Annotated in this window: 72 protein-coding genes, 1 tRNA gene, 1 other RNA gene and 1 riboswitch (2 of these 75 only partly in view); of the genes, 21 read left to right on the top strand and 53 right to left on the bottom strand. The window is 31.0% G+C overall.

Features of this window, described 5'->3' with window-relative positions; genetic code table 11:
• On the bottom strand, window positions 1-24 hold the 5' portion of the coding sequence (locus tag CD034_RS02740) for a YuzD family protein (RefSeq protein ID WP_002448149.1). 300 nt of this gene lie to the left of the window's left edge; 24 of the gene's 324 nt are visible here — the first part of the coding sequence; it begins with the start codon at window positions 22-24; its stop codon lies off the left edge, out of view.
• A 103-nt stretch (window positions 25-127) separates the two neighbouring features.
• Between CD034_RS02740 and CD034_RS02735 the strand changes: the two genes are divergently transcribed.
• Window positions 128-370, top strand: coding sequence for a NifU family protein (locus CD034_RS02735; RefSeq protein WP_002433501.1), 243 nt, complete (start codon window positions 128-130; stop codon window positions 368-370).
• Between the two features lie 64 nt (window positions 371-434).
• Here CD034_RS02735 and dltD read toward each other — a convergent pair whose 3' ends face one another.
• From dltD to CD034_RS02700, 7 genes are all read right to left on the bottom strand, one after another.
• Window positions 435-1,595: a D-alanyl-lipoteichoic acid biosynthesis protein DltD gene (dltD, locus tag CD034_RS02730; protein WP_002448173.1), complete on the bottom strand. Its 1,161-nt coding sequence runs from the start codon at window positions 1,593-1,595 to the stop codon at window positions 435-437.
• The gene (gene dltC / locus CD034_RS02725; RefSeq protein ID WP_002448193.1) at window positions 1,592-1,828 is read right to left on the bottom strand and encodes a D-alanine--poly(phosphoribitol) ligase subunit 2; all 237 of its coding nucleotides are present in this window, start codon (window positions 1,826-1,828) and stop codon (window positions 1,592-1,594) included. Before dltC ends, dltD begins: the two co-directional genes overlap by 4 nt.
• 15 nt (window positions 1,829-1,843) lie before the next feature.
• Entirely contained in the window at window positions 1,844-3,058 is a 1,215-nt protein-coding gene (gene dltB, locus CD034_RS02720) for a D-alanyl-lipoteichoic acid biosynthesis protein DltB (protein ID WP_002455557.1), read from the bottom strand.
• Window positions 3,055-4,509, bottom strand: a complete 1,455-nt coding sequence (gene dltA / locus CD034_RS02715) for a D-alanine--poly(phosphoribitol) ligase subunit DltA (protein ID WP_002455558.1) — start codon at window positions 4,507-4,509, stop codon at window positions 3,055-3,057. Before dltA ends, dltB begins: the two co-directional genes overlap by 4 nt.
• Window positions 4,510-4,523: 14 nt before the next feature.
• Window positions 4,524-4,694, bottom strand: coding sequence for a teichoic acid D-Ala incorporation-associated protein DltX (locus CD034_RS02710; protein ID WP_002455559.1), 171 nt, complete (start codon window positions 4,692-4,694; stop codon window positions 4,524-4,526).
• Window positions 4,695-5,029: 335 nt separating this feature from the next.
• Window positions 5,030-5,818 (bottom strand): 5' nucleotidase NucF, encoded by a 789-nt coding sequence (nucF, locus tag CD034_RS02705; protein WP_002448132.1) that lies wholly within the window; start codon window positions 5,816-5,818, stop codon window positions 5,030-5,032.
• Window positions 5,818-6,252, bottom strand: a complete 435-nt coding sequence (locus CD034_RS02700; protein ID WP_002448033.1) for a DUF86 domain-containing protein — start codon at window positions 6,250-6,252, stop codon at window positions 5,818-5,820. The genes nucF and CD034_RS02700 overlap by 1 nt, the downstream gene beginning before the upstream one ends.
• A gap of 102 nt (window positions 6,253-6,354) precedes the next feature.
• On the opposite strand from CD034_RS02700, the gene CD034_RS02695 reads away from it, so the two are divergent.
• Window positions 6,355-6,621 carry a DUF3055 domain-containing protein gene (locus CD034_RS02695; RefSeq protein WP_002448201.1) on the top strand — a complete coding sequence of 89 codons (267 nt, stop codon included), beginning with the start codon at window positions 6,355-6,357 and terminating at the stop codon, window positions 6,619-6,621.
• Between the two features lie 53 nt (window positions 6,622-6,674).
• Here CD034_RS02695 and CD034_RS02690 read toward each other — a convergent pair whose 3' ends face one another.
• From CD034_RS02690 to sufC, 11 genes are all read right to left on the bottom strand, one after another.
• Complete coding sequence (locus tag CD034_RS02690; protein WP_002455560.1) at window positions 6,675-7,061, bottom strand: YutD family protein; 387 nt, start codon at window positions 7,059-7,061, stop codon at window positions 6,675-6,677.
• A gap of 203 nt (window positions 7,062-7,264) precedes the next feature.
• A complete protein-coding gene (gene lipA, locus CD034_RS02685) occupies window positions 7,265-8,185 on the bottom strand; it encodes a lipoyl synthase (RefSeq protein WP_002448197.1) in 921 nt (306 codons plus the stop codon).
• A gap of 111 nt (window positions 8,186-8,296) precedes the next feature.
• Complete coding sequence (locus CD034_RS02680) at window positions 8,297-9,628, bottom strand: bifunctional metallophosphatase/5'-nucleotidase (RefSeq protein ID WP_002455561.1); 1,332 nt, start codon at window positions 9,626-9,628, stop codon at window positions 8,297-8,299.
• A 19-nt stretch (window positions 9,629-9,647) separates the two neighbouring features.
• Window positions 9,648-10,475 carry a sulfite exporter TauE/SafE family protein gene (locus CD034_RS02675; protein WP_103288099.1) on the bottom strand — a complete coding sequence of 276 codons (828 nt, stop codon included), beginning with the start codon at window positions 10,473-10,475 and terminating at the stop codon, window positions 9,648-9,650.
• 13 nt (window positions 10,476-10,488) lie between these two features.
• Window positions 10,489-11,337 carry a DUF72 domain-containing protein gene (locus CD034_RS02670; RefSeq protein ID WP_002448225.1) on the bottom strand — a complete coding sequence of 283 codons (849 nt, stop codon included), beginning with the start codon at window positions 11,335-11,337 and terminating at the stop codon, window positions 10,489-10,491.
• A 168-nt stretch (window positions 11,338-11,505) separates the two neighbouring features.
• Window positions 11,506-11,640 (bottom strand): hypothetical protein, encoded by a 135-nt coding sequence (locus CD034_RS11360; RefSeq protein WP_002488333.1) that lies wholly within the window; start codon window positions 11,638-11,640, stop codon window positions 11,506-11,508.
• Between the two features lie 263 nt (window positions 11,641-11,903).
• Complete coding sequence (gene sufB / locus CD034_RS02665) at window positions 11,904-13,301, bottom strand: Fe-S cluster assembly protein SufB (RefSeq protein ID WP_002448087.1); 1,398 nt, start codon at window positions 13,299-13,301, stop codon at window positions 11,904-11,906.
• A gap of 161 nt (window positions 13,302-13,462) precedes the next feature.
• Entirely contained in the window at window positions 13,463-13,924 is a 462-nt protein-coding gene (gene sufU / locus CD034_RS02660) for a Fe-S cluster assembly sulfur transfer protein SufU (RefSeq protein WP_002448166.1), read from the bottom strand.
• Window positions 13,914-15,164 carry a cysteine desulfurase gene (locus tag CD034_RS02655; protein WP_172457916.1) on the bottom strand — a complete coding sequence of 417 codons (1,251 nt, stop codon included), beginning with the start codon at window positions 15,162-15,164 and terminating at the stop codon, window positions 13,914-13,916. Before CD034_RS02655 ends, sufU begins: the two co-directional genes overlap by 11 nt.
• A gap of 30 nt (window positions 15,165-15,194) precedes the next feature.
• A complete protein-coding gene (gene sufD, locus CD034_RS02650; protein WP_002448151.1) occupies window positions 15,195-16,502 on the bottom strand; it encodes a Fe-S cluster assembly protein SufD in 1,308 nt (435 codons plus the stop codon).
• A 122-nt stretch (window positions 16,503-16,624) separates the two neighbouring features.
• Window positions 16,625-17,386 carry a Fe-S cluster assembly ATPase SufC gene (gene sufC, locus CD034_RS02645; RefSeq protein ID WP_002448050.1) on the bottom strand — a complete coding sequence of 254 codons (762 nt, stop codon included), beginning with the start codon at window positions 17,384-17,386 and terminating at the stop codon, window positions 16,625-16,627.
• Window positions 17,387-17,709: 323 nt separating this feature from the next.
• Between sufC and popT the strand changes: the two genes are divergently transcribed.
• Window positions 17,710-18,567, top strand: coding sequence for a polyprenyl-phosphate transporter PopT (gene popT / locus CD034_RS02640; protein WP_002448183.1), 858 nt, complete (start codon window positions 17,710-17,712; stop codon window positions 18,565-18,567).
• A gap of 63 nt (window positions 18,568-18,630) precedes the next feature.
• Here the strand turns inward: popT and CD034_RS02635 are convergent, their stop codons facing one another.
• A complete protein-coding gene (locus CD034_RS02635) occupies window positions 18,631-18,816 on the bottom strand; it encodes a CsbD family protein (RefSeq protein ID WP_002448111.1) in 186 nt (61 codons plus the stop codon).
• Window positions 18,817-18,990: 174 nt separating this feature from the next.
• On the opposite strand from CD034_RS02635, the gene CD034_RS11155 reads away from it, so the two are divergent.
• Window positions 18,991-19,155: a hypothetical protein gene (locus tag CD034_RS11155; RefSeq protein ID WP_002448129.1), complete on the top strand. Its 165-nt coding sequence runs from the start codon at window positions 18,991-18,993 to the stop codon at window positions 19,153-19,155.
• 89 nt (window positions 19,156-19,244) lie between these two features.
• Here CD034_RS11155 and CD034_RS02630 read toward each other — a convergent pair whose 3' ends face one another.
• From CD034_RS02630 to CD034_RS02600, 7 genes are all read right to left on the bottom strand, one after another.
• Entirely contained in the window at window positions 19,245-20,060 is an 816-nt protein-coding gene (locus CD034_RS02630; RefSeq protein WP_002455564.1) for a MetQ/NlpA family ABC transporter substrate-binding protein, read from the bottom strand.
• A gap of 20 nt (window positions 20,061-20,080) precedes the next feature.
• Window positions 20,081-20,776, bottom strand: coding sequence for a methionine ABC transporter permease (locus CD034_RS02625; protein ID WP_002448101.1), 696 nt, complete (start codon window positions 20,774-20,776; stop codon window positions 20,081-20,083).
• Window positions 20,769-21,794, bottom strand: a complete 1,026-nt coding sequence (locus CD034_RS02620; RefSeq protein WP_002448213.1) for a methionine ABC transporter ATP-binding protein — start codon at window positions 21,792-21,794, stop codon at window positions 20,769-20,771. Before CD034_RS02620 ends, CD034_RS02625 begins: the two co-directional genes overlap by 8 nt.
• 84 nt (window positions 21,795-21,878) lie before the next feature.
• A riboswitch (SAM riboswitch) is annotated at window positions 21,879-21,983 on the bottom strand.
• Window positions 21,984-22,037: 54 nt separating this feature from the next.
• A complete protein-coding gene (locus CD034_RS02615) occupies window positions 22,038-22,337 on the bottom strand; it encodes a thioredoxin family protein (RefSeq protein WP_002448091.1) in 300 nt (99 codons plus the stop codon).
• Window positions 22,330-22,716, bottom strand: a complete 387-nt coding sequence (locus tag CD034_RS02610; protein ID WP_002448075.1) for a toprim domain-containing protein — start codon at window positions 22,714-22,716, stop codon at window positions 22,330-22,332. Before CD034_RS02610 ends, CD034_RS02615 begins: the two co-directional genes overlap by 8 nt.
• A 135-nt stretch (window positions 22,717-22,851) precedes the next feature.
• The gene (gene gcvH / locus CD034_RS02605) at window positions 22,852-23,232 is read right to left on the bottom strand and encodes a glycine cleavage system protein GcvH (RefSeq protein WP_002448172.1); all 381 of its coding nucleotides are present in this window, start codon (window positions 23,230-23,232) and stop codon (window positions 22,852-22,854) included.
• Between the two features lie 92 nt (window positions 23,233-23,324).
• The gene (locus tag CD034_RS02600) at window positions 23,325-23,678 is read right to left on the bottom strand and encodes an arsenate reductase family protein (protein ID WP_002455565.1); all 354 of its coding nucleotides are present in this window, start codon (window positions 23,676-23,678) and stop codon (window positions 23,325-23,327) included.
• A 139-nt stretch (window positions 23,679-23,817) separates the two neighbouring features.
• Between CD034_RS02600 and CD034_RS02595 the strand changes: the two genes are divergently transcribed.
• Window positions 23,818-24,141 (top strand): thioredoxin family protein, encoded by a 324-nt coding sequence (locus tag CD034_RS02595; protein WP_002448188.1) that lies wholly within the window; start codon window positions 23,818-23,820, stop codon window positions 24,139-24,141.
• A 37-nt stretch (window positions 24,142-24,178) separates the two neighbouring features.
• Here the strand turns inward: CD034_RS02595 and CD034_RS02590 are convergent, their stop codons facing one another.
• Together CD034_RS02590 and aroD are read right to left on the bottom strand one after the other, a co-directional pair.
• The gene (locus tag CD034_RS02590; RefSeq protein ID WP_002448165.1) at window positions 24,179-24,718 is read right to left on the bottom strand and encodes a nitroreductase family protein; all 540 of its coding nucleotides are present in this window, start codon (window positions 24,716-24,718) and stop codon (window positions 24,179-24,181) included.
• Window positions 24,719-24,787: 69 nt separating this feature from the next.
• On the bottom strand, window positions 24,788-25,513 hold the full coding sequence (gene aroD, locus CD034_RS02585; protein ID WP_002455566.1) for a type I 3-dehydroquinate dehydratase: 726 nt from the start codon (window positions 25,511-25,513) through the stop codon (window positions 24,788-24,790).
• Window positions 25,514-25,674: 161 nt separating this feature from the next.
• On the opposite strand from aroD, the gene CD034_RS02580 reads away from it, so the two are divergent.
• Entirely contained in the window at window positions 25,675-26,097 is a 423-nt protein-coding gene (locus CD034_RS02580; protein WP_002448074.1) for an organic hydroperoxide resistance protein, read from the top strand.
• Between the two features lie 451 nt (window positions 26,098-26,548).
• A complete protein-coding gene (locus tag CD034_RS02575; protein ID WP_002448223.1) occupies window positions 26,549-27,040 on the top strand; it encodes a GNAT family N-acetyltransferase in 492 nt (163 codons plus the stop codon).
• Between the two features lie 14 nt (window positions 27,041-27,054).
• On the opposite strand, the gene CD034_RS02570 is transcribed toward CD034_RS02575, so the two are convergent.
• Window positions 27,055-27,654 carry a histidine phosphatase family protein gene (locus CD034_RS02570; protein WP_002448069.1) on the bottom strand — a complete coding sequence of 200 codons (600 nt, stop codon included), beginning with the start codon at window positions 27,652-27,654 and terminating at the stop codon, window positions 27,055-27,057.
• Window positions 27,655-27,848: 194 nt separating this feature from the next.
• Here CD034_RS02570 and CD034_RS02565 point away from each other — a divergent pair, with 194 nt between their 5' ends.
• On the top strand, window positions 27,849-28,091 hold the full coding sequence (locus CD034_RS02565; RefSeq protein WP_002448133.1) for a hypothetical protein: 243 nt from the start codon (window positions 27,849-27,851) through the stop codon (window positions 28,089-28,091).
• Here the strand turns inward: CD034_RS02565 and CD034_RS02560 are convergent.
• Window positions 28,083-28,286: a sterile alpha motif-like domain-containing protein gene (locus CD034_RS02560; RefSeq protein WP_002448195.1), complete on the bottom strand. Its 204-nt coding sequence runs from the start codon at window positions 28,284-28,286 to the stop codon at window positions 28,083-28,085. The two genes, CD034_RS02565 and CD034_RS02560, sit on opposite strands and share 9 nt — an antisense overlap.
• Before the next feature lie 454 nt (window positions 28,287-28,740).
• On the opposite strand from CD034_RS02560, the gene tsaA reads away from it, so the two are divergent.
• The 8 genes from tsaA (at window position 28,741) to CD034_RS11150 (ending at window position 32,597) form a co-directional block, all read left to right on the top strand.
• Complete coding sequence (gene tsaA / locus CD034_RS11355; RefSeq protein WP_002455569.1) at window positions 28,741-28,998, top strand: type II toxin-antitoxin system antitoxin TsaA; 258 nt, start codon at window positions 28,741-28,743, stop codon at window positions 28,996-28,998.
• A 22-nt stretch (window positions 28,999-29,020) separates the two neighbouring features.
• Window positions 29,021-29,209 carry a type II toxin-antitoxin system toxin TsaT gene (gene tsaT / locus CD034_RS02550; protein WP_002448257.1) on the top strand — a complete coding sequence of 63 codons (189 nt, stop codon included), beginning with the start codon at window positions 29,021-29,023 and terminating at the stop codon, window positions 29,207-29,209.
• 96 nt (window positions 29,210-29,305) lie between these two features.
• Entirely contained in the window at window positions 29,306-29,872 is a 567-nt protein-coding gene (gene lnsA / locus CD034_RS02545) for a lipoprotein N-acylation protein LnsA (RefSeq protein ID WP_369962964.1), read from the top strand.
• A gap of 73 nt (window positions 29,873-29,945) precedes the next feature.
• Window positions 29,946-30,692 carry a poly-gamma-glutamate hydrolase family protein gene (locus CD034_RS02540; protein ID WP_002448118.1) on the top strand — a complete coding sequence of 249 codons (747 nt, stop codon included), beginning with the start codon at window positions 29,946-29,948 and terminating at the stop codon, window positions 30,690-30,692.
• A 76-nt stretch (window positions 30,693-30,768) separates the two neighbouring features.
• A complete protein-coding gene (locus CD034_RS02535; RefSeq protein WP_002448116.1) occupies window positions 30,769-31,053 on the top strand; it encodes a hypothetical protein in 285 nt (94 codons plus the stop codon).
• Between the two features lie 155 nt (window positions 31,054-31,208).
• The gene (locus tag CD034_RS02530; RefSeq protein ID WP_002455571.1) at window positions 31,209-31,436 is read left to right on the top strand and encodes a hypothetical protein; all 228 of its coding nucleotides are present in this window, start codon (window positions 31,209-31,211) and stop codon (window positions 31,434-31,436) included.
• A 132-nt stretch (window positions 31,437-31,568) separates the two neighbouring features.
• Complete coding sequence (locus CD034_RS02525) at window positions 31,569-32,285, top strand: hypothetical protein (RefSeq protein WP_002448164.1); 717 nt, start codon at window positions 31,569-31,571, stop codon at window positions 32,283-32,285.
• 135 nt (window positions 32,286-32,420) lie between these two features.
• On the top strand, window positions 32,421-32,597 hold the full coding sequence (locus tag CD034_RS11150) for a hypothetical protein (RefSeq protein WP_002455572.1): 177 nt from the start codon (window positions 32,421-32,423) through the stop codon (window positions 32,595-32,597).
• 54 nt (window positions 32,598-32,651) lie between these two features.
• Here the strand turns inward: CD034_RS11150 and CD034_RS02520 are convergent, their stop codons facing one another.
• The 13 genes from CD034_RS02520 to CD034_RS02460 all read right to left on the bottom strand — a co-directional run bounded on the left by CD034_RS02520 (window position 32,652) and on the right by CD034_RS02460 (window position 46,176).
• On the bottom strand, window positions 32,652-33,593 hold the full coding sequence (locus CD034_RS02520) for a cation diffusion facilitator family transporter (RefSeq protein WP_002455573.1): 942 nt from the start codon (window positions 33,591-33,593) through the stop codon (window positions 32,652-32,654).
• Window positions 33,594-33,689: 96 nt separating this feature from the next.
• Window positions 33,690-34,051, bottom strand: a transfer-messenger RNA (tmRNA) gene (gene ssrA / locus CD034_RS02515).
• 86 nt (window positions 34,052-34,137) lie between these two features.
• Window positions 34,138-34,608 carry an SsrA-binding protein SmpB gene (gene smpB, locus CD034_RS02510; RefSeq protein ID WP_002448235.1) on the bottom strand — a complete coding sequence of 157 codons (471 nt, stop codon included), beginning with the start codon at window positions 34,606-34,608 and terminating at the stop codon, window positions 34,138-34,140.
• A 24-nt stretch (window positions 34,609-34,632) separates the two neighbouring features.
• Window positions 34,633-37,011 (bottom strand): ribonuclease R, encoded by a 2,379-nt coding sequence (gene rnr, locus CD034_RS02505; protein WP_002455600.1) that lies wholly within the window; start codon window positions 37,009-37,011, stop codon window positions 34,633-34,635.
• Window positions 37,012-37,048: 37 nt separating this feature from the next.
• Window positions 37,049-37,789 carry an alpha/beta hydrolase gene (locus CD034_RS02500; RefSeq protein WP_002448246.1) on the bottom strand — a complete coding sequence of 247 codons (741 nt, stop codon included), beginning with the start codon at window positions 37,787-37,789 and terminating at the stop codon, window positions 37,049-37,051.
• A gap of 204 nt (window positions 37,790-37,993) precedes the next feature.
• Complete coding sequence (gene secG, locus CD034_RS02495; RefSeq protein WP_002448159.1) at window positions 37,994-38,227, bottom strand: preprotein translocase subunit SecG; 234 nt, start codon at window positions 38,225-38,227, stop codon at window positions 37,994-37,996.
• 67 nt (window positions 38,228-38,294) lie between these two features.
• Entirely contained in the window at window positions 38,295-38,765 is a 471-nt protein-coding gene (locus CD034_RS02490) for a hypothetical protein (protein WP_002455601.1), read from the bottom strand.
• 173 nt (window positions 38,766-38,938) lie between these two features.
• Window positions 38,939-40,243 carry a surface-displayed alpha-enolase gene (eno, locus tag CD034_RS02485; RefSeq protein ID WP_002448208.1) on the bottom strand — a complete coding sequence of 435 codons (1,305 nt, stop codon included), beginning with the start codon at window positions 40,241-40,243 and terminating at the stop codon, window positions 38,939-38,941.
• 131 nt (window positions 40,244-40,374) lie between these two features.
• Window positions 40,375-41,892 carry a 2,3-bisphosphoglycerate-independent phosphoglycerate mutase gene (gene gpmI / locus CD034_RS02480; RefSeq protein ID WP_002448105.1) on the bottom strand — a complete coding sequence of 506 codons (1,518 nt, stop codon included), beginning with the start codon at window positions 41,890-41,892 and terminating at the stop codon, window positions 40,375-40,377.
• A 2-nt stretch (window positions 41,893-41,894) separates the two neighbouring features.
• Window positions 41,895-42,656 carry a triose-phosphate isomerase gene (tpiA, locus tag CD034_RS02475; protein ID WP_049432213.1) on the bottom strand — a complete coding sequence of 254 codons (762 nt, stop codon included), beginning with the start codon at window positions 42,654-42,656 and terminating at the stop codon, window positions 41,895-41,897.
• Window positions 42,657-42,767: 111 nt separating this feature from the next.
• Complete coding sequence (locus CD034_RS02470; protein ID WP_002455603.1) at window positions 42,768-43,958, bottom strand: phosphoglycerate kinase; 1,191 nt, start codon at window positions 43,956-43,958, stop codon at window positions 42,768-42,770.
• 144 nt (window positions 43,959-44,102) lie between these two features.
• The gene (gap, locus tag CD034_RS02465; protein WP_002455604.1) at window positions 44,103-45,110 is read right to left on the bottom strand and encodes a type I glyceraldehyde-3-phosphate dehydrogenase; all 1,008 of its coding nucleotides are present in this window, start codon (window positions 45,108-45,110) and stop codon (window positions 44,103-44,105) included.
• A 46-nt stretch (window positions 45,111-45,156) separates the two neighbouring features.
• Window positions 45,157-46,176, bottom strand: coding sequence for a sugar-binding transcriptional regulator (locus CD034_RS02460; protein ID WP_002455605.1), 1,020 nt, complete (start codon window positions 46,174-46,176; stop codon window positions 45,157-45,159).
• A gap of 270 nt (window positions 46,177-46,446) precedes the next feature.
• Here CD034_RS02460 and CD034_RS02455 point away from each other — a divergent pair, with 270 nt between their 5' ends.
• Complete coding sequence (locus CD034_RS02455; RefSeq protein WP_002448224.1) at window positions 46,447-46,674, top strand: hypothetical protein; 228 nt, start codon at window positions 46,447-46,449, stop codon at window positions 46,672-46,674.
• 52 nt (window positions 46,675-46,726) lie between these two features.
• Here CD034_RS02455 and CD034_RS02450 read toward each other — a convergent pair whose 3' ends face one another.
• Window positions 46,727-47,539, bottom strand: coding sequence for a hypothetical protein (locus tag CD034_RS02450; protein ID WP_037554472.1), 813 nt, complete (start codon window positions 47,537-47,539; stop codon window positions 46,727-46,729).
• 188 nt (window positions 47,540-47,727) lie between these two features.
• On the opposite strand from CD034_RS02450, the gene CD034_RS11145 reads away from it, so the two are divergent.
• From CD034_RS11145 to CD034_RS02440, 3 genes are all read left to right on the top strand, one after another.
• Complete coding sequence (locus CD034_RS11145) at window positions 47,728-47,898, top strand: hypothetical protein (RefSeq protein WP_002448117.1); 171 nt, start codon at window positions 47,728-47,730, stop codon at window positions 47,896-47,898.
• Window positions 47,899-48,166: 268 nt separating this feature from the next.
• Window positions 48,167-49,066: a TIGR01777 family oxidoreductase gene (locus CD034_RS02445; protein ID WP_002455607.1), complete on the top strand. Its 900-nt coding sequence runs from the start codon at window positions 48,167-48,169 to the stop codon at window positions 49,064-49,066.
• 17 nt (window positions 49,067-49,083) lie between these two features.
• Entirely contained in the window at window positions 49,084-49,266 is a 183-nt protein-coding gene (locus CD034_RS02440) for a hypothetical protein (RefSeq protein ID WP_002448125.1), read from the top strand.
• A gap of 52 nt (window positions 49,267-49,318) precedes the next feature.
• On the opposite strand, the gene clpP is transcribed toward CD034_RS02440, so the two are convergent.
• On the bottom strand, window positions 49,319-49,906 hold the full coding sequence (gene clpP / locus CD034_RS02435) for an ATP-dependent Clp endopeptidase proteolytic subunit ClpP (RefSeq protein WP_002448228.1): 588 nt from the start codon (window positions 49,904-49,906) through the stop codon (window positions 49,319-49,321).
• 177 nt (window positions 49,907-50,083) lie between these two features.
• On the opposite strand from clpP, the gene CD034_RS02430 reads away from it, so the two are divergent.
• A tRNA-Arg gene (locus tag CD034_RS02430) sits at window positions 50,084-50,155 on the top strand.
• Between the two features lie 67 nt (window positions 50,156-50,222).
• On the opposite strand, the gene whiA is transcribed toward CD034_RS02430, so the two are convergent.
• The 7 genes from whiA to lgt form a co-directional block, all read right to left on the bottom strand.
• Window positions 50,223-51,167: a DNA-binding protein WhiA gene (whiA, locus tag CD034_RS02425; protein ID WP_002448139.1), complete on the bottom strand. Its 945-nt coding sequence runs from the start codon at window positions 51,165-51,167 to the stop codon at window positions 50,223-50,225.
• Between the two features lie 97 nt (window positions 51,168-51,264).
• Window positions 51,265-52,251 (bottom strand): gluconeogenesis morphogenetic factor MgfK, encoded by a 987-nt coding sequence (mgfK, locus tag CD034_RS02420; RefSeq protein ID WP_002455608.1) that lies wholly within the window; start codon window positions 52,249-52,251, stop codon window positions 51,265-51,267.
• A complete protein-coding gene (rapZ, locus tag CD034_RS02415; RefSeq protein ID WP_064206819.1) occupies window positions 52,248-53,162 on the bottom strand; it encodes an RNase adapter RapZ in 915 nt (304 codons plus the stop codon). The genes mgfK and rapZ overlap by 4 nt, the downstream gene beginning before the upstream one ends.
• A 153-nt stretch (window positions 53,163-53,315) precedes the next feature.
• Entirely contained in the window at window positions 53,316-54,257 is a 942-nt protein-coding gene (gene trxB / locus CD034_RS02410) for a thioredoxin-disulfide reductase (RefSeq protein ID WP_002448085.1), read from the bottom strand.
• 63 nt (window positions 54,258-54,320) lie between these two features.
• Window positions 54,321-55,760, bottom strand: a complete 1,440-nt coding sequence (locus CD034_RS02405; RefSeq protein WP_002448040.1) for a tetratricopeptide repeat protein — start codon at window positions 55,758-55,760, stop codon at window positions 54,321-54,323.
• Window positions 55,761-55,777: 17 nt separating this feature from the next.
• Entirely contained in the window at window positions 55,778-56,257 is a 480-nt protein-coding gene (locus tag CD034_RS02400; protein ID WP_002455611.1) for an acyltransferase, read from the bottom strand.
• Window positions 56,257-56,670: the 3' end of a prolipoprotein diacylglyceryl transferase gene (gene lgt / locus CD034_RS02395; RefSeq protein WP_002455612.1), read on the bottom strand. 429 nt of this gene lie beyond the right edge of the window; the window shows 414 of its 843 coding nt (coding positions 430-843); its start codon lies off the right edge, out of view; its stop codon occupies window positions 56,257-56,259. The genes CD034_RS02400 and lgt overlap by 1 nt, the downstream gene beginning before the upstream one ends.

The raw sequence follows: 56,670 nt of genomic DNA, 5'->3' as shown, positions 1-56,670 counted from the left end.
AACAACAACACTTACTTTTGTCATATATTAATCCCCCGTTTAGTTTTATAGATTTTTCTTTCTTTATCTATTATAATAAATTAATAATAAGTTTATGAAGTATTTTACTTGAAAGGAGACATATCTCATGCCTACTGAGAATGCAACAATGTTTGATCAAGTAGCCGAAGTTATTGAACGTTTACGTCCGTTTTTATTACGTGACGGAGGAGATTGTACATTAGTCGATGTAGAAGATGGCATCGTAAAATTACAATTACATGGTGCGTGTGGAACATGCCCAAGCTCAACTATTACATTAAAAGCAGGTATAGAACGTGCTTTACACGAAGAAGTACCAGGCGTTATAGAAGTAGAACAAGTTTTCTAACGATATAAATTAAAGACACCCTACATTCAGTATTTAATCAGAATAGGGTGTCTTTTTTCATTTATCATTTAGAATGAGCTTGATAATCGTTCATATGTTTTTCAATTTGACGATCCATGTATACCCAACCTTTCCAACCTACATGTACTACATCACTTAATACATATTTTTCATAGTCTTTATTTGACATATCATACACTTTGCCACCATGTCCGACAACAGTTTTATGTATTTTTTTATAGACAGGTTCACGTGTTGAACGGTGAATACCTAAATGATCGTACCATTTACCATTTACTGGAAGAATAACATATTGTACATCAGCACCTGCTTGATGCATTGTATCTACTAGTAAAGATAAATCCTTAAACTCTGGTGAATTCATTTTAAATTCATATTGGCGACGATTCATTGGTTTTTTATGCATTAGTTTTTTCCAATATTCGTTACGGATACCATAACCATTAGAAGTAGAACGTTTTTCACCAAGTTGCACTGCTTTATTACTCATGTTTTTCCAAGAATCATTGGGTGATGTAAGTGAGTGCACATGAGTTAATGGTGATTTATCTAATGAAAAGTATGTTTTTATTGCCTCAATTTTAAGAAGTTGACTTTCTTTAAACTTAGAAATATAACGACCTTTTGGGTTGCTTGGATCTTTTACTAATTCTTTTAAATATTCCTTATTAGGAACACTTCTAAATTTTAATAATCGTTTAGCATAGCGTTGTTTTAACTCTGAAGGCATATCCTTTTGTTGAAATATCTGATTGATTTGATTTGGTGTCGTACGTGCAGCCATATCCATATCATTAACGCCATGTGTACTAAACCATTGTGGTGAAATGATAAATGTCATCTTTTTACCTTTAAGTTGATCATATTGACCCGCTAATTCAATAGCATTAATTAAATCTGTATTACCACCCGTACCAACTAAGAATACAGGCTTTGTATTTTTTCGATGATGCATTGCTATCGCAGGATTAAACGGGTCACGTTTATTTAACTCACTTGAACCATAAAGTGGATAATATTTATCATTACTAAATAATTGATTTTGAATGAGCGTACCTTTAAGTACTTGATCAGTTAGTGACGTTCTATTATCAGCAAGTGTCTTATTGTTAACGAGACCAGTAAACCAACTCGCAGGCATTAATACAAAAGCTAAAAATATGATTCCACTAATAAGAATTGGTAAAAATGGTTTGAATTTCATCGTAATTCTTCTAAAGCTTCAACAATTTTATTAGGAGTTGCCCATTCATCACGATCAAAATCCATAATTGATACTTCAATTCCTAATCTATTTTGAATTTCTAATAATAATCCAACTGTTTGAAATGAATCAATAATTCCTTCTTCAAAAATCTCAACATCTGGGTTTTCTTTAACTACGTCATTTTCTGCTACATCAGCTAATACATCTAAAACTTGTTCTCTAAATTCCATCATTTATTTCTCCCTTTAAATTAATTTTCCTGAGAATATTAAGAAGCCAAATGCTACAAAATGGAATGTGATAATAACACTTAATGCTGTAGCAAAACCATTTTGAAAGCGAGGTGGATGTTTCTTTCTCCAGCGTTCATAATATCCATATCCGATAAACATTAAACCGTGATAAATACCATATACAATATAAAATACTTCTAATCCGTGCCATACACCCATAATAAAGAAATTTAAGAAGAAGGCAAAATTTGACATTGCAAATTGATTCTTCATTATTTTTTTACGAGACATATAGAACAATGTTCTCATATAAACACAGTCTCTAAACCAGAATGATAATGACATATGCCATCTATTCCAGAAATCTTTAATGTTACGTGCTTTAAACGGCTGTTTAAAGTTTGGTGGTGTATTAATGCCATATAGATAACTCACTGCTATTGCAAATAAACTATAACCTGCAAAGTCAAAAAATAAGTAAAAGCTATAGGCATACATATATAACCATTTATGAGTAAAACCATGTAAATGCATTAATAATGGCATAATTGCATATACATTAATTAAATGAGCAATAATATATTTATATAAGAAGCCCATCATAATCATATGAATCGCTTTAACTACCATACCTCTGTATTGCTCACCAGTTGGTATTTTTTTATCGTCTTTGACAAAACGTTTATAACGGTCGATGGGTCCTGAAGATACTGTTGGAAAGAATGAAATAAATTGAATCAATTTCCCCACTTTAATTTCTTTAATAGAACCATCTCTAATTTCCATTATAAGTTGTACACTTTTAAAAGTAACATATGAGATTCCTAAGAATCCGACAAATTCAATTAACTTATGTTCATGGAAATGTATTTGATGTCCACCTAACCATGAACTTTGTAATATTTTAACAAGTGCTAAAGGTAAAATAGATAAAATCATAATAATTAAAAATTTAATAAAAGTATTATTTTTTTGTCGTGATTTGTAATACCACATGATTAATAGCACTTGCCATATTAAATAAATTACAAAACTGATTAATTGAACACTTAAATATTTCTGTCCAAATAAATTGTATGTATCTGAAGAGAAAATAATCACAATCATAATCACTGTACTTATCCCATTATATACATAGCTTCGCTTACCTAAAAATCCGAGTATGATGACTGGTAAAAGAACGATAAATGCGACTAAGAAGAAGGTAAACGTACCATAAGGAATCATGCGTCGATATCCTCTGCAACTTGTTTACGATCAAGTTTTCCATTTGATGTTAATGGAAGTTGTTCCATCCAAACGAATTTTCTCGGAATCATATATTCAGGTAAGCGAGATTTCAATTCATTTTTAATGTTTCTGGTCATCTCTAAGTCATTATCAACTTTTTTAGTAGGTACAATAGCACCTACAAGATAAACAACTTTTCCATTTTTATAAATTGGCACAACAACAGTTTCTCTAACGTATTTTGAGTGTCTTAGTTGTGTTTCAATTTCTTCTAGTTCCATGCGATAACCGTTTAACTTTATTTGAAAATCGATACGTCCTTGGATAAACCAATAACCATCTTTTTCAATAGCTTTATCACCCGTGTGATAAATGCGAACGCCATTATCAAACTTAAATACTGCTTCAGTTTTTTCTTTGTTTTTTAGATATCCTAAACTCACACTTGTTCCTTTAATAACAAGTTCACCTTCATCAGTTGTTGATAGTGTAGTATTCGGTCTTGCTACACCTACTGGAAGTGGATTATAACGTTCTAAAATCTCGGGTGTGATTTTTACACCAGTAACTGCAACTGTCGCTTCCGTTGGTCCATATGTGTTATAAACAATTGCATTTGGATATCTATCAACAAGTGCTTTAGCTGTTCTATGCGGTAAAATTTCTCCACAAAAGAAGAAATGATTTAAACTTGGATAATCTTTTTCATTAAGGTTAGGAAGTAATAAACACATTTCTATAAATGATGGTGTTGATACCCAAGCATTAATTGGCGTTTGAACAAGCATTTCATTTAATAACTTCGGTTTTTTTATCATATCTTTATCTACTAAGTTAAGTGTTCCACCAGATGTTAAACATGGATAAATTGCCATTACAGATAAATCAAATGAAAATGGTGCTTGGTTCAACCACTCCTGATGATTATCTGTTTCATTTAATGAGACCATCCATTCTGCAAATTCTATTAAACTCGCATACTCAATTTGCACACCTTTAGGCTCACCTGTAGAACCAGAAGTGAATATAGTATAAACAACATCTGTTTTATCCATTTGACTATCAAAAACAATAGGATAATCAGAATGTTTAATATCTTCGATTGTAAGTTCTTTCCTTGGTTGATTCACACTTGAATCAGTTGTATTTAAAATAAATGTTGGATCTACTTTATTCATAATCATTTCTACACGTTCTATTGGAACTGACGTATCAATTGGGACATAGCCACATCCTGCTTTGATTGCTCCTATCATTCCAACTACCATATATGGTGACATATGACCATAGATGATTAATGGTTTATTTGTATCTTGCAAATAATGTGCTAGCTTACTAGATTCTTCTATAAGTTGACGATACGTTAACTCATCTGATTTATGTCTAATAGCTACTCGATCTGGATTTCTTTGTCCAATATCATTAATTAAATTTATAATATCTGTCATCCTTTGACTCCTTACTAGAATTCGTTATATATAAAGTTATTATGTGTATCGCCTGAACCATATATAAGATACAAAGCTATAAAAATTGCTAAGTATAGAATAGTCAGTAGATATGGTTTTGCTTTTTCATAAAAAACACTTATTTTTTTAGTTTCTCTCAATTGAATATTGCACCTCACAAACATTGCTATTTATTTTGAAGAACAATTCTACTTATTTTATATTTAGTAAAGTTATCTTACTATCAAGAAATATTATATCGCACTTTTATTTTTACACTTTATTATATAAAAATATTAATTATATATCAAATTTATTTTATATAATAATTAGCGAGTGTTAAATATGTATCTATCTTATCCGATATGTCCTTATTCTTATCTTTGATATTCTATATATTAGTACTAATGGTTACATATCACAATTACACAGAGCATAACAAAACTGTTAGATATAAAAACTTCTTATTACTCATATCATCAATTTAAGTAATAAGAAGTTATCATAGAAATTATTTTTATTAATTAGTATTACTTTCTAATTCAGCTATAGCCACATTCAAATCTTTAAATGAATAGGTTGGCTTTGGTTGTTTAGTTTGAATTTCTTCATAAGATGTTACACCTGTTTGTACATGTACCGTATCCATCCCCACATTAATACCAGACATTATATCTGTATCATACAAATCTCCCACCATAGCCACTTCAGACTTATCTAGTTTCAATATATCTAAAGCAATTTGCATGATTATGGTTTCTGGTTTACCAATAAATTGTGGCTGTTGTCCAGTAGATACACTAACTACACTTGTAATAGCTCCATTTCCAGGTAAGAAGCCTCTTTCTTTAGGAATTGAGACATCTGGATTCGTAGAGATAAATTTTGCACCTTTACGTACTGCTAAAGTAGCTATTGCAAGTTTTTCATATGTGACTGCTTCATCTAAACCGATAACTACGTAATCTACATTCTCATCTTCTTTTACGGTTAAACCTGCATCGGTTAATGCTGTTCTTAAACCATTACCTCCTAGCATATACACACTAGCTTGACTATTTTCTTCTGCAATGTAATTTGCCGTAGCTAGAGCAGAAGTAACTACTTCGTCTGGTTTAGCGTCAATCTTCATTTCTTTTAACTTTTCTGTTACTTCTTCAGGCGTCTTAGTAGAGTTATTAGTAACATATAAATGAGGAATATCGTTTTTGTTCAAATAATCGATAAATTGAGCAGCACCATCAATTTCTGCTGTACCCATATACATTGTTCCATCTAAATCGATTAAATAACCTTTATAATTTTTCATTATGAATAATCTCCTTTTCCAAAAGCGGTAATTGGCACATTTTCTTTTTTTAGAAATTGAGTAACTTCTTTCACAAATTGTCGATAATACGGTATTGAGGTGTCAAATAATGGTACAAGTGTTTCAACTTCTAATTCTGTATAATGATGTGCAAACTGTTTTCTGATTTCAACTGTATCATTAATATGGTTTTGTGTATCTTTGGAAATCACCCCTTCAAGTTCTAAAATATCAATAACATCTTTATAGTTACCAGGATCTCTCAAAATAAAAGCGTCAATAATCATATTTCCAATATCTACTGATGATTCAATTAACATTTGCGCAATACGTTCAAATGCATAATGATTTGATTTATTTGTTTCATAATCCTTAATAAGCTGATTTAAATATTTTATTTTAAGTGCTAATTTATCTTTATCTACAAAATACATATCGGTCACCTCTTATTATTATTATCATATCATAGTTTTGCATCATGCATCATTTGTCGTTATACTAATTTCACATATTAAAAATAAAGGAGCATGACTGATATGATAGATATGTTTCTGTACGATGATGAGGAACAATCGCAAGCACAATTTGTAGGATTTGTAGGTGAACATAGTCGCTATGATTTAATGCTTATTCAGACCGATCGTCATTACGGCAAAACACTGGTATTAAATCTTCAAACTAATAAATTTGGCATCATAGGCACAGACGATATTGAAGAAGAAGGATATATTGCTCATATATTAGGTGTCTCTCAAGAAGAAAGCGAAGAAATCATTGAATATCTAAATCAAGTTATTCAATAAATGAAAGGTCAAAACAATGTATATTTTGTGAATATCATTGTTTTGACCTTTCATTATTTATTATTCTTTTTTTCAGTAGATTGTGTAGTTTGTATTGTTGGTTTTATTTTCACATCATGCAATTTATCTTCTACTTCATCTACACTAGTTAATTCTAATCGTTCATTCTCATTAATATGTCTCACTATAAAATATGGACAACCAAAATTACAATATTCCAAAATATAATCTTGGATGGTTGAAAAACGTTTTGAAATTTCAGCTTTTTTATTTGAATCTTTATAAAATCCTTTTAAACGTAATTGATCATAACCAAAATCTCCAACTACAAAATCATATTTATCAAGTATATCTGAATATCTTGAAGCAAATAATTCTTCATCAAAGCATTCTCTATAATCTTCAATTAATTCAAAATACTGTTGATTAACTCTAATCATAATAAGTCACCTTTAATTATAATTATAATAAAAACTTAGATTGCCTATTTTAAAGAAAAAGAGCAATCTAAGTTTTAGCATCTACCTATTAATAAACATTCTTAATTGACTTTATGTACTCATATCATTGTTTCATAAGATAATATGACTTCATTATGTGATATCGCTTAAAAGAAAGTTTATTTTAAATTTTTGGGTTAATATTATTTTTGTTGTAACTGTTCTTCTCCAAGACGGTGTTTTTCTTTTGCCGCTTCATTTACTTGTTCATCAGCATGATAAGAACTTCGTACCATTGGACCAGCTTCACAATGTTTAAATCCTTTTTCCATTGCAATTTTTCTTAATTTACCAAATTCTAATGGAGTATAGTATTTTTCAACTTTTAAGTGTTTACGTGATGGTTGTAAATACTGACCAATTGTTAAAATATCAACATCATTTGCACGTAAGTCATCCATTGTTTCATAAATTTCTTCCAATGTTTCACCTAAACCTACCATTAAACTTGATTTAGTTGGAATATCAGGTTGTAACTCTTTAGAACGACGTAAGAATTCTAATGTTCTGTCGTAAGTCGCACGCGCACGAACTCTTGGAGTTAAGCGTCGTACTGTTTCAATGTTATGGTTTAAAATATCTGGTCTTGAAGCCATTAGTGTTTCAAGTGCTTCATAATCCCCACCCATATCTGACGGTAAAATTTCAATTGTCGTATATGGATTACGTTCACGTACTTTACGAACTGTTTCTGCATATACATTAGACCCTGCATCTCTTAAATCATCACGTGCAACAGCTGTGATAACAACATGTTTAAGATTCATTAGTTCTACAGACTCTGCAACACGTTCTGGTTCATTTAAATCTAGTTCATTAGGTAAGCCAGTTTTTACTGCACAGAAACGACAAGCTCTTGTACATACCGCACCTAAAATCATAAATGTAGCCGTACGTCTAGCTCCCCAACATTCATGTATATTTGGACATTTTGCTTCTTCACAAACTGTATGTAAATTTTTCTCACGCATCATTTTCTTGAGGCCGATGTAGTTTTCATTAGTGTTTAGCTTTATTTTCAACCAATCTGGTTTACGTAAAATCTCTTCATTTTTAGTAGCCATAACAACACATACCCTCCTGTTTAATCTATCTTCAACTATTATAACGAAATTTACATTAAATTAAAATGTAATAACTTATAAAATTAAGACATAACTATGAACATTTGTGTACTAAGAAGAATGATGCATTTGAATTAATTTTTCTTTAAAGATATCTCTTAAAAATTCCGGCATTAAATAATCAATCGATGTTCCTTTTAATAATGGGAAATATCTTCCAAATGTATACATATCTACAGTTCCTAATATATAGGTACGGTTATCTTCTATTTCTTGTCCATCTACAAAGAAGCGATGTTCTGATTGAATAAATCCACATTTATATAATATATAACCACCAAAAATATCGCCTCTAAATCCTAACCCTTGGACATGTTCATACATATATTCTTGCTTTTGACTTTTTAAGATTACCTTTTTCAATTCAGAACCTTTCAAACGTACACGAACTAAGTTGATTGGATGAGGTAACATAGTATGGATATCGTATTCAGTAAGTTGATCGCCCTCGATACTATTAACGATTAATCCAGCATTAATAATTGTACAATCTGCATTTGTAAACTCATACACACTTTCTGCAAGTAAATAAGTCGTTTTTGTAATCACATTTGTTCTACTAGATAAAGAAACTGGCTTATTAATAATCGCCTTATTCATCAAATCTTTTCCTTCTTCATCAAAATGTGTTTTAACGACTGGTAATGTGTCTACTGGATGTAATGTAGCCTCTTTAGTAATTACTGTTTTATTTTCAATCGTTAAATTCACTTCTCCAAGATAATATCCATATTTCCCTGCTGCTGCCATAAGTACACCATTATTGACTTCACCATGATTAAAATGATGATGTGTGTGGCTTCCTAGTATTACGTCTATCTCTGGGATTTCTTGACATAATTTTTCATCAAAAAAGACACCTACATGACTCATAACTATTAATACATCGTATTGTCCTTTGCGTTGTTCAATTTCGTCTTTGATGGCTTCTAATGGGTCTGTCACAATCCAATCAAGTGCTCGATAGAATGGCGTGAAAGGTGCCGTGGCTGCTACAAATAAAAAGCGCACATCCTCTATTTCTTTTATATAAGATGTGGCAATATGACGAGGTAAGTGGCCATCTTCGTCTAAAACATTAGCACATATGACTTTAAATTGTGCATCATTGTAAAGATTGTTTAATGCTTCATGAGAAATAGTCATTCCTTCATTATTCCCAATTGTAGCAATATCACAATGAGCCTCATTTAAAAGTTCAACATTCTTTTTGCCCATAGTTGCTTCTGTTACTGGTGTAGATAAATCAACATGATCACCAATATCTAAATAAAGTGAAGGGTGTTGAAGTTCAGGTCGGTGTTCAGCCATGTACGTCATAATACGTGCATATTCATTAAGGTGGCTATGAATGTCATTTGTATGAAAAATTGTAAGCTTCACTTAAATTCCTCCTGTTTTTTTATAGAAACGATTTAATAATTAGATATACACCCATAATTAACATTACTGTGCGTAATAATAATACTACTGTTTCTGATTTAATCGAGTGATTTATTTTTACTCCAATTTGAGCGCCAATATAACTAGAAATGATTAGAATAATTGAATATGACCAAGCAACATGACCTTGAATAATATGACCAATTGAACTCATTACACTTGAAAAGAAAATCATCATCATGCTTGTCCCTACTGCTACATGAGGTGGAAATCTAAATACTATAAGCATTAAAGGAGTCATCAACGCTCCACCACCAATCCCAAATAAACCTGTAAGTACACCTATAAATAATGTAGCAAAGAAGGCAAACATAGGTGGAACGCTATAATGATATGTCATCCCTTTAGCATCGATGTATGTTTTACGATACTTTTCCTTATCGAATATTTTAAATGGTTTAATTTTATGTCTAATCATCAATAAAATAGATATACAGATCATAAAAATACCAAAGTATAAATTAAACGAATTTAATGTTAAATATCTGCTTAAAAATGAACCAATAAGTGAACCGGGTAATAATCCAAATAAAAATATAGAGCCATTTTTAATATCTACTTGCTTTGTTTTCAAATAACCAACAGATGAAGAAAGTCCAGTTACAATAAGAATAACCGATGACGTACCAATTGCAATCTGAGTAGTGATGCCGTGTAACAGATGATGGTTCACTCCTAAATACACTAAAGTAGGTACGATAATTATACCGCCACCAATACCTACTAAAGAACCTAATACTGCAGATAATAATCCAATTAAAACTAATAAAATCATTGTTAAAAACATTATAATTCGCCTCTTAGAAAAATTTTAATTGCTGAGGTGCTAAGCCTGTATACTCTATATCTAAAATATCTTGATAGGTTTTAGCATTTTGAGCTGCATGACCACCAGAATTATTATTAAAAATGACATAGACCTTTTTAGCTTTTTGTTCTAATATTTGAACTTTATTCGCTAAATCTTTTAATTCATTTTCATTATAATTATATAAATATCTGACATCTCGCCACTCTTGATCTGTCATATCTTTTTTAGTCCAACCATGCTGATTTCTACCATGATAACGCACAAAAGCAGTACTAGAAGTTATACGATTGACTAACGGTATAGACCCATCTTTAATTTGTGGTTCATCTACGACCGCATGAATAATTTGATGTTCGGTTAAAAACATTAAAGTTTGTTCTTTAAATTGGGAATTAAACCAAGATTGATGTCTAAATTCTACACACATGGGGATATCTTCTAGCTGTTGTCGAACATACAAAATATAATTTATATTTTGAGCTGTACAATCAAACCAAGGTGGAAATTGCACAAGTACCATTGCTAATTTATGATGTGCAATCAGTGGTTCAAGCATGTGTCTAAATTGTTTAAATAGTTCAGATCGTGAATCAGCATAAGTTTTATAATCTGAGTGAAGCGTCAATGCTTGATGAATCTTAACGATAAACTGAAACTTATCTGGTGTTTCATTGATCCATTTCAATATATTACGTTCAGGTTGGATAGCATAATATGAGGCATCAAGTTCAACAACAGGAAAATGACTCGCATACGTACGTAATTTATCTGTTTGTCTTTCAAGATCTTCATATAAAGAATAATGATCTCCCCATCCAGTTAGACCGATATTAATCATTTTTATCACCAGATATATGATACCACATTCAAAATTAATATATCACTTGTTGTATACTAACTTTACATTTTCTTATTACTTTAAAATCGTCACTATAACACCCTAAGTGCGCGTTAATAACTGATTAATTTGTAAAAATAATTAATCTATTAAATCATTCACTTTTGATTAGTAGCTAACCGGGGATCCACTCCAATTATGGGTAAATTCACTATCTCCATTTGTAACTACTTGTCTTCTAATAGATTGTATTAACTGATTTTGAACTGGATAAGATGGAATATCGCCCTCATAATTAATCATTACTTGAACAAATTGACTACTACTTCGGGCATACTTACCACTTCTGAATCCGTATTACCTACTATATTGGCTTGAATAATTGGTTATTTAATAGTTCAGTCAAACAATGATCACACTATTGCATTATAAACATCAATATTTGACTTATCACCTGTTCTATATATATTAAATGTTTACTTCTTTTTAATATACTTGAAAAACAAAAGAACTAGAATGTTAAACATTCTAGTTCTTTTAACTATTAGCTTAAGCTATATCTTAAATTATCCAATTGAACCTTCCATTTCAAATTTAATAAGACGGTTCATTTCTACAGCATACTCCATTGGTAATTCTTTAGTAAATGGTTCGATGAATCCCATAACAATCATCTCTGTTGCTTCTTCTTCAGAAATCCCTCTACTCATTAGATAGAATAATTGTTCTTCAGATACTTTAGAAACTTTCGCTTCATGTTCTAATGAAATATTATCATTAAATACTTCATTATATGGAATTGTGTCTGAAGTTGATTCGTTATCTAGAATTAATGTATCGCATTCGATATTTGAACGCGCACCTTTAGCTTTGCGTCCAAAGTGAACGATACCGCGATAGATTACTTTACCACCGTTTTTAGAAATTGATTTAGATACGATAGTTGAAGATGTATTTGGGGCTTTATGAATCATTTTAGCACCTGCATCTTGAACTTGACCTTTACCCGCAAATGCGATGGATAATGTACTACCTTTCGCACCTTCACCTAATAATACACAGTTAGGGTATTTCATTGTTAACTTAGAACCTAAGTTACCGTCAACCCATTCCATATTACCATTTTCATGAACAAACGTACGTTTAGTAACTAAGTTATACACATTGTTAGCCCAGTTTTGGATAGTAGTATAACGAACATGTGCATCTTTATGAACAATAATTTCAACTACTGCTGAGTGTAATGAACTTGTAGTATATACTGGTGCAGTACAACCCTCAACATAGTTTACTGAAGCCCCTTCATCAGCAATAATTAATGTACGTTCGAATTGACCCATATTTTCTGAGTTAATTCGGAAGTACGCTTGTAATGGTGTATCTAATTTAACGTTTTTAGGTACATAGATGAATGAACCACCTGACCATACTGCTGAATTTAATGCTGCGAATTTATTATCAGCTGCTGGAACAACAGAAGCAAAGTATTCTTTAAATAAGTCTTCATTTTCACGTAAAGCACTGTCTGTATCTTTAAAGATTATCCCTTTTTCTTCTAATTCTTTTTCCATATTATGATATACAACTTCTGATTCATATTGTGCAGAAACACCAGCTAAATATTTTTGTTCTGCTTCTGGTATACCTAATTTATCAAATGTACGTTTAATTTCTTCAGGTACTTCATCCCAAGAACGTTCAGTATGCTCTGAAGGCTTAACATAATAAGTAATGTCATCAAAATTCAACTCTGATAAATCGCCACCCCATTGAGGCATTGGGATTTTATAGAATAGTTTTAAAGCTTTTAATCGGAAATTAAGCATCCATTCTGGTTCTTCTTTCATCTTAGAAATTTCTCTAACAATATTTTCTGTTAGACCACGTTCTGATCTGAAAATGGAAACATCCTCATCATGGAAACCATATTTATAATCTCCAACATCAGGTGCTTTTTTAGCCATTTCAATCACTCCTTAAATATATTTAAAACGATATGCGCATCATTTATCTTTCACTACTATCTATAGTCATTGTAACAACATGCAAACTATATAAAAAGAAATATGTGTAAAATGTCACAGCACCATAGTGCTTAGAATAACATTTATTACCTATTCGTATTTTATTCTTCAGTTGTACCTTCTGCTTTACCTTCTTTTTGCACTGTACCTTTTTCTAAAGCTTTCCACGCTAACGTTGCACATTTAATACGCGCTGGGAATTGAGAAACGCCTTGTAATGCTTCTACATCTCCCATATCTTCAGTGATGTTATAATCTTCACCTAACATCATTTTAGTAAATTCTTGACTCATTTGCATTGCTTCACCTAATGAATGACCTTTAACTGCTTCAGTCATCATCGATGCACTTGACATTGAAATTGAGCAACCTTCACCTTCGAATTTCGCCTCTTGAATGATACCATCTTCGATATCAAATGTTAGTCTAATGCGATCACCACAAGTAGGATTATTCATATCTACTGTCATTGATCCATTATCTAAAACGCCTTTATTACGAGGATTCTTATAATGATCCATAATTACAGATCTATAAAGTTGATCTAAATTATTAAAACTCATATGAGAAAAACTCCTTCGTTTGTTTCAATGCTTCTACTAATTGGTCAACATCTTCTTTAGTATTATAAATATAAAAACTTGCTCTTGCAGTAGATGATACATTTAACCATTTCATTAATGGTTGCGCACAGTGATGTCCAGCTCTAACAGCGACACCTTCAGTATCTACTGCTGTAGCAACATCATGTGGATGAATATCAGCTAAATTAAAAGTGATCACACCTGCACGTCTTTCTTTAGGGGGACCATATATTTCTAATCCTTCAATTGAAGATAATTGCTCATATGCATATTCTGTTAATTCTTTTTCATGCTGATGAATGGCATCAAAGCCTATATTTTCGATATAACGAATAGCTTCAGCCAATCCAATAGCTTGAGCAATAATCGGTGTACCAGCTTCAAATTTAGTAGGTAAGTCAGCCCATGTTGCATCGTACTTACTTACAAAATCAATCATGTCCCCACCATACTCAACAGGTTCCATGTTTTGAAGTAGTTCACGTTTTCCATATAATACACCAATACCAGTCGGTCCTAACATTTTGTGACCGCTAAAGCTAAAGAAATCAACATCTAAATCTTGAACATCGATATCCATATGAGGTGCAGATTGTGCTCCATCAACACTAATAATAGCACCGTGTTCATGCGCAATCTTAGCAATTGCTTTTATATCATTAATGGTACCTAAGACATTAGACACATGAGTAATAGCTACAATCTTAGTATTGTCATTAATTGTCGATTTGACATCTTCGATTCTTAGTTCACCATCATCAGTCATAGGAATAAATTTTAAAGTAGCTTTTTTTCGTTTAGCTAGCTGTTGCCAAGGCACAATATTAGCATGATGTTCCATCTCTGTCACAACGATTTCGTCGCCTTCGTTAATATTAGCGTCTCCATAACTATGTGCAACAATATTAATTGAAGCAGTCGTACCTCTAGTAAAAATAATTTCTTCAAAATATTTAGCATTAATGAAACGTCGTACTGTCTCACGAGCACTTTCATATCCATCTGTTGCTAAAGAACCTAGAGTATGCACACCACGATGCACATTAGAATTGTAACGTTTATAATAATCATCTAATACATTTAATACTTGCACTGGTGTTTGACTTGTTGCTGTTGAATCAAGATAAGCTAATCGTTTTCCATTAACTTTTTGATTTAGTATAGGAAAGTCTTCAATAATTTCTTGTATGTTTAATGAAGTTTCGGCCACTACCTTCACGACCTTTCTTTTATTGAAAATCTCAATGACTTATTTATTTACTTTAAGTTCGATGACTTCTCGTAATTGACGTTTCACATCTTCAATTGGTAATTCACGGACAACTGGATCTAAGAAACCATGAATAACAAGACGTTCTGCTTCTTTTTGAGAAATACCACGGCTCATTAAGTAGTAAAGTTGTTCTGGGTCAACACGACCAACCGAAGCTGCATGACCTGCTTCAACATCATCTTCATCGATAAGTAGAATAGGGTTCGCATCTCCGCGAGCATGCTCTGAAAGCATTAACACACGAGATTCTTGATTTGCGATAGATTTTGTACCGCCATGCTTAATATATCCAATACCGTTAAATACAGATGAAGCATTTTCACGCATTACACCATGTTTTAAGATATAACCATTTGTTTCCTTACCATATTGAACGATTTTAGATGTTAAGTTAATTTTTTGATCACCAGTACCAACAATGACTGATTTTAGTTCACTTGTTGAACGATCACCAATTAAGTTAGTAGTATTATCAATAATTTGGCTTCCCTCATTCATTAAACCTAAAGCCCAATTAATTGATGCATCTGCTGCCGTCACACCACGACGGATAATGTGACCTGTAAATCCTTTATCTAGATAGTCAACTGAACCATAAGTAATGTTTGAATTTGCTCCTGCAATCACTTCAGAAATAATATTGACTTGATTACCTTCACCACTTGCAGTTGAAAGGTAATTCTCAACATATGTTACTTCAGCACTTTCTTCCGTTACAATAATAGCATGATTAAATAAACTTGCATTCTCATTGTCATGTAATACTACATATTGAATAGGGTCTTCAACTACTACATTTTTAGGGACATATACAAATACGCCACCATTCAATAATGCTGTATGCAAAGCAGTTAATCGATGTTCATCTACTGTAACTGCATCTTTCATTAAATATTTTTCTACTAATTCACTATGATCTTGTAGCGCTTTTGATAAACCTTCAATAATAACATTATTATGATTTGCTTGTTCTGATACTTGTGTGAAAGCTAAATCATTATTATGTTGAATAATTAAATTTTTAGAATTTTCTATATCAATAATATTTTTAACTGATTCAGGAAGTTCTGATACATCATTATATGATTTACTTTCTACATGATGTTGTTTAAATGCATCGAAATCCCATTTTCTTAGTTTTGTTTTATCTGGTTTAGGCATTTCTAAAGTTTCTGTTAATTTCAAAGCTTTTTGACGTAGTTCAGTCATCCAAGAAGGTTCATTTTGTGCTTTAGAATAATCAACAAGTTGTGCTTCAGAAATATTTAAAGTTTCTGTTGTCATAATGCTTTTTCCTCCTACTTGATGAAAAATTTTAGTAACTGAATTGATATATAAACTGTTTATTTCCACATTTTAAAATCAATCAGTTCTTTTTATGAATAGTTTTTATATTATTTAATGACCTATTCAGTTGCACCAAATTCTTCTTTAACCCATTCATAACCTTCTTCTTCAAGACGTTTAGCTAATTCTGGACCGCCTGATTTTACAACTTTACCGCCATACATAACATGTACTTTATCAGGAGTAATATAGTTTAATAAACGTTGATAGTGTGTAATCATTAATGCACCGAAATCTTCACCACGCATTTCATTGATTCCTTTAGAAACGACTTTTAATGCATCAATATCTAAACCTGAGTCAATTTCATCTAAAATCGCAAATTTGGGTTCTAACATCATTAATTGTAAGATTTCATTACGTTTTTTCTCCCCACCTGAGAAACCTTCATTTAAATAACGTTGCGCCATATCTTTATCAATATCTAAGAAATCCATTTGTTTATCTAATTTTTTAATAAATTGCATTAAGTTAATTTCTTGACCTTCTTCACGTTTTGCATTAATCGCTGAACGCATAAAGTCTGCATTTGTTACACCAGTAATTTCTGATGGATATTGCATTGCTAAGAAAAGACCTGCTTTTGCTCTTTCGTCAACCTCTAATTCTAAAATATTTACGCCATCAAGTAATACTTCACCTTGAGTGACTTCATAACTTGGGTGACCCATAATTGCAGAAGATAATGTTGATTTACCTGTACCATTAGGTCCCATGATTGCGTGAACTTCACCAGTATTAATTGTTAAATTAACACCTTTTAAAATTTCTTTATCTTCAATAGACACATGTAAGTCTTTAATTTCCAATGTTGATGACATTTATATTCCCTCCATAAAATATAAAGTTTTCTTAACTAGTTTATAGTAATTTTAATTTATAGTCAAAAAGACTTCTAACACTTTAATACACTTAATTATAACGTAAATAGTCCCCAATATAAACTTATTAAAATGACAAAAAAGATTATATTTTCATCAAAATTGTTTCGAAATGACTTCAATTTTCAAGTGCGACTGATAATCAAAAGGCATCTGTTCTCAATAGGCATCTATATATTAACGATGATTGACTACTTAATATTTCAATGTAAGTTAAAAATTTGGTAGTATTCGTATTAACTTAATAAAGAAAGGAGACCTTTATGACATTCAAATGGAAAAATATTTTAAAAGGATTTGCGATGGGAACTTCAGATTTAGTTCCAGGAATTAGTGGAGGTACCATTGCTTTACTTTTAGGAATATATGATGGTTTTATTTCATCCATTAGTGGATTATTTTCTAAACGATTTTGGCCAAGTCTAAAATTTTTACTTCCTATATTAATAGGAATGATTTTAGCGATTGGTGTACTTAGTAATTTAATTCATTACCTACTCGATCATCATCACGTAATAACGATGTTCTTTTTTACTGGTTTAATTATAGGCATTGTCCCTTACTTATTAAAAACTTCAGATTTTAAAAAAACATTTACAACTAAACACTATGGATTATTAATTTTAGGAATCATAGTTATAGTGACATTAACGTTATTAAATCCTAGCACACAGCAATCAAGTTTAACACTTCAATTATCTTTTAGTCTTATTATTAAATATTTTATAGCAGGTGTTTGTGCTTCTAGTGCAATGCTACTTCCAGGTATCTCTGGCTCATTTATGCTACTTGTATTCGGTGCATATGGAACAATAATGTTAGCTATTGCTAATTTAGCTAAATTTAACTTTACCGGTCTGCCTATATTAATAGTAGTTGGTTTAGGTATTTTATGTGGATTTCTATTTTCAAGCCGTATTATAAAATACTTTTTAACCCACCACTTTATTGGAACATTTGCCTTAATTACTGGTTTTGTTATTGGTTCAATTTATGCTGTATTCCCAGGAATTCCTAAATCACCAGTAGAATGGATTGTTTCGATTATTTCTTTAGTAATAGGATATATAGTAAGTTATTCATTAGGACTGATTACATCTAACAATGATACTCAGACATAATATTCTAAAATAAACAAAAAACGCATGTGTTTAACACATGCGTTCTCTTCTAGTTAAAACGACTTATTTATCGCCTTTTAATTTATCAATAACATCATTTGCTTTATCTTTAACGTTATCAACCACTTCTTTAGCTTTACCTGAAGCTTTGTCGCCTTGACCTTCTTTTTCTAAATCTTTATTATCAGTTGCATTACCAACTGTTTCTTTAATGTTACCTTTAGCTTGTTCAAATTTATCTTCTGCCATTTTAAATTCCTCCTTGTTGAACATTTCATTCTTAAATGATTTTTGTAATATTAACATACCCAATACATATCATGTATAAACATAAATTCTGTTGTTTTTTATATTTTCTGTCTAATTAAAATAATTGTTATAATAACATTGTTCAATTTACTTATCCAATTGGAGATGATAACTATGACATTTGTTAATTTTACTGCTATGACAGAAAAAGGTTTAAATAAAAAGGTTAATGCATTCTTAGAAGAACATCCATATATAGAAATTGTTAAATTTGAATATGCGATGGGTCAAGGTGGTATCGGCGTTGGAATACTATATCAAGACGATTCAAGTTTATAATATAAATGACTGCAATAAATGTATTGATATAAAATAAAAAAACGGTTCACATATTTCTTTGTGAACCGTTTTTTACTGCATATTATTCATTATTTTGCAGGTACAACTGCACCTTTGTATTTTTCATTGATGAAATCACGAATGTCTTTAGATTGTAATACTTCAACTAAAGCTTTAATTTTTTCATCATCTTTATGATCTTTACGAACTGCAATTAGGTTTGCATAAGGGTTATTATTAGGTTTTTCAACTACAATTGAATCTTTTTGGGGACTTAAGCCTTGATCAATAGCATAGTTTGAATTAATAATAGCTGCATCTACATCTTGATTTTGATAGATTTTCGGAAGATATTCAGCTGATTGTTTGTTATTGAATTTAATATCTTTTTTGTTTTCAGTAATATCTTCAAATTTAGCGTCTTCAATTTTTACGCCTTTTTTAATTTTAATTAAGCCTTCATCAACGAAGAATTTTAAGAAACGACCTTGTTCAGCTGGGTTATTTGAAACATAAACTGTCGCACCTTTAGGAAGGTCTTTTAAACTTTTGTATTTTTTAGAATAAACAGCCATTGGTTCTAAATGAACTTTACCTGCATCTTCAATTTTGTATCCTTTTTCTTTACTTTCAGTTTTTAAATAAGGAACGTGTTGGAAGTAGTTAGCATCAAGTTCACCTTTATCTAACAACTTATTAGGTGTAGTGTAATCATTGATTGTTTTAATTTCTAAATCATAACCCTTTTTCTCAAGAAGTGGTTTTGCTTTTTCTAAGATTTCAGCGTGTGGTGCTGGTGAGGCACCTACAACGATTTTTTTATCTTTTTCGTCTCCACCTTTACCACAAGCAACTAATACAACTGTCAGTGTAAGTATTAATACTAAACTTAAAAGTTTTTTCATTTAATCTGTCCTCTTTTCTATTATCGTTTATCAATTTTATTTGTAAGCCAATCCCCGATGAATTGGATTATAAATACAATAATTAAAATAAATACGGTTGACACTAAAATGACGTCGTTTTGGTTACGTGTAAAACCAGTTAAGTAAGCTAAATTACCTAAACCACCTGCACCAATAACGCCTGCAATAGCAGTTGAACCAACTAAAGCGATAGCAGTTACTGTAATACCTGAAACAAGTGCTGGCATTGCTTCTGGAAGCAATACTTTTCGAACGACTGTCCAAGTATTCGCACCCATAGACCATGCTGCTTCAATAACGCCTTTATCGATTTCTTTAAATGCGATTTCAACTAATCTTGCGTAGAACGGTGCAGCGCCAATGATTAATGCTGGAAGTGCTCCCGTCGGTCCACTAATTGTACCTAATAATACACTTGTGAACGGAATTAATAACAAAATTAAAATAATAAATGGAATTGCACGGAACAAGTTAACTATAAATGAAACTACCGTATAGAAAATTTTAGCTCCAGGTGCGTCACTTTTAGCTGATAAGAAAAGCAGCACACCTAAGATTAAGCCAAAGATAAAAGCAAAAATGGTTGACACTATAGTCATATAAAGTGTTTCATATATTGCTTGCCAAACTTCAGGCCATTGCACGTTAGGCATAGTAATCATTTCATGGAAGATATCACCATATGATTTATCCATGTTTAATCACCTCCACATTTACGTGTTGTTTATGTAACTCAGTTACAAATGTATTAAATCCATCTTCACTAATATGTGGAATGTGTACAATTAAAAATCCAATTGAACCTGTACGTGTATTTTTAATATTTGCTTCCAAAATATTTAATTCAATATTCTGCGTTCGCGTAATATCAGATACAACAGGTTGTGTTGTATTATTACCGTTGAAATTCAACCTTACAATATAAGCGTCTTTGTTCAATGGTTCTAGATGTTTAATTGAATCTTCAAAATCATCGTCTAAATCGTCTTTCACGAATCGTTTTGTCACCTCATGTTGAGGATTTTCAAATACTTCATCAACATTACCTTGCTCAATAACACGTCCATTTTCCATCACTGCAACTGCATCACATATGCGTCTAATCACTTGCATTTCATGTGTAATAATCACAATCGTTAGATTTCTTTCTTCTTTTATTTTTAACAGTAAATCTAAAATTTCATCCGTTGTTTGTGGATCTAGCGCACTTGTAGCCTCGTCACATAATAAGACATTCGGATCATTCGCTAATGCACGAGCAATCCCAACTCTTTGTTTTTGACCACCCGATAATTCTGAAGGATAAGCTTTTTCACGGCCTTTTAAACCGACCAACTCTACAAGTTCTAAAGCTCTTTTTTTTGCTTCTGTACGAGCTACTCCAGCTATTTCTAGTGGGAACATAATATTACTAATGACAGTACGTGACCATAATAAATTAAAATGTTGGAAAATCATACTTACTTTTTGTCGTTTTTTTCTCAAATCTGATTTAGAAAGTTTGTTAATATTGTCTCCATCTATAATGATATCCCCTGAAGTCGGCTCTTCTAGATTATTAAACATTCGAATCAACGTACTTTTACCAGCACCAGAGAACCCAATCACTCCAAAAATTGAGCCTGATTCTATATTCAAATCAACGTGATCTACTGCTAGTACATCTTTGTTCTTTGTGTGATAGCGTTTAACAACTTGATTTAACTCAATCACGTTAAATGCCTCCCTTAAATTCCTTATGTAATTAAAAAATGCTTTCCCACCTAGAGAGATGAGAAAGCATTTAAAATTATCTTTCTCTCATCTTCTAAAGTCTTAAACTTTATGTGAATTGGCACCATTTCCATTATAGACGGTTGCCGGGCTTCGTAGGGCACATCCCTCCACCTCTCTCGATAAGAGTTTTCGCACTATTTAATTAATTTATATCCTATCACTGTACTAATAATTCGTCAATCATTTTTTTAACTTTTCTAACAAATATGGCACGGATTGAAATGCATAGATTCTATCTACCTCTTTATCCTTATCCATAATTAACAGTACAGGTACAGACATAATTTTATATTCTTCACTAAAATACTTATGGAAATTTAAATCAATTTTTTTAAGTGGTAATTGTTCGATATCATTTGCAATATCTAGCATGCGCTCTGAAATCTTACATGTTCCACACATAGGAGTATATCCAAATATTAAATGTTTATCTTTATCAAAGTGTTCTTTGATGTCTTCGATTTTAATAGAATTATTCATTCACGAGTACTAACCTTTCAGAACTTAAATTAGGTATAAGTTTTTTCTCTTTTTTTACGTTAAATCCATATTTACTCAATACATGAGCAAGATAATTTTTAGGACAACGCGCGACTTCACAATATGTTTTATCTACATAGATATGTTCACTTTCACTTAAATAACGTTTAAACCATTTTCTAATTTTTTCGCCTTCATCATCTGAATCGGCAAGAATATAGACCTGTTTTCCATATAATGTTTCTATCATATCGTCTAGTTTGTCGATACTCATTGTACCATGTGTACAAATAATATTTACAGGTTCAGCTATGACTTGTTGCACTTTCTTCTTATCAGATTTACCTTCAACAATGATAACTTTGTTTAAAATTGCCATGTTCATCCACCTTCTAAGTCGATATTAAACAATCATTTACTTTTTCACGTTATTGATGAATATAAACACAATTTACAGATAATTAATATAATATATAAAAAACTCCTAGATTCAATATCAAGGAGTTTTTTAAAATTATTCGCCAATCATTTCAGAATATTGTTCAGCTGATAGCAATTCATCTAATTGACTTTCATCATTTAATTCAACTTTTACCATCCACGCTTTTTCATAAGGTGATTCATTAACAAATTCTGGACTATCTTCTAATTCGTCATTTGTTTCAACAATTTTACCAGAGACAGGTGCATACAATTCAGATACTGTCTTTACTGATTCAACACTACCAAATGTATCCCCTTCATTAATTTCATCATCGACATCTGGTAATTCGACAAATACGATGTCTCCTAATTCGCCTTGCGCGTATTCAGTAATACCAATTGTTGCCGTATTTCCTTCAACTTTAACCCATTCATGTTCCTTAGAATATTTGAATTCGCTCGGTACTGCCACGAAAATCCCCTCCTAAAAATAATTACAATTTAATGATGCCATACCGTAAGTTTTCATTCAACTATTAATATTAAAAGTTGTGATTATACTTTCTATAACCATACATCTTTATATTGTTCTTCATTAAAACCTAATGTAACTTTTTCACCTGAAACCGCTAGCGGACGTTTTACCAACATTCCATCTGAGGCTAAGAGTTCTAATTTTTCATCATTAGATAATTCTTTTAATTTATCTTTCAAACCAAGTTCTCTATATTTCACACCATGTGTATTAAAGAATTTATTTATTTCCACTTCTGATTTAACTACTAACTCTTTGAATTCTTGTTTTGTAGGTGTGTGTTGCACAATATCTATAGACTCATAACTCACTCCATGCTCATCTAAAAATCGAGCAGCTTTTTTACAAGTTGTGCATTTTGGATATTGATAAAATTTAATCATTCAGTATTATCCTCCTATTTAAACTTATTATAAATATATCAAATTATTTAAATAAACGCTCTACTTTTTAAGCTTTATTTTTTTCTAAATATTAGTAATTAGTTATAATATATAAAACAAGCTAAAAGGAGTGTAAAGTATGAAAAATATTACTACTACTGAAGAATTTAATTCAGTTATTCAAAGTGAACAACCTGTAATTGTAAAATTTGAAGCTGGTTGGTGTCCTGATTGTAAAGCAATGGATATGTGGATTGATCCAATCGTTGACAAGTATAACGACTATAAATGGTATTCTGTAAATCGTGATGAATTAGAAGATGTAGCATCAGACAATGAAGTCATGGGTATCCCAAGTTTACTTATATTTGAAAATGGTCAAAAACAAGCTCATTTGCATTCTGCTAATGCAAAATCACCTGAACAAGTTGAATCATTCTTAAAAGAAACATTTAATAAATAATTAAAGAACCACACTCGTTATTTTGAGTGTGGTTTCTTTAGTATTCTGAGATTAAATGTTTATTTTTACGTTTTGCTTTAGGTGGTACCTCTTCTAAATCAGTAAGATACAATAAACCTGCAATAGCTTCATCTTTAGCAATACCAAACGCTTTTCTTACTTTTGGTTCAAAGATGTACAATGGCGTTTTCCAACATGTACCAATACCTTTTTCATAAAGTAATAACATTAGATTCTGAGTGTATGCACCCATCGCAAAAAAGTTTTCGCGATTTTGTCGTTGTCGTGGGTCAGTTTTAAGTACTAAAACTAACATACCTCCTAAATTTGTCACCGCGTTATAATGATCTTCTTGTTTTTCTGGACTATTTGGAAAGGCAAAACGTGTAATATCTCTACTCATATCTCCTAATCTATCTTTAGAAACATGAATAACTCTCCACGGTTCTCTCATACCATGATTAGGAGCGTCAGTAGCTTGTTCTATGGCTTTAAATACATCTTCATCATTAATCACCATATCATGTTTAAATTTCTTTATACTTCTTCTTAAAGAAATTACTTCTTGTAATTCCACAATTATCGCTCCTCTATATTGATAACTATTATCAATTATACGCGGATATCGATGACATTTCAATGTATACTACATGCTTTCGTAAAATAATAATTGTTTTTTTAGTTCTTTAACATGAATCTGCCCTGGCGCTTGAGGTTCACCTAAGCAACCATATGACACTGTACCCCCAAAAACACCTTGAGCAGTTCGGCTCACTAATCCTAAATGAGACATAGATATTCCAATAACTTGTTGAGAAATCGCTTCAGATGTATAAGCTACTGCTTCTAATAGCATTGCTACGTCCTGTTTTTCCTTAGGCATTACTGCAATTTTTACATACTCAGGATTTAATTTTTGCATTTTATAATATGTGAATTTTAATTCTTCTAACGGTGGCGTTTCTAAAAAATTATGATAGGACACAATTATTTGTTTCTGATGACGATGTGCATTTTCTATAATACGCTTATGCGTCTCAACCTCAATATTTGACTCCCATTCTATATCTATCATTTGACATTCATCTATTGAGGAAATTGTTTCAATTAACTGTAAATATTCTTTATTAGTTAACTGACCTTTTCCACCTTGAGAAATTGTGCGATATGTCACCAATATTTTGAAATGATCCTTTATTTCATTTAGAAGTGAAAGGTTTTTCATTAAAAGTTCGTGATGATGACTCTCCCACTGATCTATACGCAACTCAATGATATCTATATATGCATGATTATCATTGATACTATTTAACGTTTCATTATCTATTATATCTTGAGGTGCTATGGTTGCAGCTACCTTTACTTCTGCCATATAATCCCTTCTTTTCTTGCCATTTACAATTTTATATTATTTTAAACTATTTATGTCACACTCGCCAATGTTTAAAATTCTTTTTAATTTTTACAGATCATGATTTAAAACTTTTTAGTTGGGTATATAATAATTGTATTCGAATTTAGGAGGTAATAATAATGGCAGTTCAATATGAAACTAAAGCAACAAACGTTGGTGGACGTAAAGGACACGTACACACAGACGATAATGCAATAAATGTAGATGTATTACCACCACAACAAGCAGATGGAAACGCAACTAACCCTGAACAATTATTCGCAGCTGGCTATGCTTCATGCTTCAATGGTGCATATGACCTTATTTTAAAACAAAACAAAGTTCGCGGAGCAGAACCTGAGGTAACTTTAACTGTACGCTTAGAAGATGATCCAAATGCTGAAAGTCCAAAATTAAGCGTATCTATTGATGCAAAAGTTAAAAATGTATTATCTCAAGAAGACGCTGAAAAATATCTACAAGATGCTCACGAATTCTGTCCATATTCAAAAGCAACTCGTGGCAACATCGATGTAGATTTAAATGTTCAAGTTGTTGACTAATTAGCATTACTCTTTAAAATCAAAATTTTATAATTTTAAAAAACCCTGAGACACCTCATTATGTCTCAGGATTTTTTTATGTGTTGATAGATAAAGACTGAATTAAAAAGAGCTGATATCAAGTTATTTCAATAGTAGTATGAAAGTTAACATAATGACTTTCAATAAGAACATTTACGTCCTTGGGGATGTATTGCTAGAATTGAACGACAAATTCAAATTGAATTCCGTCCCACTCCATTTCATTTCCTATCTAACAATTAAGTTTAAAGATATCGATGTATGATAGATAATATTCTAACGTCTATGTATTCTCACACTTTTTGTATAATTTTTAAAAATAGGCTATTCTATGGATATAGTTATTAATTAAACTTTATAAAATTTTTATAATTCAATTAATTTGTATAAATAGATTTTTAAATGCTAATAATAATTTGAGGTGAGTATAATGTCAGAAGTTAGAATTCTTACTAACAACGATTTAAATCAATATATTACTTTAATATCAAATGATTCACATACTTATTCATGGGATAAACTTTATTTTCAACATGTGTCTCCAAATTACTTAAAACACATTCTATCTAAAGAAGAAGAGTATTGTAATATTTTTGGCAATTTTAAAAATGAAAAACTTGTGGCTGGTGTTACATTGCGACAACTCAAACAAGTGGGCACACAACATAAAGCAATGTTAGAAAATCTCTTTTTAAAAGACAAAAAAGACGAGATTACTTTGCAAAATTTAATCTGTGAAGTGATTAATTATGCAAAGTCTCGTCATATTGAAAAACTAATGACTTGTATTACCTCAAATCATATTGGTGCAAAGATTTTTTTCACTGCACTTGGTTTTGAAACTTTAGGGATTGAAAAAAACTCATTTAAAGTAGATGATACTTATTTTGATGTTCATTGGCTACTCTATGATATTAAATAGTCAGGATAATGATTTTACTTATTGGCATCATCGATTGTAGGATCCACCATATCGAGAAATTCAAACTTTCCATGTGTATAAATAAATTTTAAAATACAACAATTTCCAATGATATATTGATTTGCCATATCATCACCTATCCATTTCCTTAAAAAAACCTGAATGGCTGTACCATGGCTTACCGCTAAGAATGTTTTTCCATTAGAGGACTCTAATAAATTACTTAATGTCGTAACGATACGATGTTCAACTTCATGTTTCGTTTCTCCTCCGAAAGAGCGTAGTCTAGTTCCAAAAATGTCGTGTTTATCCCAAACTGCATCCAATAATTGAACACTATCCCCTTCAAATAGTCCAAAACTCCATTCTTTTAATCCTTTATTACGTTGATATGCTTGTTCAGGTAAAACATTTTCTAACGTATCACATGCCCGTTCCGAACTAGATGAATATGCTTCGTCAAAAGTAATATGATTATGTTTAAAGTAATGACCTGCTTGCTTCGCTTGAGATATTCCTAATTCAGTAAGTGGAGAATCACTTGCACCTTGTACTTTCCCTCTTAAATTAAACATAGTTTGTCCATGTCTCATTAAATAGAGTATTTTACTCATTACATTCACCTCAATATATTTTTTAAATAATATAGGCAACTTTCTTTTACACCACTTTATAATCCATACATAGTATATCTTAATTTTTTTATACTTAAAAATAAATAAAGGTAAAAAATTAATTAATACACGTTTGGTTCTCATTGTGATGGGTATAATGAATTATAAGTTTTACAAATAAAGGAGCGTTCATTGTGAATGATCATCATCAATACAATTATGTCAATCCTAATAAGCTCTCATTAGATTGGGAATGTTTTGTAATAAGTAAATCAGAAATGTTACTTGATGGAGTTCCTAGTGAACTTATTCATTCGTGGTTAGATAGAGAAATTATAGAACCTTTTTCAATTAGAGATAATGAATTAAACTTTAAAACTAAAGATATATGGAATGCGTTAAAGCAACAAAATTGGTACTATCCTAATTCAAATTAATTTATAGAGACTCATTGCTCGATTAGCGCTTTCAATTAGTTGGTGATCAACGTAATTTGACATCACATATGCTCTAATTTCTTTATTATTGCGTTCGTTTTTGGGAAATTTATGATCATTTACAATGTAGTTTGCTAAACTTCCTAGTGGTGTATCATCATTAATAAATCCAATAACAAAATCATAAAATGTCATTTTTTTCCTCCTCACATTACAACATTTCAGTATCTCCTATCATCTTATTGTTTCTAAATGAATGATGTTTATTTATATATAATCACATCAGTAAGTTATATTTTTTATAAGAGTTGTAATGTTTTAATTGATTTTATTAAAATAATTAAAACACTTTATTTCTAATTATTCACTAAAAACATTCTATGCGAATATTAATTTTCTGTAAATGTGACGATTTTTCGAATTTTTATACTCTTTTATTTACTTTTTTGATTTCCCCTTTTAATTGATACGTTTATTAGTTAATCATACATATTTATGACTGCCGATGAGTACATTTTAGTTTAATCGCCGGTTTTTTTATGTAAATTTACGAAGTCATTCTTTTAATAAGGATTAAAGTTTTACCTTTCTTTTAAAGAAGTGATATGATGATAAAAAAGACATCATTGTTATAGAGGTGACACTACCTATGAATATTAATAAATTATTTTGGATTAATATTATGATTACCCTTTTATTTCTAGGTTTTAACATTATTGTCACCTATTTTCCTAAGTTAGATGATTATTTCTGGCTCATACCTGGTTTAATCATATGTGGCCTCACTATTTCATTCAGTTTAATTGCCGCTATCTTGGATAAAAACCTTATAAGCGAAATAATTTTTTTAACTAATCTAATCATTTTTTTATATTATATATATCCACTGATATATAACTTTTTTTAATTAAAATGTGGGAGGTTTACAAATGAGTACGCATTTAACGATTTTACTTTGGCTGGGTATTATATTTGTTGTTGCTGCTTCAATTATATTAGGGTTATTGCTAAAATCTAAAAAAGAAGAACGTAAAGAATCATATTTAGGCTTTACAGTCATCTTCTATATTTTTGGTTTTGCTTTACTGATATATATACTATTATTTGGTATTTTATAAATAGGGTTTAAAAGAACAAAATACGATTTTATTTTGTTCTTTTTTATATGTTTCTCTATAAAACGATTAAGGAGATATAAATTGAAGATTATTCAATTGAAACGTATTATATTTGTGATTTTCATTTTATTACTATTTTTCGCGTTCTCTTCTCATACTTATGCATCTATAAGTTCCACTTCTTCATCTTCAGAAAAAGGAAATGATTTCAAATTACAACCTGGTGATATTATTCTTACAAAAGGTCCGGTATTATTTGGTTTCTTTGGACATTCAAGTATTGCTTTAGATCATGATACAGTTTTACAAATTGAAGGACCCGGCGATAAGCCTATTATTGAATCTTTCGAATCATTTAAACAGCGATTTGGCGTTAAAAAAAATGATTGGATTAAAATATATCGTTGTGAGTATCCTAATGCAGGTCAAAAAGCAGCTAATTGGGCAAAAGCTCATTATAAAAATAGTGATAAAACTTATTTAGTTACACTTAATTTAAAAAGTGAACGCTTTACTTATTGTACTAAAATTATCTATCAAGCATACAAATATGGTGTAAGTAAAGATACGATAAATGATCATGGTTTACTAATTATCTCTCCATATGCTTTAGTTGATAATTTTAATAATGACTATCGTCTTAAACTAGTAAAAAAATACTAATAGTTAAAGAATATGGCGTTACACTATACTTTTCTATACTAAGAAATGATATATAAAGGAACAACTTATTTTTATGAAAAACAAAAAATTACATTATCGATTCTTTTATTATATGTTTTTAACTCTTATTATTATATTATTTATTCTTCTCTTTCTTTACTTTTATAAACATTTTGAGTTAAAACAACATCAATCCTTAGATTACTATGCTAACTTTAATGATTTAAAACAACATACAACAAAAAATAAAGATTGGAAAATAATCACAAAACACCGTAAGCACAGCGATACCTTAATTACAGCTATTCATGGTGGAAGTATTGAACCTGGAACCACTGAACTCGCTCGTCGTATTTCAAATATTGGTCAATATAATTTTTATTCATTTGAAGGTCTACGTTCAGATAATAATGCTCAACTACATATTACTTCTACTGTTTTTGATGAACCTCAATTATTAGATATGCTCAACCATTCGTCAAAAACAATATCTATTCACGGATATGCAGGCGATGAACCCATTGTTTACGTAGGTGGTAAAGATAAAAAATTAGTTCAAACATTACGTCATTCATTAACTCATCATGGATTTACAGTACAAAAAACGCCTAAAGGAATTGAGGCCCTTTCCTATAATAATATTATTAATAGAGATAAAAAAGATACAGGAGTGCAACTGGAATTGACGACCCGCCAGCGAGCTTTGTTTTTTAAACATAATAAATTGGATAAAAATAATAGACGATATTCAAAAAATTATACGAGAACATTTTATAAATTTGCCGAAGCAGTAGATCAAGGTATTAAAAAAGCGCAATAAATGTAATATCGTTTTTTTAGTTTTTTAATTAAATTAATTTGGGTATATATAAGTAATGAGTTTAGGAGGCGTTTCTATGGACGAGTTAACTAAAGAACAAAAATATACAGTAGCAAAATTTTATAAGCTATATATGGAACGTTCAAATAGTGGACAAACAGAGGAAGAAGCAAATAATTTTAAAGATAGTATTACAGCTCAAGATGATTATTTTTGCGATAGAAAATATAGTGATTTCTTAGAAAATTGCAAAGTTCTTATTGATCATGGCTATCTAGATGGAAATATTATGTCTGATAGAATTGATAATATTAAAGTTACAAATAAAGCTTTTACTGAAATTGAACAAAGCTTTAATTAAGAATATCTAATTTTTTCAAGTTATTTCTATTCAAGAATATTTGCTTAAAAGTCTTAAATAAATATATTTATTTAATTATGAATATAACTTTTAAAGCCTGCACATATGTATTGAGTATGTTTCAGGCTTTTTATTTTTAATAGAGGTGAGTTTATATGAATCATTGGAAAATTAATAATATGACGAATAGAAATCTACTTATACAACAAAACGAAAATGATGTATCTATAGTTGAACCTTTAAATAACAGTTCATTTAAAATTCTATCAGAGTTTAAACTGAATACACCCTCTCTTCCTATTAATACATATGATGAACATTTATATGTTTCAATCAATTTTAAAAATGAAGAAATTAATATTTACAATAAATCGAATGAATAACACTATTATATTAATAATTTTATCAACTAAATTGTTTTAAAAAAATAATAAAATGTTAAATAAATATTAATATTTATTATGTAATATTTATAGTGAAATTTGATTGACATATTGTAATGATGGAGGTCAGTTATGGATAAAATTATATTCTATCTAGGCATTACTTTATTTTTAATCGCTTGTATAGTCATTATTTTTGGTATTATTGCTATTTTTAAAAATAAAAATTACTTAAAAATGCTTGCTATGGCTATTATTATTATCTTATTAAGTATGCTTGCACTGGGTATTCATAAAGTCATTGAGAGTAATAATCCCTCTAAAAGTGACATCACTCCTATAAAAAAAGAAAAGCCTAAAGATAATAAAACAAATAAAGAAAATAACAATAAAAAAGAAAATAATTCTAAGAAAAATAATAAGGATACATCACATGAGTCTATTCAGGATACTCCTTCCACTCAAGAAAACACACCCGCCACAGAAGAAAATTCAATTCAGTCATCAGAATCACCAACTACACAACAATCAATACAACAAGAAAACCCAACTACTGAACAAAATAATGCGACTACAAATAATCAAAATTCTACACAACGACAGCAAGAACCTTCAACACAACAACAAGACACATCTCAATATCAGACGAATTCAGCAAATAATGATTCAAAACAAACACATTCTACTCACAACCAGAATAGTCAAAATAGTACTCAATATAATCATACAAATGAATCTAATACAACAAAAGACAACACTAATAATGTAAATCAAAATAGCACATTAAATACAACTCAAAATACACAAAGTAATAATACGAATAATAATATAAACCAAATAAACAATTAATAATAAAAAAGGTAGAGCTTTGAGGCTCTATCTTTTATTTTTGACATCATTTTAAAATTTATAAATATTTATTGAATATTACATTTAATATGCCATACTAAAATATGATACGACTTAAAACAAAGGGATGAGACAATGAAAAAATTAGCCTTACTAACGCTTTCAAGCTTTCTAATATTAGGTGCATGTAGTCATAGTAATGATACAGTCAAAGATGTAAACGAAAGTGCACATAAAAAGAATAATCCAAAAGCACACAAATCCAAAGGCAATTCTGAACGCATAGATAGTAAAAAAATAAATAAAAACTAAAAATAAGGAGTAGAAGCGCTCTTACTATCCATCGCTTCTACTCCTATTTAATTATCATTCTTCGTATTGTTTAAAGTAATCTTCGTCTAAATGGTTAAGATGAATATTTTCAATTTGTAGTGTAACATGTTCTAAATTATATTTTTCTTTCAACAATTCAGAAACTTTATTAACCGTTGAATACGGCCATTTAGTATATTCATCACTTAAAACAACATGAGCACTCAATGAACTATGGTTTGTAGTGATGCTCCATAAATGAAACTCATGCACATCTATAACGCCTTCAACGCTTTTCATTGCATTAATAATTTCATCTGAATCATATCCATCTGGAATACGCTCCATTAATACTTTCCAAGCATTTTTAATTATTTTATAACCACCATTTAAAATGATAAGAGAAATGATGATACTAATGATTGGATCAATAATTGCCCATCCAGTAAAATGAATAAGTACTACTGCTACGATAACGCCAATTGAATTTAATAAATCTCCGAAAAAATGCCATAATGCACTTTGAATATTGACATTATCTTCTTTTCTTAAAGATCTATATAAAATAAGTGTTAAAATGATATTTATAATAAGACCTAATACAGCTACAAATATCATAATACCACTTGCTACCGGTTCAGGATGTATGATTCTCAAAATGCCTTCGTACATAATACCTAACGAAATAACAATTAATGCTAAACCATTTAAGAAAGCTACAATAATTTCTAATCTTAAAAATCCATACGTATAATGTTTCGTTGGAGGCTTACTTGCAAAATAAATAGCAAGCATAGACAACCCTAGTGCCAAAACATCACTTAACATATGGAATGAATCTGATAATAAAGCAAGTGAATTAGCATATAATCCACCTACAAACTCTACAATTGTAAAAATCAGCGTAATAATCAAAGAAGACCAAAGCGTTGCTTTTGAACTACTTTGAAATTTCCTATGTTCTACATGATGAAAATATTTTGATTGATTGTTCATTACTTCTCTCCAAACAATTAAATTATAAACTATTTTCTTTAAAACTACCCTAATATATATTAAAAAAACCTGCAACCAATAAGGTTACAAGCTATAAGATGGAGGCGGCGGGATTCGAACCCGCGTCCAGAGGTCCTGATACAAATTTTTCTACGTGTGTAGTCTATTGATTCATTTCGCATATTGGTAAGCAACAGACAACCAACAATATGCTAGTTTGATTAAATTTCATCTAAACAGACTTCAAACGGCAGTGTTTAGCATATCCTATTAGGGTTGAATCGCGTTAACAGCACATAGGAAATGCTGTTAGGCGATGCAGAGTGCTATTACGCAGCTACTGCTAAATTATTGTTTGATTTGTCAGTTATATTTAACCGAATGTGTTGATGACGGAGACAACCCTCCGACACGCTTAATAAGCTCGGGGGACCCCTGTCGAATCCAAAAACGCCCCCGCAATATAATAAAATATAAGATACAGTTTAATTTAAACAACTTTACTTATCATAACAAATAGAGCCCGATTAAGCAACAATTATGCTTAATAACGGGCTTTCATTGCACGATCAACGTCTCGTTTCATTGCTTTATCTTTCAATGCTTGACGTTTATCATGCAGTTTTTTACCACGAGCTATGCCTAATAAAACTTTACATTGTCCATGTTTTAAATACAATTTTAAAGGAATAATCGAATATCCAATTTCTCTTGTACGTTCGCCTAGTTTGATAATCTCTTTTTTATGCAATAACAACTTTCTTGACCGTAATGGATCATGATTAAAACGATTTCCTTCTTCGTATGGAGCAATATGCATATTATTAATGTACATTTCTCCACGCTTCACTTGTGCATAACTATCTTTTAAGTTCGCACTACCACGTCGAATCGATTTAATTTCTGTACCTTGAAGCACAATGCCTGCTTCAATGGTATCTTCAATATTATAATCATGTCTTGCTTTACGGTTTTCAGCCAATGTACCTGGTGATTTTGTTTTTTTCTTGGCCATTAATGTATGTCACCTCTTTGCTGATTATTTTTTCTTACGACGCGCTTTTTTCTTAATATGTTTATCTTTATAAAAAGGTTTATGCTTAGTTGAGCTTTGTTTATCACGTTGACGTTGATTTTTACCCTTACGTTGTTTACGCTTTTTCTTTTTGTTTTTTTGAAGATTATCTTTAGATTTATCTAAAGATTTACCACGTGTTTTAGCTTGAATCGTTTTTCCACGAGCAGGACGCTGTGATTTATCCTTTTTAGGTAATGGCATGCCAACAATTTGGAAATCTATCATGCGTTCATCTACGTCTACATGAGTAACTTTAACTGTTACCTCATCACCAATTCTAAACACTTTAGCATGTCGTTCACCTATCAATGCCATTTGTCGTTCATCAAATTGATAATAATCATCTGTCATATTAGAAATATGAACCATACCTTCTATCGTATTTGGTAATTCAATGAACATACCAAAATTGGCAACAGAGCTTACAATACCTTCAAATTCATCGCCAATATGTTGAATCATATACTCTGCTTTCTTCAACTCATCTGTATCTCTTTCTGCTTCAATTGCACGACGTTCACGTTGAGATGTATGTTCTGCTAATTCTGGTAATGTTTCTTCCCATTGATGCATCTCTTTATGATTCATAGAGTGATCGACAAGATACTTACGAATTAAGCGATGGACAGTTAAATCTGGATAACGACGAATCGGAGAAGTAAAATGTGTATAATATTCTGCTGACAAGCCAAAATGACCTAAATTCGTATCATCATAATGTGCTTGTTGCATTGAACGTAACATCATTGTTGAAATAACCATTTGCTCAGAACGACCTTCAACTTCTTCTTGGATAGATTGTAATGTTGAAGGATGAATATCTTCGCCTGTGCCTTTAACCATAATACCAAAATTAGTAATAAAGTCGAAGAACTGGCGTAATCGATCTGATTTTGGTTGTTCATGAACACGATAAATAAATGGCACTTCTAATTTGTTAAAATGTTCAGCAACTGTTTCATTGGCTGCTAACATAAATGATTCAATTAAACGCTCTCCTTCACCACGTTCTCGCAATATTACATCTGTAGGTAGGCCTTCTTGATTGACCAATACTTTAGCTTCATTAATATCAAAATCAATTTCACCACGACGTTTACGCATACGGACAAGTCGATTAGATAAATCTTGTGCTAAATCTAACATTGGAACAATTTCACTGTATTGTTGACGCACTTCTGTATTTTTTTCGGTAATAATTTGATTCACTGCATCATACGTCATACGATAGTTTGAATGAATAACACTATCAAATATGTCATGATTCACCACTTCGCCACGCTCATTTATTTCCATACGACAACTTAACGTTAAACGATCTACTTCGGGATTTAATGAACAGATACCATTACTTAAACGGTGTGGAATCATTGGAATAACACGGTCTACTAAATATACACTCGTTGCTCTATCATAAGCTTCTTTATCTAGCGCAGAGCCTTCTTTTACGTAATAACTTACGTCTGCAATACTTACTGTCAATTCCGTATGTCCATTATCTAGACGTTTAACGCTAATTGCATCGTCTAAATCTTTAGCATCTGCACCATCTATTGTAATTGTAAGATCGTTTCTTAAATCTCTTCGTCCTTTAATTTCTTCGGGTTTTATTTCTTCAGGGACTGATTCCGCTTCTTTTAATACCTCATCAGGAAATTCAATCTCAATTCCATGCTGATATATAATTGAAAGAATATCTACTCCTGGATCATTTTTATGACCTAGAATAGCAGAAACATGTCCTTCTGGATTATCTGTGCCATCAGCATATTTTGTGATTTGGACAAGTACTTTATGACCATCTACGGCTCCAAGACTCTGTCCTTTAGGTATAAATATATCTTGCATAATACGTTTATCATCAGGAATGACAAAACCAAAATGTTTTGCTTCACTATACGTACCTACCACTTGTGTGACAGAATGTTTTTCTATAGATTTTACTTCACCTTCAACTTTTCCACGATGCTCTCCTCTGGATTTTTGTAATTCAACTATTACTGTATCTCCATCTAAAGCACGGTTAATCTTTGTTGGTGGAATAAAAATATCTTCAAATTCTTCGTTTTCTGGGCGTAAAAAAGCAAAGCCTTTTTTATTTTGACTTAAAGTACCTCTTATTAATTTTGAACTTAAATTCTTATTTGATGCTTTACGTTGATAGCGATCTGTCTTTGTTCGCTCTACCAATCCTACTTGTTCAAGTTCAACGAGCACCTTTATTAATTCTCTAAATGAGTCGGCACTACTAAGACCTAAAGCATCTTGAAAGTCTGATACAGACATCGGTTCATAATCAGGTTGTTTTACAATTTCTTCAATGGATTGCTTTAAATTCATCATGCCCCTCCTTTCTTTAATCAATTATTTTTATGATTTATTCAGACCAGTCTAATCCTTCTAAAAACTCATATACATCTTCAAACACTTGTTCTTTTTCTTTATCAATTGTAATGACATGTCCTGAATTTGCATACCATTTAATTTGTTTTTCATCTGAATCTACATTTTCATATATATAATTTGCTGACTGAGGATCAATCATTTCATCTTTTTCAGCTTGAACTACTAATATAGGATCTAAGACTTCATCTACATCATTACGCACACGACTTAACGTATCACTAAGTTCTTTGAGTGTTTCAGTAGGATGAAAATCTTCCATTTCTTTATCAATCGTTGCTTGATCTTTACCTTCATACTTTTTAAAATTACGTGCATATTCTAAAAAACCTTCATAGATTGTACCTTCTGTTTTTACTTCGGCAGGTGCACACATTGTTATGATACCTTTTACAGGACGGTTTAAACTTAACTTCAATGCAAATACACCGCCTAATGACAATCCAGCTACCGCTATATCTTCATAACCTTGTTCTACAAGATAATCATAGCCATCAAGTACATCTTTAAACCATACATATGGACTAGATTTTAATATCTCTTCTGGTGGCGCAGCATGCCCTTCATACTGTGGTGCATAGGAAGTATAACCCTTTTTTTGTAAAAATCTACCAAGTTGTCTTACATCAGATGAATTACCGGTGAATCCATGTAAGAGTAAGACTGCTCTTTTACCTTCTTGGAAAAAGAAAGGTTGAGGTAACTTAATTTGCATTTTTTATCCCTCTCTAACAAAAATTATAATATGATTACTTTTTTATTTTGTACTAATAGATTGTATTCATTATATAATCAATCTATTTTATTCCCTTAATAGCTTAAAAATATGCATTGATGATCATATTAAAATAATGATTTCATTATAAAATGTGTTAACTCTATTATAAATAAAAAAGCCCGACATTGATATCGTCGGACCTTATAAACCAAAATAACTTATTCCAATCATTATTAAAAAGAAAATGATGGCTAACACAATTGTTAATCTATGCAAGAATAAATCGACGCCACGTTGTTTTTGCTTACCAAATAACTGTTCAGCGCCCCCACTAATCGCACCCGAAAGTCCATTACTTTTACTTTCTTGGAGTAATACAACAGTAATTAATGCAATACAATCAATAATTAATAAGACCATAAATAATGTATGCATGAAAATTGTCCTCCGTTCATTATATACGTTCCGAATTATAACATATTCTTAATATAGTTATCAAATACTATCGATTAAATGTACTTTTACGTACAATTGAAATAATTAACATATATATTGCTAATATTGCTGAACCAATCACGACGATTAAAATAGGTAAAATAAATAAAATAGATTTTGTTTCAATAATAGCATTTAACACCATCGTTAAGTTGACAAGTGTAAATAATACATTTGATACATATACGGCATACATAAACCACCAAAGATATTTATGTCGATTCCATAAAGCAATTACTCCAGCTAAATATGCGAGAATATACATAATACCTGTATATCTAAAACTATTTAAAATGTTATCTACTGCACTGCTTGATGCTTCTTGATGTGCTAGTGTTAACAGTGTTTTAGCAGTGTGAGCATCTAAAGCAATAAAATTATGGATAATTAATAATATACAAAATACAAGCGAACTATATCCAATCCATTGACCGGCAATACGTTCTCTTTTATTTGACTGATTAAGTTGTTGATCCATCTTCAATTCTCCTTCTTTCAATTACAGGATTATTATATCAGTTTCATCAATGAAGTTAAATCTTACACTTCGAGGCTATTATTTAAAATTTTATATTAAAAAAAGCCTGTCATAGTCTCAACTCTATGACAGGCAAACGCGTGAACTCTATTAATTTTAGTATGTTACTAAAATTATTTATCTAAATTGTAGAAAGATTTAATTCCGTCAAATTTTGCTGTTTCAAATAATTCATCTTCAATACGTAGTAATTGATTATATTTCGCAATACGATCTGTTCTTGATAATGAACCAGTTTTAATTTGACCAGCATTTGTTGCTACTGCGATATCAGCAATTGTTGTATCTTCAGTTTCACCAGAACGGTGAGATACTACCGCAGTGTAACCAGCTTTTTGAGCCATTTCAATAGCATCAAATGTTTCAGTTAATGTACCAATTTGGTTTACTTTGATTAAGATTGAGTTACCAATACCTTGTTCAATACCTCTAGAAAGAATTTCAGTATTAGTTACGAATAAATCGTCACCTACTAATTGAACTTTGTCACCGATACGATCAGTTAATTGTTTCCAACCGTCCCAGTCATTTTCATCCATACCATCTTCAATTGTAATGATTGGATATTTACTAATTAATTCTTCTAAGTAGTCAACTTGTTCAGCTGCACTACGTTTCGCACCATGTTCACCTTCGAATTTAGTGTAGTCATATACACCATTTTCATAGAATTCAGATGACGCACAGTCAAATCCTAAGAATACATCTTCGCCTGGTTTGTAACCAGCTTTTTCAATCGCTTTAATGATTGTTTCAACTGCATCTTCAGTACCGTCAAATCTTGGAGCAAAACCACCTTCGTCACCTACAGCAGTTTCTAATCCGCGTTCACTTAAAATTGATTTTAAGTTATGGAAAATTTCAGCACCCCAACGTAATGCTTCTTTAAATGATTCAGCACCAGTTGGTAAAATCATGAATTCTTGGAATGCAATTGGTGCATCTGAGTGAGAACCACCGTTAACAATATTCATCATTGGCACTGGTAATTGTTTACCGTTAAATCCACCGAAATATTTGTATAATGGTTGACCTAATAAGTCAGCAGCTGCACGTGCAACGGCAATAGACACACCTAAAATAGCGTTTGCACCTAATTTACCTTTGTTAGGTGTTCCGTCTAATTGAATCATCATTTTATCAATTGATACTTGATCTAAAACTGAAAATTCACCTTCAACGATTTCTGGAGCGATAATTTCGTTTACATTTTCAACAGCTTTTGTAACACCTTTACCGCTATAACGTGATTTATCTCCATCACGTAATTCAACTGCTTCGTGTTCACCAGTAGAAGCACCTGAAGGTACTAAAGCACGACCAAAAGCACCACTTTCAGTTAATACTTCAACTTCAACTGTTGGGTTACCACGTGAATCTAATACTTCGCGAGCATAAACATCTGTAATAATTGGCATAATAAATAATCTCCTTTAAATTTAGATTCCTTAATTATTATAACTATTTTTTGTTATTTAATAAAATATTTATACTAAGATGACTTAATATTAAAGAATAATATTAAATCATCTTAGTATTTACAACTTTACTAATGCTTAATTAAAGATTCACCTGTCATGTCTGACGGTTGTTCAACATTTAATAAGTCTAGTAATGTAGGTGCTAAGTCACCTAAACGACCAGTTTCACGTAATGTTACATCTTCTTTAGTAACAATTACTGGAACTGGGTTTGTAGTATGAGTAGTCATAGGTTGATCATCATCAGTTAAAACTTGATCTGAGTTACCATGGTCAGCTGTAATTATTGCATAGCCATTCATATCTAAAATTTTATCAACCACTTCACCTAAACATTCATCTACTGCTTCAATTGCTTTGATTGTTGGTTCAAGCATACCACTATGACCTACCATGTCAGGGTTAGCAAAGTTTAAAATAATTAAATCTAAATCACCTTTGTCTAACTCTTCTAACAATGTATCTTTAACTTCGTATGCACTCATTTCAGGTTTTAAATCATACGTAGCAACTTTAGGTGAATCGATTAAGCGACGACGTTCACCTTCAAATTCTTCATTACGTCCACCACTCATGAAATAAGTAACATGTGGGTATTTTTCAGTTTCTGCAATACGTAATTGTTTTAAATTATTATTTTGAGCAACTTCACCAATTGTATTAGTTAAATCAACTTTTTCAAATACGACTTCTGCATCAACATTATCATTATATTTAGTAAATGTTGCATAGAATAAATCATTTACACGCTCAACTTTAAAGCCGTCAAATGCTTTATTTGTAAATATTTCAGATAATTGTGCTGCTCTATCAGGACGGAAATTGAAGAAGATAACAGCATCACCATCTTGAACACCTTCATTTTGTCCTTCAACTATGAAAGGTTCAACAAATTCGTCTGTAACGTCATTTTCATAATTCGCTTCTACACCTTCTTTAGCGCTCGCATAAGAAGGTCCTTCGAAATTGCGAATAGCATTATAAGCTTTTTCTTCACGATCCCAACGTTTATCACGATCCATAGCGTAATAACGACCTGAAATCGATGCAAATTGACCTACACCAAGTTCTTTAAATTTAGCTTCTGTTTCTTCAATATATTTAATTGCTGATTTTTGATCTACATCACGACCATCTAAAAATGCATGTACATACACTTTATCTAAACCTTTTTGTTTAGCAAGTTCTAATAATGCAAATAAATGTTTGTAATGACTGTGAACACCGCCATCTGAAAGTAAACCAAATACATGTAATGCTGAGTCGTGATCTTTAACGTGTTGAGCTGCTTTACCTAACACTTCATTTTCGTAGAAATCACCATCTTCAATGGATTTATTAATACGAGTTAAACTTTGATAGACAATACGACCTGCACCTATATTCATATGACCTACTTCAGAGTTACCCATTTGACCTTCGGGAAGGCCAACATCTAAACCACTTGCTTCAATTTGAGTCGTAGGATATGTGTTGTAATAACGATCGAAATTGGGTTTATGCGCTTGTTTTACTGCATTACCATGTTCACTTTCACGGTTAGCAAAACCGTCTAAAATAATTAATGCTGTTGGTTGTTTAGCCATAATTATTTAGCACCTTCTAACAATTGTACAAAATCATCTACTTTAAGTGATGCGCCACCAACTAATGCACCATCGATATCTGATTGAGCCATATATTCTTTAACATTATTTGGTTTCACACTACCACCATATTGAATACGAGTCGCATCAGCTACATCTTGACTAGACACGTCTGCTACTGTTTTACGTACTTGTGCACACATTTCATTTGCATCTTCTGAAGTAGCTGATTTACCAGTACCGATTGCCCAAATTGGTTCGTAAGCAATGACAACTTCTTTAAGTTGATCTTCTGACAAGCCTTTTACTGCTTCTTTTACTTGGTTGCTTACTACTTGGTTAGCTTTGCCATTTTCTCTTTCTTCATCTGTTTCACCAACACAAATAATTGGTGTCATTCCATGATTAAATACTGCATGTGCTTTTTTATTTACATCTTCATCTGTTTCATGGAATAATTCACGACGTTCTGAATGTCCAATAACGACATATTTAACACCTAAATCAGCTAATGCCACTGGAGAAGTTTCTCCTGTATATGCACCATTATCTTCAAAATAAGTGTTTTGAGCACCAATTTTTAATCCTTTTGCTTTGCCATCATTCACTAGAGAGATTAATGCATCTAATTGAATTGTTGGCGCACAAATTACTGATTCAACTTCCTTTTCATCAGGTAATGTAGGTAAATTGTTTACAAAGTCTTTAGCTTCTTGAACTGTTTTATTCATTTTCCAGTTACCAGCTATGATTGGTTTTCTCATTATTGACACTCCTATTATTAATAAATTTAAAATTAATTATAAATATTTACGTTCTTTTATTGTTTTCCCATGAAAATCATAAAAGAAACATTTTTATGATTTAAATAAATATTATTTATCGTTAATTGCTTTGATACCAGGTAATTCTTTACCTTCAAGGTATTCTAATGAAGCACCGCCACCAGTTGAAATATGAGTGAAATCCTCTTCAAATCCTAGTGAAATTGCAGCCGCTGCTGAATCACCGCCACCGATAATTGTGATTGCATCTTCTAAGTTAGCAATTGCTTTACATACACCAATTGTACCTTTAGCAAAATTACTAAATTCAAATACACCCATAGGTCCGTTCCATACTACTGTATGAGCACCTTGTAATTCTTTAGTAAATAACTCTATTGTTTTTGGTCCAATATCCATTGCTTCTTGATCACTTGGAATTTCATCAATAGATACTTCAGTGATTTTAGCATCGTTTGAAAATTCTTTAGCTACTTTACAATCAACAGGTAATACAATTTGATCGCCATTTTTTTCTAAAAGTTCTTTAGCAAAGTCAATTTTATCTTCTTCTAATAAAGATAGACCAATTTCTTTACCTTGTGCTTTTAAAAATGTATATGCCATACCGCCACCAATAATGATTTTATCAGCGATATTCACTAAATTTTTAATAACACCAATTTTGTCAGATACTTTAGCACCACCTAAAATAGCCACAACTGGTTTATGCGGGTCATTTACCACACCACCAATAAATTTAATTTCTTTTTCCATTAGGTAACCTGCAGCTGTTTCTAGATGAGTAGAAATACCAACATTTGAAGCATGTTCACGGTGTGCAGTACCAAATGCATCATTTACAAACACATCACCTAATGATGCCCAATACTTACCTAATTCAGGATCATTTTTAGATTCTTTTTTACCGTCTAAATCTTCAAAACGAGTATTTTCAACTAATAATACATCGCCTTCATTTAAATTTTTAATTGCAGATTCTAATTTTTCACCGCGTGTTTCTGGAACAAACACAACTTCTTTGCCTAATTTTTCAGTTAATGAATCTGCTACTGGTTTTAAAGTTAACTCTTTTTTATCACTTTCTTCTTTAACTTTACCTAAGTGAGAGAATAATACCAATTTACCGCCTTGTTCTAAAATATATTTAATTGTTGGTAAAGCTTGAACAATACGGTTATCATTTGTAATTTCACCATTTTTTAAAGGTACATTAAAGTCAGCACGTTCAAGTACAACTTTTCCTTTTAAGTCTAAATCAGAAACAATTTTTTTTGCCATTATAATTTCCTCCTTTAAATAGGAATTATTAATATAAAAATAAGCGGAGAAGCGTTAGTGCTCCCCGCTTACTCATAAGCTAACTTAATTCAACATTTTATATAAGTGTACTGAGCACAAGTTTTATTAAACTAGGCTACGAAATTATTTAGTTAATTCAGCTAAATATTCTAAAGTACGTACTAATTGAGAAGTATAAGACATTTCGTTGTCATACCAAGCAGCTACTTTAACTAATTGTTTGTCGCCAACTGAGATGACACGAGTTTGAGTTGCATCGAATAATGAACCAAAGTTCATACCAACAACATCTGATGATACGATTTCATCTTCAGTGTAACCGAATGATTCGTCAGCAGCATTTTTCATTGCTTTGTTAACATCTTCAACTGTTACTTCTTTTTCTAATACAACTGTTACTTCAGTTAATGAACCAGTAGCTACTGGTACACGTTGTGCTCCACCATCTAATTTACCATCGATTTCAGGAATTACTTTACCGATAGCTTTAGCTGCACCTGTTGAGTTAGGTACGATGTTTTGTGCTGCTGCACGTGCACGACGTTTGTCACCTTTTCTGTGTGGACCATCTTGAGTCATTTGGTCACCAGTGTAAGCATGGATAGTTGTCATTAAACCTTCAACAATACCAAATTCGTCATTTAAAACTTTAGCAACTGGTGCTAATGAGTTTGTAGTACATGAAGCACCTGATACTACTGTTTCAGATCCATCTAAGTCTTTGTGGTTTGTGTTAAATACGATAGTTTTAACATCACCTTTGGCTGGAGCAGAAATTAATACTTTTTTAGCTCCTGCATTAATGTGTGCTTCAGCTTTTTCTTTTTCTGTATAGAAACCAGTACATTCTAATACTACGTCGATATCTAAATCGCCCCATGGTAATTTACTTGCATCTGGTTCTTCAAAAGATTTAACTTCTTTACCATTTACACGGAAACCACCTTCAACTACTTCTACGTCTCCGTTAAAGCGACCTTGCATAGTGTCATATTTTAATAAATGAGCTAACATTTCGTCGTCTGTTAAGTCGTTTACTGCAACTACTTCAATACCTTCTACGTCTTGAATTCTTCTGAATGCTAAACGACCAATTCTACCAAAACCATTAATTGCTACTTTTACTGCCATTATAATGGCCTCCTTTAAAATGATATTTAAAAAGTTAAATAACTTTTTATTCCTTATTTAGTATTACTTTAGCTGCTGCTTCATCAGTAATTAATATTGTATTTTTGGGGGCAATACTGAGATATGCTTTGATAGCTTCTCCCTTAGACATGCCGCCAGCAACAGCATATATAAAATCTTTGCTTTCTAAATCTTCAAGTTGTAATCCAATAGTTTTTACTTTTTGAACTACATGACCTTGAGCGTCAAAATAATATCCGAAAGCTTCTCCAACGGCTTGATGATGTTGAAGTCTTTCAATCACCTCATCAGATGATTGTCTACGGTGCGCCATCTTCAGCGCATCACCAATACCGTGTATTGTTATATTTGCTTGTTTAATTTTTTCTAATGTATGCACAACTGATGGTTCCATCAGCAATGTATTATATGTTGATTCGCTAACATTATCTGGTACATATAGCGTGGTATAATAACCACCACTTTGTTGTGCCATACTTGCTGCAATTGTATTTGCTTGATAAACCATATTTTCACCAAGACCACCACGTGCAGGAACAAAAAACACATTAAATGGTAATAAATGCATTGCTCGGCTAACATTAGCCATTGTTGATCCACCTGTCACTGATACAATTGCATCTTCATACAATATATCTTCTAGTAAATGACCTGCTTGTCTACTCATCTCAGACTTAACTTCTTCATGCATGTCAGCATTTCCAGGTATGACATATACTTCTTTAATTCCGAAGTTGGACTTAATATGTTTAGCGTAGTGATTATCATCTTTATACACTTTAAAGTAATCACTTAATTGATTAAGTACTTTTGTACCTTCTTCAGTGATTTCCATACCAGTTGATTTTACTTGTATAAGATTTTGCTTTTTTAATATGTCTGTTTCTGTTCTTAAGACTCTTTCTGTAATATCCATATGTTCGCTTAAACTTCTACGTCCAACAGGTTCATTATTTGAAATTGTCGTTAAGATAGAGAAACGTCGATACATTTTATCAACTAAGTCAGGAACCAACTTTTGTTGTAGTTTAATCAGGTCTTTCACTACTACCTTCCTCCTATTTTCTCAAAAGGTAATCGAGAGTTAGAGGGGGTTTGACTTTTTTTGTCCCAGGTGGGACAAAATTCAACCTCTTTACAATTGCAATACTACTATTGTCGTTATAAAAAAGCAAGTGAAAACCTTTATTATTTTAAATAATCTGTTAAATATTTAAAATAGGGTATAGTAAATGCAATAGAGTTAACCTTATAGATAGGTTTTTCAAAAATGATGAATTATAATTTAAACATTAACTAGATAGGAGGAATCACTTTGAAATATAAAGACAATAAGGATGTAGAAGTTTTAGATCCTTCTGATAATAGATATAAAGATGATGACTATTTTAAAAGAGAACAAGAATATCGAGATATTTCTGAACATCACAATACAATACGATATCACTATGGTTGTGGTTGTCCTTTTGGTTGTTTCTCTTCTATTTTTATATCGATTGTTCTTTCAATTATCTTAACATTCTTGCTTAACTGGATATTTTAAAAAAACCTAGAGATACACACATGGTAAAATGTGTATATACCTAGGTCTTTTTTTATTCTTCGTTTGAAGATCTTTGAGATTGTTGGGTATTACTTTTTGATTCTGAAGTAGTTGAACTAGATGATTGTGTTTTAGGTTCGGTAGTAGATGGTTGCATCGTTGATTTTTGTGTTTGGGATGATTGATTTGTATTAGCTCGTTCTTGTGTAGTAGTTGTGTCATTGTTACTTGACTTATGTTGTGATGTTTCAGTTGAATCCTTAGAACGAGAAGATTGACTTGACTGAGTGTTTTCATTTGATTTATCTGTTTCTTCTTGCGTTGCTTTTTCTTGAGTTGGTGCGTTTTCTTTTTGTTGAGTTTGTGAGTTTTCTTTTTGTTGAGTTTGTGAGTTTTCTTTTTGTTGAGTACTTTGAATTTGATTTGTATTAGGTTGTTTTGTAGATGTTTCTTTAGAAGATTGTTGCGTTTGTGCTGTTTTACCTTGATTAGTAGGTTGTACTTTTATTGAATTATTTTGCTCATTAGAATAGTTATCAGTTACATTTGGATTTTTTACGTTATCTAATTTATTTTCTTTACTATTATTTGTATTGTTTTCACTTGTTGTATTTTCTTGCGTACTTTCTTCATTCTTTTTATTACTTTTAGTATCTTTATCTTTCTTATCTTTATGTTCTTCCGTTGACTGATTATTTAAACGTTCATTGACTCTGTTTGAATTATCCACAAAAGCAAAAACTGCAAACACCAATCCACCAAGTAATAGAAGCACAATAAGTGTACTAATTATTTTAGAAATACCACTCATTTTTTTCTTTTCATGTGCTTCATAGTCTTTAAGATTTCTATTTTTTTTTGACATGGACTCCCTCACTTCTTAATTATCTATTCATCCTTTAATATAGCAATCTATTTTACATTATTTCCTTTTAAAAAAATATTAAAAATACTTAAGTACATATATAAATGGAATACTCATTCAATTATACATGATAACATCATATATAAATAACTATACTATCAATATGATGTAAATTTTGGAGTGACAAAATGAAAAAAGATACTTTTAACACATTATTCAAACATCATTCAAGCAATAAAATTAAATCTATGATGTTAAGTAATGATGATTTTGATGAAAGTAAAAACTCAAAATTTGATATATTTATTGGCATTTTAATTCCTATAATCATATTATTCTTAATCTTATTTATAAAGTAATATAATAGAAACTTGAAAGAGAAGAGAATAGAAAGAAATTAAAATGACTTTTGTTTTGTAAATTAGTATATTAAAAGTATAAACATACTTTTTAAATATTCTACTATTCTCTATAGCAAAGCTATACTTATATTATAGCTAAATTTAGGTAATTTAATGACCGTATTTTCTAAAGTTAATGACATAATCTTGAATGCTTTTTGAGCATCTTTCTCTACATTGTCATTAAAAAAATTTATTTTCTTTATAAAAAATGAGGTGTTAGTAAATGAAACAATTTTTAATTACTGGTGGAACTGGAATGGTAGGTAGTCATTTAGTAAATGAAATTAAAAAAAGAGAGGCTCATATTACAATTTTAACTCGTAGTGATAAACAAAGTGATGAGCCTAAGATTACGTATGTTAACTGGTCTAAAAAAGGATGGGAAAATCAAGTACCAGATATTGATGTAGTCATTAATTTAGCAGGAGCTACATTAAATAAACGTTGGACATCCTCTTACAAACAAACGATTATGACAAGTCGTATTCAATCGACTGAATCTTTAGTTCATTTATTTGAGCAACGGCAACATAAACCTGAAGTGCTTTTTAATGCAAGTGCTATGGGTTATTATCCTCCAAGTTTACATCGAACTTATACAGAACAATATCAAACACTTCCTTTTGATTTCCTGTCAGATGTCGTTTATCAATGGGAACGATTTGCTCGTCGTTTCGAAAATTTTGGTACACGTGTTATATTGGGAAGATTTAGTATGATTTTGTCTTCTGAAGGTGGCGCACTTCAAACGATGAAACTACCATATAAATTCTACGTAGGCGGAAAATTAGGTTCTGGCCGTCAATGGTATTCTTGGATTCACATAGATGACTTAGTGCGTGCGATTTTATTTACAATTGACGAATCAAATGCAAAAGGTCCATTTAATATGGCTTCTCCAATTCCTGAACGTCAAAATTTATTTGGTTATACACTTGGACGTACGATGCATAAACCACATGAAACGTGGGTGCCATCATTAATTATGCGTGCTGTACTAGGAGAAATGTCGACAGTAGTTCTCGATACTCAAAAAGTCTTACCTAATAAATTAGAAGCATTAGGGTTTAATTTTAGATATAATAATTTAAAAGTTGCACTTGAAGACTTAATTAACGAATAGTATTTGGAGATTTAGTAATGAATGACAACAAGTTAACGTATATCTTACTACTTATCGCTAGTGTATTTTTAATTTTAAATGGTATCTTTGCTTTCGAAAAGAGTATTATTATGGTACTTTTATCTTTCTTCTTTATTATTATAGGATTATTATTAGGGTTTGTAGCTATACATTATTTATTAAAAACTAAAAAACCATAAAAAAAGGAAGAGCATCAATGCTCTTCCTTTTTTACATGTTAAACAATTCTATTTACATATCTTCAGGTTGCATTACATGATCAATTAAACCATATTCTTTTGCTTCATCAGCAGTTAAGAAGTTATCACGATCAGTATCTTTTTGAATTGTTTCAATATTTTGACCTGTACGTTCAGCTAAAATACGATTTAATTTTTCACGTGTTTTTAAGATATGGTTAGCAGCAATTTCAATTTCTGTCGCTTGACCTTGAGCGCCACCTAATGGTTGATGAATCATAACTTCAGCGTTTGGTAAGGCAAAACGTTTACCTTTTGTACCAGCTGCTAATAAGAATGATCCCATTGACGCAGCCATACCAATACAAATTGTTTGTACATCTGGTTTAATGTGTTGAATTGTATCGTAAATAGCAAATCCTGCTGTTACACTACCACCTGGAGAATTGATGTATAAATAAATATCTTTTTCAGAATCTTGAGCTTGTAAGAATAATAATTGTGATACAATTGAATTTGCAACATTATCATCAATTGCTGAGCCTAACATAATAATGCGGTCTTTTAATAGACGAGAATAAATATCATATGCGCGTTCACCACGATTTGTTGTTTCAATAACTGTAGGAATTAAATTCATTATATTTCCTCCTTGTAATTAACTGTTATATTTATTTTACAATAAAAGTCAAAAATGGTCAAAAATAATACCTTTACATTTATTTGACGTTGCGTTTTATAATTTTATACACTATTCATATATTCAAATTGTACTGTTAATTATATATTTAGTACAGAAATTAGTTTTTATATTATACTCCTCGTAGTGTAATGGATAGCACGTAAGATTCCGGTTCTTAAGATAGAGGTTCGATTCCTCTCGAGGGGGCTATTATTAAAAATAGGATGAAACGTTATATTAATGTTTCATCCTATTTTTTAAAACACATTTTATTTTATAATTCGACTTTTTCTCCATTTCTAATTTTATCAGCGAGTTCATTTAATTTTCGTAAGCGATGATTTACTCCTGATTTAGAAATAGGCCCATTTGATATCATTTCTCCTAATTCTTTCAAAGAAATTTCTTGATGTTCTACTCGTAATTTTGCAATCTCTCTTAAACGATCAGGCAAATTATCTAAACCTATTTCTTCATCAATTAATTGAATGCTTTGTACTTGTTTCATAGCTGCACTCACAGTTTTATTTAAATTAGCTGTTTCACAATTTACTAGTCTATTGACAGAGTTTCTCATATCTCTCACTATTCTTACATCTTCAAATTTTAATAGTGCTTGGTACCCCCCTATCAAACTTAAAAACTCAGAAATTTTCTCCGCTTCTTTCAAATAAGAGATACTTCCTTTTTTTCGTTCTAAATGCTTAGCATTTAATCCATAACTGTTCATTAGTTTAGTTAATCCCTCAGCATGCCCTTCATATTGAGAAAAAATTTCTAAATGGTAGGAAGAGGTTTCTGGGTTGTTTACTGATCCACCCGCTAAAAATGCTCCCCTTAAATAGCTTCTACGCATTTCATCATCTTTAATCATACTCGCATCAATATCATGAACAAAAATACCATTTTTTAAAATACCTAATTCATCAAGTATTTCTTTAACACGTACTTTAGTTCGACAAATATAGATATTATTCTTTTTTAATTTCATTTTTTTTCGTACTAAAATTTCTACTTCCACATTAAAAATACGCTTAATTAATGAATATATTCTTCGAGCCGTAGTCGCATTTTCAGTTTGAACATTAATTACAAATTGTTGATTAGATAAACTGAGTGCACCGTTCATCCGAATCAAAGCGCTAAGTTCAGCTTTAGCATTACTTTCATCGACTTCAATACGGGTCAATTCACTTTTCATATCTGATGCAAAACTCATTGATGCTCCCTCCTTTTCTCATCATCATTATTATATGTAATTAACATCTCAAAATATATAACACTCTATATCAAATTATTTTTAAATTCATTAAAATTTATTTTTTAGGTTTAAATTGAATTGTACTTGTTAATTCAAGTGCTAAATCATATATAAGGTTAGCAAGCACCTTTGTATTATGACGAACGAGGACGTGGTCATAAACTTCTACAAGATTTTTAGAAGTAATCATTTTAATATGATTTTCTGTTAATTTTATTTTATTCATATTAACAGGATGAGCATTACGTTCTTTATATCGTTGAAGAATCTGTTCATCAAATGCATCATTACTACAAATAACATAATCAATAAATGGTTCTCCAGCATGTTGATGAATAGCTTTAATATGATCGTAGACATCATAATCATTTGTTTCTCCTGGTTGAGTCATAATATTAGATATGTATAATTTCGGTGCTTGTGAACTTATTATTGCTTTAGAAATACCTTCAATACACAAATTTGAAATTACACTCGTATACAGTGAACCAGGACCTAGAACAATTAAATCCGCTTCTTGTAAAGCATCAACAGCTTCCTGCATGGGTTCTACATTAGATGGTTCTAAATAGACACGTCGAATTTTTTTATTTTTTTTAGGTATTTTAGATTCACCTTCAACAATCTCACCATCTTCTAATACAGCATTTAACATAACATTAGTATTAGTAGATGGAATCACTTTTCCTTTAATGTTTAAAATTTTACTTAATTCTTTCACTGCATGACCAAAGTCATTTTTTATATTTGTGAGTGCTGCAAGTAATAAATTACCTAATGAGTGACCTTCAATTTGATGTTCTTCAAAACGATACTGAAATAATTCTTCTAGAATAGGTTCCGCATCACTTAGCGCTGCAATGACATTTCTAATATCTCCTGGAGCAGGAATAGACATTTCATCCCTAATTTTACCTGTACTACCACCATCATCTGCGACTGTAACAATAGCAGTGATATCTATTGGATATTCTCGTAATCCTCTAGCTAGTACTGAGAGTCCCGTACCTCCTCCGATTAGTACTACTTTCAACTGTTTCATTTCTTCACGCCACTTTCAATATGTGCATCTCTATGATGAACATACACATTATAATCAAATATATCATTTAACTCTTCTCCGATACGCTTAGCTAAGGCTACAGAGCGATGTTGTCCGCCGGTACACCCTATTGCTATAACCAGTTGCGATTTACCCTCTTTTTTATAACCTGGAATCATAAAAATAAGTAAATCCATTAGTTTTTCAAAGAAAGTTTCAGTTTCTTTCCATTTCATCACATAATTATAAACTGCTTCATCTTCTCCAGTCATCGGTCTCAAGTCTTCAACATAATATGGATTAGGTAAAAAACGTACATCGAATACTAAATCAGCATCTTTCTGAATACCATGTTTAAATCCAAAACTAGTTACATTAATACTAAATGAATTCATTTTTTCATTGGCGAAACGACGTTTGATTCTTTCTTTTAATTCTTTAGGCTTTAACTCTGTAGTATCAATAATGTAATTCGCTATTGACCTAATATTTGAAAGCAATTGTTGTTCTTCTAGAATTGAATCAATTAAAGACATTTGACCATTTTGATTTAAAGGGTGCGCTCTACGTGATTCTTTATATCTAGAAATTAATTTTTCAGTTGTAGCTTCTAAAAACATAATATCTACAATAACATCATTTCGCGTTTTAATTGCATCAATTTCATCTACAAGTGATTTAAATAACTCTTTTCCTCTTAAATCAATTGCAATTGCTACTTTTTGAAGTGAAGGATTACCTTGCTCCATTAACTCCACAAGTTTAGGTAGTAATATAGGCGGTAAATTATCTACACAGAAAAAGCCAATATCTTCTAAACATTGAATAACTAATGATTTACCAGCGCCAGACAATCCCGTAATAACTAATAGTTCACTTTTGCTCATTTCATCATTTATTTGATTAACCATTCTAAGCACCATCCATTTAATCATACATATATTTATATAACATCATAGCATATATTTTTACATTGCTAACAATTTGTATCGACTTTACTGCTAAGAAAAAAGCTAGTAATAATACTTCTATCAGAAGTGATTATTCTAGCTTTAATTAATATCTTAAGCTTCTTCTTTATCATTTAATTCTTCGATATAATCAATTGCACTTTGTGCAGCAATACTACCATCACCTGTAGCAGTTACGATTTGACGTAATCCTTTATCTCTCACGTCTCCAGCTGCAAAAATCCCTGGTACAGAAGTAGTCATATCATCTTTTGTAATAATATAGCCCATATCATTTGTAATACCTAAATTATTAAATGGTGCTGTTAGAGGTTTCATACCAATATAAATAAAGACACCGTCTGCATCTAACGTTTGCTCAGACGCATCTTTTGTTGAAACTAACGTTACAGATCCTACTTTTCCATCTTTTTCATTAATTGATTTCAAAGTGTGACTCCAAATAAAATCAATTTTTTCATTTTTAAATGCACGATCTTGTAGAATTTTTTGGGCTCTTAGTTCGTCTCTTCGATGAACAATTGTTACTTTATCAGCGAATTTAGTAAGGAATGCACCCTCTTCTACCGCTGAGTCGCCGCCACCAATAACAAATATATTTTTGTTTTTAAAGAATGCGCCATCACATACTGCACAATAACTTACACCACGACCACCTAATTCTTGTTCACCAGGGACACCAATTTTTTTATATTCTGCACCTGTTGAAATAATCACTGCTCTAGCTGTTATTGTTTTATTTCCTAGATTAATCACTTTGTGATCGCCATTATCTTCAATTGATTTGATATCTCCATATTGATAAGAAGCACCAAATTTTTTCGCATGTTCAAACATTTTTGTTGATAAATCTGGACCTGTAATCATTTCAAAGCCTGGAAAATTTTCAACTTCTTCCGTATTTGCCATTTGTCCTCCAGGCATACCGCGTTCAATCATCACTGTATTTAGATTTGCACGTGATGCATAAACTGCAGCAGTCATTCCAGCTGGTCCAGCCCCAATTATCGCAACATCAAAATCTACTTCGTTCATTTTTATACCTCCTACGTTTATATTAATACGCGCATTATATAGTATTATTTGCTTTTCATAAATTTATATGCTCAATAATTTATCAATTGCGTTATCTAATTTATATCTTGTAGTATTAAAAATTTCAATAATTTTCTTTTTAGTTATATGCTTTTTATGATAACGGTAATATAAATAAACATGTGCCGCAATATATCTATTTAACTCTTTAAAATTAACGCCTTCAACGATTAAAGCTTCTCCTTTATCAATCCAACTGACAAATAATTCTGTATCAAACGATAGTTCTTCAACGTCATATATTTTCTTTAAGCCTTTATGAATAAAATCAAGCTTATTTAAATGTAATCCTTGAACTAAGTAAGTTAAATATAACTTTTCATAGTCATTCATGTTTTCCAATACTGACCAAATGTCTTCAGTCATTAGTATTTCTTTTCCATTTAACTGATTTAATAAAAATACGCCATATAATCGATAATGACTGTCATCATCTAATAATAAAGGTAATATTTTTTGTTCAAATGTGTATTTACTTTCTTCTAATACCCATGGGGCATACCCCACATTTACTTCAGAAATTTGCAATAATTTATCCCAAAATAGTTTACTTTGTTCTTTATTTCCTAAGTAATAATAGTTATAACTTAAAGCATTAAACATTTGAACTGAAACAAACTTACCCTTTTTATATAAAGGTAATAAAAGTTGTTGAGACGCTTTGTACTGTTTAAGATAACTTAGTACAATACCTAACTTAAAACTTTCATCTTCATTCATCGGCATCACTTTATTTAATATTTTTATATATTTGTGATACTTCTCTGTTTCATTAGTATTATATAATAGCAATGTATAATGACATAGTGCATGAACATCCGAGTTATCTTCAGCAAGCAATGTTTCGAATAATTCTTTAGCAATCTCATATTCACTCAAATAAAGATAACACATTGCTAGTAAATTTCTAATAACGCGATGCGACTGAATATCATCGTTTTGTTTTAAAATATACGTTCGTGCTTCTTGTAACCGTCCTTGAGCGAATAAATATTGAAATAATAATTGAACTGCAAATAATTGTGCTTCCATTTCAATTTTATTTTCTTCAATATAAGAAACTTCGAACATGTTTTCTAATTCTTCTCTAAAAGAATCATCATTTGATAAAACTACATAATTAATACCAAACAAGAAGGCCTTGTTTGGCTCATTAAGTTTAATATTCAGCTGACTCAATTGATAATAACTTTCTGATACATTATGATCATTTATAATGCTTTCATAAAACATTTTTTCTGCTTTTTTATTCAAATTCAATTCATTTAAACAATCGGCATACTTAAGTTTTATATCAAAATCTTCAGGTGACAAATCTAGCACATTTCCATAATATTCAGCTGCTTTTCTATAATTTCTCTGTTTATATTTTTGATCTGCCATCTTTCGATAAAAATTCTCATCAAAAGTCATTGGAATAATTTTTTGTTCCTTTCGTGCCATGCTTTGTCACCACTTTCTTATTTATTATGAATTTGCATGGGGTTTCCAAAAGCAATAGTATCATTGGGAACATCTTTAGAGACGATAGTACCTGCTTTAATCATAACGTTATGACCGATTTTCACTCCAGGTAAAATGGTCACATTTGCTCCAATTAAAGTATGAGAACCAATGTCCACTCGTCCATAACGATACTCATTTACTAAAATTTCATGCGTTAATATTGTTGTATTATAACCAATAACAGTATTACTGCCAATAGATATTAACTGGGGATGAAAAATATCAGGCATTACCTTATAGGCAAATGCAGTTCGTTCCCCAATTGACATCTTCAAGAAATGAATATAAACATATCGTTTCACATTTAAAAAAGGAATAAATCGACTTATTTCTATTATTACTGTATTTTTTAACACTTTAGAAAAACGAACAAATTGGTAAATGCGCCATAAGGGATTCATCGACTGTGTATTAATAATAGTTAATCGTCTCATTATTTTACTTTCCCTCTTGAATTCCAAGTTAATGGTCCAGCATTTTTATAAATAGCTGGTTGATATTTTATTCGACGATAGATAATCAAAGTCATACCAATAATAATTAAAATAATTGAAACAAGTTGAGCTACGCGAATATGACTTGTTAACATTAAACTGTCTGTTCGTAATCCTTCAACGAAGAAGCGCCCTATTGAATACCAAATGAGATATAATGAAAATGTTTCTCCAACGCGTAAATACTTTCTAAGAGTAATTAATATAATAAAACCAAGTATATCCCAAATAGATTCATATAAAAAAGTAGGATGATAGTATACACCTTCAATATACATATTTCGAATAATAAATTCTGGAATATGCATATTTTCTAGAAATGTTCTTGATACTGGTCCGCCATGAGCTTCATG

The organism is Staphylococcus hominis subsp. hominis, assembly GCF_002901845.1.
Lineage (GTDB): Bacteria > Bacillota > Bacilli > Staphylococcales > Staphylococcaceae > Staphylococcus > Staphylococcus hominis.
Note: the sequence above shows the minus strand (reverse complement) of the source record. Positions and strands in the feature narration are given on the sequence as shown.

What these genes read in the sequence shown, in the direction of transcription:
- CD034_RS02735 (WP_002433501.1), top strand. Translation starts at nt 128, where the DNA reads ATGCCTACTGAGAATGCAACAATGTTTGATCAAGTAGCCGAAGTTATT.
- dltD (WP_002448173.1), bottom strand. Translation starts at nt 1,595, where the DNA reads ATGAAATTCAAACCATTTTTACCAATTCTTATTAGTGGAATCATATTT.
- dltC (WP_002448193.1), bottom strand. Translation starts at nt 1,828, where the DNA reads ATGGAATTTAGAGAACAAGTTTTAGATGTATTAGCTGATGTAGCAGAA.
- dltB (WP_002455557.1), bottom strand. Translation starts at nt 3,058, where the DNA reads ATGATTCCTTATGGTACGTTTACCTTCTTCTTAGTCGCATTTATCGTT.
- dltA (WP_002455558.1), bottom strand. Translation starts at nt 4,509, where the DNA reads ATGACAGATATTATAAATTTAATTAATGATATTGGACAAAGAAATCCA.
- CD034_RS02710 (WP_002455559.1), bottom strand. Translation starts at nt 4,694, where the DNA reads ATGTTTGTGAGGTGCAATATTCAATTGAGAGAAACTAAAAAAATAAGT.
- nucF (WP_002448132.1), bottom strand. Translation starts at nt 5,818, where the DNA reads ATGAAAAATTATAAAGGTTATTTAATCGATTTAGATGGAACAATGTAT.
- CD034_RS02700 (WP_002448033.1), bottom strand. Translation starts at nt 6,252, where the DNA reads ATGTATTTTGTAGATAAAGATAAATTAGCACTTAAAATAAAATATTTA.
- CD034_RS02695 (WP_002448201.1), top strand. Translation starts at nt 6,355, where the DNA reads ATGATAGATATGTTTCTGTACGATGATGAGGAACAATCGCAAGCACAA.
- CD034_RS02690 (WP_002455560.1), bottom strand. Translation starts at nt 7,061, where the DNA reads ATGATTAGAGTTAATCAACAGTATTTTGAATTAATTGAAGATTATAGA.
- lipA (WP_002448197.1), bottom strand. Translation starts at nt 8,185, where the DNA reads ATGGCTACTAAAAATGAAGAGATTTTACGTAAACCAGATTGGTTGAAA.
- CD034_RS02675 (WP_103288099.1), bottom strand. Translation starts at nt 10,475, where the DNA reads ATGTTTTTAACAATGATTTTATTAGTTTTAATTGGATTATTATCTGCA.
- CD034_RS02670 (WP_002448225.1), bottom strand. Translation starts at nt 11,337, where the DNA reads ATGATTAATATCGGTCTAACTGGATGGGGAGATCATTATTCTTTATAT.
- CD034_RS11360 (WP_002488333.1), bottom strand. Translation starts at nt 11,640, where the DNA reads ATGATTAATTATGAGGGCGATATTCCATCTTATCCAGTTCAAAATCAG.
- sufB (WP_002448087.1), bottom strand. Translation starts at nt 13,301, where the DNA reads ATGGCTAAAAAAGCACCTGATGTTGGAGATTATAAATATGGTTTCCAT.
- sufU (WP_002448166.1), bottom strand. Translation starts at nt 13,924, where the DNA reads ATGAGTTTTAATAATTTAGATCAACTTTATAGATCTGTAATTATGGAT.
- sufD (WP_002448151.1), bottom strand. Translation starts at nt 16,502, where the DNA reads ATGACAACAGAAACTTTAAATATTTCTGAAGCACAACTTGTTGATTAT.
- sufC (WP_002448050.1), bottom strand. Translation starts at nt 17,386, where the DNA reads ATGTCATCAACATTGGAAATTAAAGACTTACATGTGTCTATTGAAGAT.
- popT (WP_002448183.1), top strand. Translation starts at nt 17,710, where the DNA reads ATGACATTCAAATGGAAAAATATTTTAAAAGGATTTGCGATGGGAACT.
- CD034_RS02635 (WP_002448111.1), bottom strand. Translation starts at nt 18,816, where the DNA reads ATGGCAGAAGATAAATTTGAACAAGCTAAAGGTAACATTAAAGAAACA.
- CD034_RS11155 (WP_002448129.1), top strand. Translation starts at nt 18,991, where the DNA reads ATGACATTTGTTAATTTTACTGCTATGACAGAAAAAGGTTTAAATAAA.
- CD034_RS02630 (WP_002455564.1), bottom strand. Translation starts at nt 20,060, where the DNA reads ATGAAAAAACTTTTAAGTTTAGTATTAATACTTACACTGACAGTTGTA.
- CD034_RS02625 (WP_002448101.1), bottom strand. Translation starts at nt 20,776, where the DNA reads ATGGATAAATCATATGGTGATATCTTCCATGAAATGATTACTATGCCT.
- CD034_RS02615 (WP_002448091.1), bottom strand. Translation starts at nt 22,337, where the DNA reads ATGAATAATTCTATTAAAATCGAAGACATCAAAGAACACTTTGATAAA.
- CD034_RS02610 (WP_002448075.1), bottom strand. Translation starts at nt 22,716, where the DNA reads ATGGCAATTTTAAACAAAGTTATCATTGTTGAAGGTAAATCTGATAAG.
- CD034_RS02600 (WP_002455565.1), bottom strand. Translation starts at nt 23,678, where the DNA reads ATGATTAAATTTTATCAATATCCAAAATGCACAACTTGTAAAAAAGCT.
- CD034_RS02595 (WP_002448188.1), top strand. Translation starts at nt 23,818, where the DNA reads ATGAAAAATATTACTACTACTGAAGAATTTAATTCAGTTATTCAAAGT.
- aroD (WP_002455566.1), bottom strand. Translation starts at nt 25,513, where the DNA reads ATGGCAGAAGTAAAGGTAGCTGCAACCATAGCACCTCAAGATATAATA.
- CD034_RS02580 (WP_002448074.1), top strand. Translation starts at nt 25,675, where the DNA reads ATGGCAGTTCAATATGAAACTAAAGCAACAAACGTTGGTGGACGTAAA.
- CD034_RS02575 (WP_002448223.1), top strand. Translation starts at nt 26,549, where the DNA reads ATGTCAGAAGTTAGAATTCTTACTAACAACGATTTAAATCAATATATT.
- CD034_RS02570 (WP_002448069.1), bottom strand. Translation starts at nt 27,654, where the DNA reads ATGAGTAAAATACTCTATTTAATGAGACATGGACAAACTATGTTTAAT.
- CD034_RS02560 (WP_002448195.1), bottom strand. Translation starts at nt 28,286, where the DNA reads ATGACATTTTATGATTTTGTTATTGGATTTATTAATGATGATACACCA.
- tsaA (WP_002455569.1), top strand. Translation starts at nt 28,741, where the DNA reads ATGAATATTAATAAATTATTTTGGATTAATATTATGATTACCCTTTTA.
- tsaT (WP_002448257.1), top strand. Translation starts at nt 29,021, where the DNA reads ATGAGTACGCATTTAACGATTTTACTTTGGCTGGGTATTATATTTGTT.
- CD034_RS02540 (WP_002448118.1), top strand. Translation starts at nt 29,946, where the DNA reads ATGAAAAACAAAAAATTACATTATCGATTCTTTTATTATATGTTTTTA.
- CD034_RS02535 (WP_002448116.1), top strand. Translation starts at nt 30,769, where the DNA reads ATGGACGAGTTAACTAAAGAACAAAAATATACAGTAGCAAAATTTTAT.
- CD034_RS02530 (WP_002455571.1), top strand. Translation starts at nt 31,209, where the DNA reads ATGAATCATTGGAAAATTAATAATATGACGAATAGAAATCTACTTATA.
- CD034_RS02525 (WP_002448164.1), top strand. Translation starts at nt 31,569, where the DNA reads ATGGATAAAATTATATTCTATCTAGGCATTACTTTATTTTTAATCGCT.
- CD034_RS11150 (WP_002455572.1), top strand. Translation starts at nt 32,421, where the DNA reads ATGAAAAAATTAGCCTTACTAACGCTTTCAAGCTTTCTAATATTAGGT.
- CD034_RS02520 (WP_002455573.1), bottom strand. Translation starts at nt 33,593, where the DNA reads ATGAACAATCAATCAAAATATTTTCATCATGTAGAACATAGGAAATTT.
- smpB (WP_002448235.1), bottom strand. Translation starts at nt 34,608, where the DNA reads ATGGCCAAGAAAAAAACAAAATCACCAGGTACATTGGCTGAAAACCGT.
- rnr (WP_002455600.1), bottom strand. Translation starts at nt 37,011, where the DNA reads ATGAATTTAAAGCAATCCATTGAAGAAATTGTAAAACAACCTGATTAT.
- CD034_RS02500 (WP_002448246.1), bottom strand. Translation starts at nt 37,789, where the DNA reads ATGCAAATTAAGTTACCTCAACCTTTCTTTTTCCAAGAAGGTAAAAGA.
- secG (WP_002448159.1), bottom strand. Translation starts at nt 38,227, where the DNA reads ATGCATACATTATTTATGGTCTTATTAATTATTGATTGTATTGCATTA.
- CD034_RS02490 (WP_002455601.1), bottom strand. Translation starts at nt 38,765, where the DNA reads ATGGATCAACAACTTAATCAGTCAAATAAAAGAGAACGTATTGCCGGT.
- eno (WP_002448208.1), bottom strand. Translation starts at nt 40,243, where the DNA reads ATGCCAATTATTACAGATGTTTATGCTCGCGAAGTATTAGATTCACGT.
- gpmI (WP_002448105.1), bottom strand. Translation starts at nt 41,892, where the DNA reads ATGGCTAAACAACCAACAGCATTAATTATTTTAGACGGTTTTGCTAAC.
- tpiA (WP_049432213.1), bottom strand. Translation starts at nt 42,656, where the DNA reads ATGAGAAAACCAATCATAGCTGGTAACTGGAAAATGAATAAAACAGTT.
- CD034_RS02470 (WP_002455603.1), bottom strand. Translation starts at nt 43,958, where the DNA reads ATGGCAAAAAAAATTGTTTCTGATTTAGACTTAAAAGGAAAAGTTGTA.
- gap (WP_002455604.1), bottom strand. Translation starts at nt 45,110, where the DNA reads ATGGCAGTAAAAGTAGCAATTAATGGTTTTGGTAGAATTGGTCGTTTA.
- CD034_RS02450 (WP_037554472.1), bottom strand. Translation starts at nt 47,539, where the DNA reads ATGTCAAAAAAAAATAGAAATCTTAAAGACTATGAAGCACATGAAAAG.
- CD034_RS11145 (WP_002448117.1), top strand. Translation starts at nt 47,728, where the DNA reads ATGAAAAAAGATACTTTTAACACATTATTCAAACATCATTCAAGCAAT.
- CD034_RS02445 (WP_002455607.1), top strand. Translation starts at nt 48,167, where the DNA reads ATGAAACAATTTTTAATTACTGGTGGAACTGGAATGGTAGGTAGTCAT.
- CD034_RS02440 (WP_002448125.1), top strand. Translation starts at nt 49,084, where the DNA reads ATGAATGACAACAAGTTAACGTATATCTTACTACTTATCGCTAGTGTA.
- clpP (WP_002448228.1), bottom strand. Translation starts at nt 49,906, where the DNA reads ATGAATTTAATTCCTACAGTTATTGAAACAACAAATCGTGGTGAACGC.
- whiA (WP_002448139.1), bottom strand. Translation starts at nt 51,167, where the DNA reads ATGAGTTTTGCATCAGATATGAAAAGTGAATTGACCCGTATTGAAGTC.
- mgfK (WP_002455608.1), bottom strand. Translation starts at nt 52,251, where the DNA reads ATGAAACAGTTGAAAGTAGTACTAATCGGAGGAGGTACGGGACTCTCA.
- rapZ (WP_064206819.1), bottom strand. Translation starts at nt 53,162, where the DNA reads ATGGTTAATCAAATAAATGATGAAATGAGCAAAAGTGAACTATTAGTT.
- trxB (WP_002448085.1), bottom strand. Translation starts at nt 54,257, where the DNA reads ATGAACGAAGTAGATTTTGATGTTGCGATAATTGGGGCTGGACCAGCT.
- CD034_RS02405 (WP_002448040.1), bottom strand. Translation starts at nt 55,760, where the DNA reads ATGGCACGAAAGGAACAAAAAATTATTCCAATGACTTTTGATGAGAAT.
- CD034_RS02400 (WP_002455611.1), bottom strand. Translation starts at nt 56,257, where the DNA reads ATGAGACGATTAACTATTATTAATACACAGTCGATGAATCCCTTATGG.